Genomic DNA, 56014 nt, shown 5'->3' on the forward strand with positions numbered 1-56014 from the left:
CCCATGCCGAACTCAGAAGTGAAACGCCGTAGCGCCGATGGTAGTGTGGGGTCTCCCCATGCGAGAGTAGGACACTGCCAGGCATCAAATAAAGCCGAAAGCCCTGAACTGACGTTCAGGGCTTTTTGCTGTGCGTAAAACGTAAAAAAGCGCAGCTACGCTGCGCCTTTCAACCACTCGACAATAAAGTCGGCGATGCTTTCCGGTTGATTGAGATCCAACTGCTTAGCCGAAATGGATAGCGGTCGATCGCTGGCTACCGCGACGACAAACTGATCCAGCATGTCTTCCAACGGCCTGCCGATCTCGGCCCGATAAAGCAGGATCTTGCTGACCGGCTCATGTTTGAACCCTTCCACCAGAATCAAGTCGACCTTATCGGCGTCAAAGCGCCCAGCCAGATAGCGCAGATCCAAAGGTTGTTGCTCCGGCGTTTCGGTCATTAATGCCCAGCGACGATCGCTGGCGACCAGCGTTTGCTCGGCGCCTGCTTTACGCAGCTCATAGCTGTCTTTACCCGGCGTATCCACATCCATGTCGTGATGCGTATGTTTGATCAGTCCAATCCTTACCTGGCGTTGTTTCAGCAACGGGATCAGCTGTTTGAGCAGGGTCGTTTTCCCCGTTCCGCTGTAGGCGCCGATGGCCAGCAAGGGAGGCAATGAACGATTCATTTTTTGAGCTCTCGCGTTTGTTGCCAATTCAGGCTGTCAGCCGGCGTATTCAGGTTATGAAATGCCGCTTGCTGCCCGCTGAACACTACGCGTTGTGCGCCAATTTGATGCAAGAACAGCATCAGCTTGCGTTCACCGCGCGCCAGATAGTCGGCCAGCTGCGGCGCTATTTGGTTATGCAGTAACGCCAGCGTGGGGTGATCTCGTTCACCATCGCTGGCAAAGGCCGCCTGCGCCGCGCCTTTTTGCTGCCATAGCTGAGCGACTAAGTCGGCGGGAAAGTCGGGGACATCACAAGGGACGAAGACCACCCATTCGCTGGGAGCCTGTTTGAGCCCGGCCAGCATGCCTGCCAGCGGCCCGGCGAAATCGGGCGTCAGATCGCCAATCACCGGCAAACTGCTCGCCTGGTAACGTGCCTGATTGCGATTGGCGCTGATGGCGACGGAAGCCACCTGCGGGCGTAACCGAGCCAATACGTGTTGATAGAGTGCGATCCCGCCAATCGACACTAGGCCTTTGTCCTCACCGCCCATGCGCGTGGCCCGTCCGCCGGCCAAAATGACGCCGCTGATTTCTTTATGCATCTCGTTTATCCCGCCTTGTCGATGCGCTGATTGTAGCGCTAAAGCCGGCGCGACATCAGGATTTACCTTTATTGACAAGCCGGTTCTTTCACTGCGTGGGTAAGCCTGTTACTTTGTGAGTTTATTCATGCTATTGGACGATATTGAGATGAAAACGCATCGCGTAAACGAGTTGATCGAGCTGTTGCACCCGGCCTGGCAGGAAGATCCCGATCTCAATTTGATGCAGTTTTTGCAAAAGCTGGCGAAGGAAGCGGGCTTCCAGGGCGAGTTGTCCGAGTTGAGCGACGATATTCTTATTTACCATCTGAAAATGCGCGGCAGCGCCGGCACGGATCAGATCCCGGGCCTGAAGAAAGATTACGAAGAAGATTTTAAAACGGCGTTGCTGCGTGCTCGCGGCGTTATCAAGGATTGATCCTCGTGCGGTGCGAGAAAGCATAGCGCGTGAAATGCGCCATTAATGCTACTATTTCTCATTCCCGGCACCGTGCTGTCAGCGATCAAACGAACGTTATGAATAACTCAGCTTTTAATTTCGACACCCTGTCGCCCGATTTGATCATGGACGCGCTAGAAGGGATTGGCCTGCGCGTCGATTCCGGCCTGACGGCATTGAACAGCTATGAGAACCGCGTCTATCAGTTTATGGATGAGGATCGTCGACGCTACGTGGTGAAGTTTTACCGCCCGGAGCGCTGGAGCGCCGCACAAATCGGTGAGGAACATCAGTTCGCTCTGGATCTGGCCGGCGCGGAGATCCCGGCGGTGGCGCCGTTGGCGCTGCAAGGCGCTACGCTGCATACGCACGGCGGTTTTTTCTTTGCCCTGTTCCCCAGCGTGGGGGGCCGGCAATACGAGATAGACAATCTGGATCAGTTGGAATGGGTAGGCCGTTTTCTGGGGCGTATCCATCAGGTCGGCGGCGAGCGTTTGTTTGCCGAGCGTCCAACCATGGGGATTGAAGAGTATCTTGTTGCCCCGCGTCAGGCGCTGGCCGATTGCGAGCTGTTGCCGGCGGCTCAGCGTGATGCCTTCCTGCAGGCGACGGATAACCTGATTGCGGCGATCAAGCCACACTGGCATCTGAACTGGCAGCCGCGGCGTTTGCACGGCGATTGCCATCCGGGCAATATTCTGTGGCGCGATGGCCCGCTGTTCGTCGATCTTGATGACGCGCGCAACGGCCCTGCGGTACAGGATCTGTGGATGCTGTTGCACGGCGAACGTCGCGACCAACTGATGCAACTGGACGTTTTGCTGGAGGCGTACGGCGAATTTGCCGAGTTCGATCAGCGCGAGCTGGCGTTAATTGAGCCACTGCGGGCGATGCGTATGGTGTATTACCTGGCCTGGGTCGCTCGCCGTTGGCAGGATCCGGCCTTCCCTAAGAGTTTTCCGTGGATGGCGGAGTCTGATTTCTGGTTATCTCAGACTGCGGCGTTTAATGAACAGGTTAAGCTGTTGCAGGAGCCTCCTCTGCAGCTGACGCCAATGTATTGAAGCTTTAACACAATGGAGAGTTTAGTCTTATGAAAAAAATATGGTTGGCGCTCGTTGGCATGGTGATGGCATTCAGCGCCTCGGCGGCACAGTTTAGCGATGGCACTCAGTACGTGACCCTGGACAAGCCGGTGACCGGTGAGCCGCAGGTGCTGGAGTTCTTCTCCTTTTACTGCCCACACTGCTACCAGTTTGAGCAGGTCTATCACGTGTCCGAGAACGTGAAAAAAGCGTTGCCTGCCGGCACCAAAATGACCAAGTACCACGTGGAGTTCCTGGGGCCGTTGGGCAAACAGCTGACTCAGGCATGGGCGGTCGCGATGGCGCTGGGCGTGGAAGACAAAGTAAGCCCGCTGATGTTTGAAGCGGTGCAGAAAACCCAGACCGTGCAAACGCCGGACGATATCCGTAACGTCTTCGTGAAAGCGGGCGTAACCGCCGCAGATTATGACGCGGCCTGGAACAGCTTCGTGGTGAAATCTCTGGTGGTTCAACAGGAGAAAGCCGCAGAAGATCTGCAGCTGCGCGGCGTGCCGGCGGTATTCGTCAACGGCAAATACATGGTTAAAAACGATGGCCTGGACACCAGCTCGATGGACGCTTACGTGAAGCAGTTCGCCGATGTGGTTAAATTCCTCAGCCAGCAGAAATAAGCCTGATTCAACATGAAAAACGCCGGCATTGCCGGCGTTTTTTTATCCGTATTGCCGCTTCAATTTATCCAGCAACCGGTCTTTTTCCTGCCACAGCGTATTCAGCCACAGCTGGAAGCGCCGCTTGAACTGTTTATCGTTGAAATAATCACCGTGCAGGGTTTCATCGATCGGTAGCGTCTCTATTCTCACCACGATACGCGTCAGGCGGCCGCACAGCATATCCAGAAAGGGCCGCTGGTTATTTTCCGGATAAAGCAGGGTGACGTTCAACACTTTGTCGAACTGATTGCCCAGCGCGCTAAGGGTAAACGCGATGCCGGCAGCTTTGGGCGCCAGCAAATTGCGATAAGGTGAATTGCTTTTAATTTTCTTGGCTTCGGTGAAGCGTGAGCCTTCGACGAAATTGACGATGGTGGTTGGGCGCTGGCGGAATTTTTCGCAGGAACGGCGCGTCGTTTCGATATCCTTGCCGCGTTTTTCCGGGTGCTTGAGCAAATAGGCGCGGGAGTAACGCTTCATGAATGGCATGTCCAGCGCCCAGCAGGCCAGGCCGACAAACGGCACCCAGGCGAGCTGCTGTTTGAGGAAATACTTATTCATTGGAATATGATTTCTGAACAGCACGCATAACACGACAATGTCTGACCAACTTTCGTGGTTGCTGATCAGCAGATACCAGTTTTTGCGATCCAACCCTTCCAGCCCTTCAATATCCCAACGCAATTGCCCGTTAATGCGCAATAACAGCGCCAGCCCTTGGCACCAACACCACATCATGAAATCGGCGAAAGCCGAGATATATCGCCAAACGGCGGGAATGGGCACCACGAGTTTCACGATGCCGGCCAGCGTGATGGGGATGGAGCATAACACCGTCACCAGAATGGTAAGTATGACGGAAATGATAAAGATAACAGGCGTTAACAATCTTGGCATGATTATGGGCTGACGGTTGGTGGGAACATCGTTGCATGCCAAAGCGCATGAACAAAAACGCATTTTAACAGAAATCGCCGGGGTAAAGCGCCGCTTAAAATCACTGTTTTTCGTCTCATCGGATAACCATTTGCTGAGTTTTCGTGCAACTTGTCCAGCTTGTGCTATGGTAATTGAGGCGCCGAATTTGATTAATAGTGCGATTAAAATCCGGCGAAAGTTATATCCACAAATCCAATAAAAGCCAATAATTAAGCGTCGCCGGAATTCGTTCTTTTAACGCGGTGATTTAAATAGGAATTTTATTCGCCGTTATAACGATAATCGCAGCGTTATAATTCGGTCTCTTTTCTATGCACAAAGTTATCCACAGGTAAGATCTTGCGGATCCTCGCGCACAATCACATCATTTTCGTCCGCAATGCACGCTAAGGTTCGTCTCCGGCGGCCAGCTATGGCATGCTTACCCCTATGTCCGATCACGATAAAGAAACGCTATGGCCCAGATTGCAGAAAACCCACTAATCCTGGTTGACGGTTCCTCTTACCTCTACCGCGCTTATCACGCCTTCCCGCCGCTGACCAATTCGGCGGGCGAGCCGACCGGCGCGATGTACGGCGTGCTGAATATGCTGCGCAGTCTGCTGTTGCAGTATCAACCGAGCCACGTTGCCGTGGTGTTTGATGCCAAAGGGAAGACCTTCCGCGATGATCTGTTCGCTGAATACAAGTCGCACCGGCCGCCGATGCCGGACGATCTGCGCGCGCAGATCGAGCCGCTGCATAACATGGTCAAGGCGATGGGCCTGCCGCTGTTGGTGACGCCCGGCGTAGAGGCGGATGACGTCATCGGTACGCTGGCGCTGGAGGCTGAAAAGGCCGGCCACGCGGTGCTGATCAGCACCGGCGACAAAGACATGGCGCAACTGGTGACGCCGAACGTCACCCTGATCAACACCATGAACAACACGATCCTCGGCCCGCAGGAAGTGTGCGACAAGTACGGCATTCCGCCGGAGCTGATCATCGACTTCCTGGCGCTGATGGGCGATTCATCGGACAACATTCCCGGCGTGCCGGGCGTGGGCGAGAAAACCGCCCAGGCGTTGCTGCAGGGTATCGGCGGCCTGGATGCGCTGTACGGCAATCTGGAGAACATCGCCACGCTGAGCTTCCGCGGCGCCAAAACCATGGCGGCCAAGCTGGAACAGAATAAAGAGGTCGCGTACCTCTCCTATAAGCTGGCGACGATCAAAACCGACGTCGAGCTGGATCTGACCTGTGCGGACCTGACGGTCTCCGCGCCGGATGTCGACACGCTGCAACAGCTGTTCAAACAGTACGAGTTCAAACGCTGGCTGGCGGACGTAGAAGCCGGCGTCTGGTTGGAAAACAAGAAAGGCGCGGGCGCGAAAGCTGCCGGCGCCGCCAAACCAGCTGTAGCCGCGGAAGCGCCGAAAGCGCTGGCGGAGGCCAAGCTGTCTCAGGACGGTTATGTCACCATCCTGGACGAAGCGACCTTTACCGACTGGCTGGCGCGGTTGAAAAAAGCCGACGTGTTTGCCTTCGATACCGAAACCGATGGCCTGGATACCCTGACCGCCAATCTGATCGGCCTGTCCTTTGCGATCGCGCCGGGCGAAGCGGCTTATTTGCCGGTGGCGCACGATTATCTGGATGCGCCGGCGCAGCTGGATCGCGCTTACGTGCTGGAGGCGCTCAAGCCGCTGCTGGAAGACGAGAAAGCGCTCAAGGTCGGGCAAAATCTGAAGTTCGATATGAGCCTGCTGGCGCGTTATGGCATCGAGATGCGCGGCATCGCCTACGACACCATGCTGGAGTCCTATGTGCTGGACAGCGTCGGCGGCCGTCATGATATGGACAGCCTGGCCGATCGTTATCTTGGCCACAAAACCATCACCTTCGAAGAGATCGCCGGCAAGGGCAAGAACCAGCTGACGTTCAATCAGATCGCGCTTGAGCAGGCGGCGCCATACGCTGCCGAAGACGCCGATGTCACGCTGCAGCTGCATCTGGCGATGTGGCCGCAGTTGAAACAGAGCGCGGAACTGCTGACGGTGTTCAACGAGATTGAAATGCCGCTGCTGCCGGTGCTGTCGCATATCGAACGCACCGGGGTGCTGATCGATCCGGCCATTTTATCGGCCCACTCCCAGGAGCTGGCCAAGCGTCTGGCTGAGCTGGAGGCGCAGGCCCACGAGCTGGCGGAAGAGCCGTTCAACCTGGCGTCGACCAAGCAGCTGCAGGCTATCTTGTACGAAAAACAAAAGCTGCCGGTGCTGAAGAAAACCCCGGGCGGGGCGCCATCCACCAACGAAGAAGTGCTGGCCGAGCTGGCGCTCGACTACCCGCTGCCGAAGGTGATTCTGGAATACCGTGGTTTGGCGAAGCTGAAGACCACCTATACCGACAAGCTGCCGCTGATGATCAATCCGGTCAGCGGGCGGGTGCATACCTCGTACCATCAGGCGGTGACCGCCACCGGCCGCCTCTCCTCGAGCGATCCGAACCTGCAGAACATCCCGGTGCGCAACGAAGAAGGGCGGCGCATTCGCCAGGCCTTTATTGCGCCGGAAGGCTACCGCATTGTCGCGGCCGACTACTCGCAGATCGAGCTGCGCATCATGGCGCATCTGTCTCAGGATGAAGGGCTGCTGAAGGCCTTCGCCGAAGGGAAAGACATTCACCGCGCCACGGCGTCGGAAGTTTTCGGCGTGCCGTTGGATAAAGTGACCGGCGAGCAGCGCCGCAGCGCCAAGGCGATTAACTTTGGTTTGATTTACGGCATGAGCGCCTTCGGCCTGGCGCGTCAGCTGGGGATCCCGCGTGGGGAAGCCCAGCGCTATATGGATCTCTACTTCGAACGTTACCCGGGCGTGCTGGATTACATGGAGCGCACCCGTCAGCAGGCTTCCGAGCAGGGCTATGTCAGCACGCTGGACGGCCGCCGTCTGTATCTGCCGGACGTCCGCTCCAGCAACGCCATGCGCCGCAAGGCGGCCGAGCGCGCCGCCATCAACGCCCCGATGCAGGGCACGGCGGCCGATATCATCAAGCGTGCGATGATCGAGGTCGACGCCTGGCTGCAGGGGCAGGAGAAGCCGTTGGTGCGCGCGATCATGCAGGTGCACGATGAATTGGTGTTCGAGGTGCACGAGTCGGTGATCGACGAAGCCAGCCAACGTATCCGCCAACTGATGGAAGGCAGCATGACGCTGGCGGTGCCGCTGAAGGTCGATGTGGGCGTCGGCATGAACTGGGATGAGGCGCACTGATCGCCGGGTTATCGCCGTATGCGCTAACTGGCGAGAAGCTAAGCACTTTTCGTAATTAAGCTACAAGATGCGGCGATAGTTTCCCCAACTTCGCCGTTCTTGCGTCTCAAATTGTGTAAGTAAACTACAAAAAATTCTTTTTCCCTGCGAAAAAATGATGTAGAGTTACAGGCGTAGGGTACAGAGGTAAGATGTTCTATCTTTCAGACCTTTTACTTCACGTAATCGGATTTGGCTGAATATTTAGCCGCCCCAGTCAGTATTGACTGGGGCGTTTTTTATTGTAAAAACAGCAGCAAACCATACGTTTTTCCTATCGCTCGGCCCCGACTTTCATTTCAACTTCCGCTCCCTCAATCCGCGTAATTCGGCGAAACAAGCCCGTTTTGGCGATAAGTCTTTATGATGGCTTTATTTCAAAAATGTAATTAGATAACGAAAAATCCCGCCTGCGGTCGATCTGCGGGCATAAAAAAGCCGATGCGGCGAGGCATCGGCTCAAACGTGCGATCAGGGCTTATTCGCCGATGTCCTCTTCCGGCAGCACTTCCGGCGGGATCTCGTTAAACCAGGTGTCCAGCTTCTGGCGCAGCTTGTCGACGCCGATCTTCTTCAGCGACGAGAAGGCTTCAACCTGAATATCCCCCATAAACGGCAGCACCGCTTCACGTACCATATTGAGCTGCGCCTTGCGTGCGCCGGAGGCCAGCTTGTCGGCCTTGGTCAGCAACACCAGCACCGGCGTGCCGACGTCGACCGCCCACTGGATCATCTGTTGGTCGAGATCTTTCAGCGGATGGCGGATATCCATCAGCACCACCAGCCCTTTCAGGCTGTTGCGCATCTGCAGGTATTCGCCCAGCGCGCGTTGCCATTTGCGCTTCATTTCTTCCGGCACTTCGGCGTAGCCATAACCCGGCAGGTCAACCAGACGAATGCCGTCTTCCACTTCGAACAGGTTAATCAGCTGGGTGCGCCCCGGCGTCTTACTGGTGCGCGCCAGGCTTTTTTGGTTGGTCAGCGTATTCAGCGCGCTGGATTTACCGGCGTTGGAACGGCCGGCAAAGGCGACTTCAATTCCTGCATCCCCCGGAAGATGGCGAATATCGGGTGCGCTGGTGACGAAATGGGTCACATGATAGTTGTAGTTCTTGCTGGTCAAAATTTTTCGTCTCCGTGAGGATGGCTAACTGGTTGGCGATTATAACTGCATCAGCGGTAAAAATGGCGTGTTTCTCCGTTTTTAAGCGGCGGGGCGCGATAAAACGACGGTTAAGCTGCTCGTACGTTGTGAGACATTTGCCATTCGAATCGCGGGTAATGTCGCTTTATTCGAAAGCGATATTTCTGTTTCTTTTTTAAAAACAATGTGTTGTTTTTTCGTTGTGTGGAAATGTCAGTCAAATCGGCCTCCGGTGCCTTGAGCCTTCGCAACAATAACGTAAAGTACTCGTTAACGCAGGGTTGCGCAGGATTAGGGAACATCCGGGAAGGATGACAAATCTCAGGGAATGCACAGGGCGTGCAATGAGTGCCAGGATGAACGCAAAAGGAAGTGACCCTTTCGCACCGGAATAGGCGGCAGGCACATCGGATGGTGAAGTATCGGCAGTTTGGATGCCCGCAGGAAGCGCGCTCGGGAAGAGCGGATGCGAATGGATTGCGCCATGGACGATTTTCCTTTCAGGATGAAGGACGTAGTGGCAGGGAATGCGGTTATAGCAGAAGGAAAAACCGGGATGTTGCATGTACGCAAGGAGCGCGTAACAGGAATACCCTTCGCAAGAAGGTGCGAAATAGGCGGCAGGTTTAACCTGCCGCCTTTTTTCTTTGTCCGCTTTCTGCTAGATTCCGCCGCAATTCTATACTGAATCTACATACCTAAGAGCACACGCTATGAACCAGCCATCAAAAGCACCTCGCGGCAGCGCGGCGAAGTCAAAAACGAAAAAGAAAAGCCGTATGGAGCTCGATCAGGAAGCGCGTGAGCGCAAACGCCTGAAAAAACGCCGCGGCCACGCTTCCGGTTCGCGCACTCAGGTCGAGTCCGGCAGCCAGAAAAACAAATCGGCGGCGGAAGCCAAAGATCCGCGTATCGGCAGTAAAGTGCCGGTTGCGCTGGTGGTCGACGAAACCAAAGTGAAGGCCAAACCGCAGCCGAAGCCAAAGGCTGAAGCAAAACCGCGCCTGTCGCCGGAAGAAGAGCTGGCGAAGCTGGAAAATGACGAACGTCTGAACGCGCTGCTGGATCGCATCGACGATGGCGAAACGCTGAACGCGCAAGAGCAGGCGTATGTCGACAAGACGCTGGATCGCATCGATGTGCTGATGGACGTGCTGGGCATCGAGCTGGGCGATGAAGACGACGAGGAAGAAGAAGAGAAGCAGGAAGATATTCTGAAGCTGCTGAAAGGCGGCAACCCGAAGGACGCTTTTTAACGCGCCATGTGGCTGATCCCGACAATAGCCCTACTCTTGATGTGTTATCTGCTGTGGTTATTCGGTAAACTATGGCGGCTGTCTAAGCGCAAAGCGCGTTTTCGCAGCGCTTCCGTGGCCAGACAGCGCAGACAACCGCCTCTCTCCCGGCCCGGTAGAAAAAGATATCGGAAGGAGTGAGCATGTCAGAGCAGACGATTGTCTGGGATTTGGCCCTGATCCAAAAATATAACTACTCAGGGCCGCGTTATACCTCATACCCCACGGCGCTGGAGTTTAACCAGCGCTACGACGAAGCGGCGTTTCAACGCGCCGCGGCGCGCTACCCTGAGCGCCCGCTGTCGCTGTACGTGCATATCCCTTTCTGCCATAAGCTGTGCTACTTCTGCGGCTGCAACAAACTGGTGACGCGTCAGACGCACAAGGCCGATGAATACCTGAATGTCCTGGCGCAAGAGATCGCCAGCCGTGCGCCGCTGTTCGCCGGCCGCAAGGTTGGCCAGATGCACTGGGGCGGCGGTACGCCAACCTACCTGGACAAAGCGCAAATCAGCCGGCTGGTGGCGCTGCTGCGCGAACATTTTGATTTTCTGCCCGATGCGGAGATGTCGATCGAAGTCGATCCGCGCGAGATAGCGCTGGATGTGCTCGATCATTTACGCGCCGAAGGCTTTAACCGCCTGAGCATGGGGGTGCAGGATTTCAACAAGCAGGTGCAGGCGTTGGTCAACCGCGAGCAGGATGAAGCCTTTATCTTCGCCCTGATCGAGCGGGCCAAAGTGCTGGGCTTCCGCTCGACCAATATTGATCTGATCTACGGCCTGCCGAAACAGACGCCGGAAAGCTTCGCCTTCACGCTGCAGCGGGTGGCTGAACTGAATCCCGATCGCCTCAGCGTGTTCAACTACGCGCATATGCCGAATTTATTCGCAGCCCAGCGCAAAATCAAAGATGCCGATCTGCCCAGCGCGCAGCAGAAGCTGGATATCCTGCAGCAAAGCATCGCGTTCCTGACTGACGCCGGCTATCAGTTTATCGGCATGGATCACTTTGCACGCCCGGACGATGAGCTGGCGATTGCGCAACGCGAAGGCAAGCTGCACCGCAATTTCCAGGGCTACACCACCCAGGGCGACAGCGATCTGCTGGGGTTGGGCGTGTCGGCCATCAGCATGCTCGGCGACAGCTATGCGCAGAACCAGAAAGAGCTGAAGCGTTACTATGAGAGCGTACCGGCGCAGGGCAACGCCCTGTGGCGCGGGTTGGCGCTGACGGACGACGATTGCCTGCGGCGCGATCTGATCAAAACGTTGATCTGCAACTTCCGGTTGGCGTATCAGCCGCTTGAACGGCAATACGGCATCGATTTCACCGCTTACTTCGCCGAAGACCTGCAGCTGCTGGCGCCGTTTGAACGCGATGGGCTGGTGGAGCGCGACGAGCAAGGCATTCGCGTCACGCCGCGCGGGCGCTTGCTGATCCGCAATATCTGCATGTGCTTCGACCGCTATCTGCGGCAACAGGCGCGCAGCCAGCAGTTCTCTCGGGTGATCTGAGGATGAAAAAACAGCCGCTGATGCGGCTGTTTTTTTAACTGAAGAAGTTAATCAGCGCGGCGCACAACACCGCGGCGACCGCCGCCTGCGGGGTGTGGCTGGCGGCGGAGCCCAGCTCCGCGCCCTGAGAAATGAACACGATGAATGAGTCCAGCATCGTCAACCTCCAGAGTGTGCGACACGATCATACTGCGCCCGCACCGGCTGTAAAGTCTGCGGTTGGCGTTTTTTTGTGCGCTGGGCTGCGTTTTTTATCATCAACCTCAGCGCCTATTCCATGCCCAGTTCTTTGAGCTTGCGGGTCAGGGTATTGCGGCCCCAGCCCAGCAGGCGTGCGGCTTCCTGTTTGTGCCCCTGGGTGTGACGCAAGGCGGTGGTGAGCAGTGTACGCTCCATCTCCGGCTGCGCTTCCGACAGCAGATTTTGATGACCGGAACGCAGCGCGCGATCGGCCCACTGCGCCAGCAGCGTGGCCCAACTGTCCGGCAGGCTGTGGCTGGGGCTCTCCGGCGCGGCGGTTTCGAACAGTTCGCTCGGCAGATCCTGAATCAGCACCTCTTGCCCGGCGGCCATCACCGTCAGCCAGCGGCAGGTATTCTCCAGCTGGCGCACGTTCCCCGGCCAGGGCAGGCGGGTCAGCGCGGTTTCGGTTTCCGGATGCAGGTTCTTGGCCTCTACGCCCAGCTCCTTGGCGGCGATCTGCAGGAAGTGGCGCGCCAGCCGCGGGATGTCTTCCCGGCGCTCGCGCAGCGGCGGCAGGTGTACGCGGATCACGTTCAGGCGGTGGAACAGATCCTCGCGGAACTTGCCTTCCTGTACCCGTAATTCCAGGTTCTGGTGCGTGGCGGCGATGATGCGCACGTCGACCTTCACCGGCGCATAGCCGCCGACCCGGTAGAACTGGCCGTCCGCCAGCACCCGCAGCAGGCGCGTTTGCACGTCGAGCGGCATATCGCCGATCTCGTCGAGGAACAGCGTGCCGCCGTCGGCCTGTTCAAAGCGCCCCTGACGGATTTGGTTCGCGCCGGTGAAGGCGCCTTTCTCGTGGCCGAACAGCTCGGACTCGATCAGATCCTTGGGAATAGCGGCCATGTTCAGGGCGATGAACGGCGACTTGGCGCGCGGGCTGTGGCGGTGCAGCGCATGCGCCACCAGCTCTTTGCCGGTGCCGGATTCGCCGTTGATCAGCACGCTGATCGACGAACGCGACAGCCGGCCGATGATGCGAAACACGTCCTGCATCGCCGGCGCTTCGCCGATGATGTCCGCCGCCGGATCGCTGGCCGGCTGGCTGCGCACCGGCTGCTGCTGCTCTTGATAATGGCTGATGGCGCGCTCGACCAGCGCCACCGCTTCGTCGATGTCGAACGGTTTCGGCAGGTAGTCGAAGGCCCCTTGCTGATAGGCGCTGACGGCCGCGTCCAAATCCGAATGCGCGGTCATGATGATCACCGGCAGCATCGGGTGGCGCTGTTTGATCTGCTTGAGCAGCGCCAGACCATCGATGCCCGGCATACGGATATCGGACAGCAACACGTCGGGAGTTTGCGTGGCCAAGGCTTCCAGCACGTCATTGCCGCCTTCGAAGGTGGCGCAGCTCATGCCCGCGCCGGTGAGCGCGCGCTCAAGCACCCAGCGGATGGAGCTATCGTCATCGACGATCCAGACTATCCCTCGTTGCATTGCAAACCTCACTGACGAATGGGCAGGTAGACCGAGAATTCGGTATGACCTGGCCAACTGTTGAACTCAATTTTTCCGCAATGCTGATCGATCAGATTGCGGGCGATGGATAATCCCAGGCCGGTACCGCCCTCACGGCCGCTGACCATCGGGTAGAACAGCGTGTCCTGCAGCTGCGCCGGCACGCCGGGGCCGTCGTCTTCGACATCGATACGCGCCGCCAGGCGATAGCGGGTGCCGTGCAACGTTATCTGAAACGCGGTGCGGGTGCGCAGCGTAATGGTGCCGCCCGCCTCGCCCAAGGCCTGCAGCGCATTGCGGGTGATGTTCAGCAGCACCTGTTCTATCTGATCCGGGTCGTGGGCCATTTCCGGCAGGCTGGGATCGTAGTCGCGCACCAGCGTGACGTTATCCGGCATTTCCAGCGACACCAGCTGGCAGACGCGCTCCGCGACCTGATGGATGCTCTGGGTGATGTGCTGACCGGGGCGCTGCGGCCCGAGCAGACGATCCACCAGATTGCGCAGCCGATCGGCCTGCTCAATGATCACCTTGGTGTATTCGGTCAGCGCCGGATCGGGCAGCGCTTTGGCCAGCAGCTGTGCCGCGCCGCGCAGGCCGCCCAGCGGGTTTTTAATCTCGTGCGCCAAACCGCGTACCAGATCGCGGGCGGCCACCTGTTGGGCATGCTGCAGCTGTTCCTGGCTCAGGCGGCGCTGATTGTCCATCGGTGCCAGCTCGACCAGGATATAGCCTTCCGGCAGCGCCTGAGCGGTCAGGGAAAGAATATGCGCGCGGCCATCGACCACCAGGGTCACTTCGTTGTCGGTGAAGCCCTGACCAGCGCGCAGGCTTTCACGCATCAGAGAGACGTTCAGCGAAAAATAGCCGAGCAGGTCGGGCAGCGGCGTGCCGAACAGCTTGCGGGAGCTTTGCGCCAGCAGCTGCTGTGCCGCAGGGTTGGCGTAGTGAACCGCCAGTGAGTCATCCAACAGCAGGATGCTGTTGATGAGTGAATTGAGGATCTGCCCAGCATCGGGCAGCTTGCCAGTTGCCATACAGCAGACTCCTGCACCTTTTTAGTGCATCTATCCTACTCCATCCGGGATCGGCGCGGTATGGAATAGTTTTGCAGAAAATACGGTGGAGAAAAAAACCCATCCGAAGATGGGCTGAAAGTTTCCACGGCAACAAAAAAGCGATAACAAAAATTGTGGGCGCCGTCCGCCTTAGCAGACGGCGCGGGTAGGGCTTAGACGCTGTAGTACAGTTCGAACTCGACCGGGTGTGGCGTCATGCGAACGCGGTCCATCTCTTCTTTGCGCAGTTCGATGTAGGCATCGATCGCATCGTCGGTGAACACGCCGCCGCGGGTCAGGAACTCGCGGTCTTCGTTCAGCGCGGCCATCGCCTCGTCCAGCGAGCCGGCCACTTTTGGGATCTCGGCTTCTTCTTCCGGCGGCAGGTCGTACAGGTTTTTGTCCATGGCGTCGCCAGGGTGGATCTTGTTGATGATGCCGTCCAGGCCGGCCATCAGCAGTGCGGCGAAGCACAGGTATGGGTTAGCCGCCGGATCCGGGAAGCGGGCTTCGATGCGGCGCGCTTTCGGGCTGGCGACCACCGGGATGCGGATGGACGCGGAGCGGTTACGGGCGGAGTAGGCCAGCATCACCGGCGCTTCGTAGCCCGGCACCAGACGTTTGTACGAGTTGGTGGTCGGGTTTGCCAACGCGTTGATCGCCTTGGCGTGCTTGATGATGCCGCCGATGTAGAACAGCGCGGTTTCAGACAGGCCGCCGTATTTGTCGCCGGCGAACAGGTTGGTGCCGTTCTTGGACAGCGACATGTGGCAGTGCATGCCGGAACCGTTGTCGCCGAACATGGGTTTCGGCATGAAGGTCGCGGTTTTACCGAAGGCGTGCGCCACGTTGTGCACCACGTACTTGTAGATCTGAATTTCGTCGGCTTTCTTGGTCATGGTGTTGAAGCGGGTCGCCACTTCGTTCTGACCGGCGGTCGCCACTTCGTGGTGGTGCGCTTCAACCACCAGGCCCATCTCTTCCATGGTCAGACACATGGTGGAACGCAGATCCTGCGAAGAGTCGACCGGTGGAACCGGGAAATAACCGCCTTTCACCGCCGGACGGTGGCCTTTGTTGCCGCCGTCGTATTGAGTGCCGGAGTTCCAGGCGCCTTCGATGTCGTCGATGGCCACGTGGGAACCGCGGATGCTGCTGCCGAAGCGGATGTCGTCGAACAGGAAGAACTCAGGCTCTGGCCCGAACAGCACGGTGTCCGCGATGCCGGAGGAGCGCAGGAAGTCTTCGGCGCGTTTGGAGATGGAGCGCGGGTCGCGATCGTAGCCTTGCATGGTGCCCGGCTCGAGAATGTCGCAGCGAATGATCAGCGTAGGTTCTTCGAAGAACGGATCCAGAACCGCCGTGCTGGCATCCGGCATCAGTACCATGTCAGATTCGTTGATGCCCTTCCAACCACCGATAGAGGAGCCGTCAAACATTTTGCCTTCTTCGAAGAAGTCGGCGTTTACCTGATGAGCCGGGATAGTCACGTGCTGTTCCTTACCCTTGGTGTCAGTGAAACGCAGGTCTACGAATTTCACTTCATGCTCATTCAGCATCGTCAAAACGTGTTCAGCGGACATACTTAACTCTCCCGGTTTATCATTGTCGTCGTCGTGGAACGAATCTGTGGAACTGGCTTTTTTTCGCCTTGAAAAGACTAAAGCGAAAAGCGTGCCAACTTTTTAAAAAGGCTTTCATCGCCTTTCTGCGCGGGTTTTACCCAGACACAGTATGCACCATCAGCGATAATTTGCACCGCTATGGTGCAATAAGGGTGGGGGTGGGCACTGAAATGGTGCAAAAGTGCAACGATTGCGGCTTTTTGCACCGTGAAAGGGATCACAAACTGACCGGTACGCGGTTGTTTATAAGAGATGGTTGTGATCTTGTTTAGTCCCTCGCTTAATACGTGTACAATAGCGCGCTATTTCTAATGCCCGAGGCAAAGCTGTGATCGAAAATTTGCGTAACATCGCCATTATTGCCCACGTTGACCATGGTAAAACCACCCTGGTTGACAAGCTGCTGCAACAATCCGGTACTTTCGGAGAGCGTGCGGAAGCCACCGAACGCGTAATGGACTCCAACGATTTGGAGAAAGAGCGTGGGATTACCATCCTCGCAAAAAACACCGCCATTAATTGGAATGGTTACCGCATCAACATCGTGGATACCCCAGGACACGCCGACTTCGGCGGTGAGGTAGAGCGCGTGATGTCGATGGTTGACTCGGTGCTGCTGGTTGTGGATGCAATGGATGGCCCTATGCCGCAAACCCGCTTCGTGACCAAAAAGGCGTTCGCCAACGGTCTGAAGCCGATCGTGGTAATCAACAAGGTTGACCGCCCTGGCGCACGCCCTGACTGGGTTGTGGATCAGGTGTTCGATCTGTTCGTAAATCTCGACGCGACCGACGAGCAGCTCGACTTCCCGATCATCTACGCTTCTGCGCTGAACGGCATCGCCGGCGTCGACCACACCGACATGGCGGAAGACATGACCCCGCTGTATCAGGCGATCGTCGACCACGTGTCTGCGCCGCAGGTTGAGCTGGAAGCGCCATTCCAGATGCAGATCTCCCAGTTGGACTACAACAACTACCTGGGCGTTATCGGCATCGGCCGCATCAAGCGCGGTAAAGTGAAGCCGAACCAGCAGGTCACCATCATCGACAGCGAAGGTAAAACTCGCAACGGTAAAGTGGGTAAAGTGCTGGGTCACCTGGGGCTGGAGCGTATCGACAGCACCCTGGCGGAAGCGGGCGACATCATCGCCATCACCGGCCTGGGCGAGCTGAACATCTCCGACACCATCTGCGACACCAACGCCGTAGAAGCGCTGCCGGCGCTGTCCGTCGACGAACCGACCGTAACCATGTTCTTCAACGTCAACACCTCGCCGTTCTGCGGTAAAGAAGGTAAGTACGTGACGTCGCGTCAGATCCTTGACCGTCTGAACAAAGAGCTGGTGCACAACGTGGCGCTGCGCGTTGAAGAAACCGACGATGCTGACGCCTTCCGCGTATCCGGTCGTGGCGAGCTGCACCTGTCGGTGCTGATCGAAAACATGCGCCGTGAAGGTTTCGAGCTGGCGGTTTCCCGTCCGAAAGTTATCTTCCGCGAAATCGATGGCCGTAAGCAGGAGCCATTCGAGAACGTGACGCTGGATATCGAAGAGCAGCATCAGGGTTCCGTGATGCAGGCGATGGGTGAGCGTAAAGCCGACCTGAAAAACATGGATCCGGACGGTAAGGGCCGCGTGCGTCTCGACTACGTGATCCCAAGCCGCGGTCTGATCGGCTTCCGTAACGAATTCATGACAATGACTTCGGGTACCGGTCTGCTGTACTCCACCTTCAGCCACTACGACGACGTGCGTCCGGGCGAAGTGGGCCAGCGTCAGAACGGAGTGCTGATCTCCAACGGCCAGGGCAAAGCGGTCGCGTTCGCGCTGTTCGGCCTGCAGGATCGCGGCAAGCTGTTCCTGGGCCACGGTGCGGAAGTGTATGAAGGCCAGATCATCGGTATTCACTCACGTTCCAACGACCTGACCGTAAACTGCCTGACCGGTAAGAAGCTGACCAACATGCGTGCTTCCGGTACCGACGAAGCGACTACGCTGGTTCCGGCGATCAAAATGACCCTGGAGCAAGCTCTGGAGTTCATCGATGACGACGAACTGGTAGAAGTGACGCCAACCTCGATCCGTATCCGTAAGCGTCACCTGACGGAAAACGATCGTAAGCGTGCCAGCCGCGGTCCAAAAGACGCTTAATCGCTGATTGAGTGTCTCATGCTTAGGGCGCGGCTCTCGCGCCCTGAGTTTTTTCCTCTGTTGTTCCCCGTTTGTGCGGCGCGCTATGCGCTTTTCCTTTCGCTCCCTGTTCAGCTGTTCCTTTTCCCGCTACAGTGAAATCTCACCGGCCCATCAGGAGAGGACTATGCTGTATATCTTTGATTTAGGTAATGTGATCGTCGATATCGATTTCAAGCGTGTGCTGGGCGTGTGGAGCAATTTGAGCGGCACGCCGTTGGCGGTGTTGTCCGATCGTTTCACCATGGGTGAGGTGTTCCAGCAGCATGAGCGCGGTGAAATCAGCGATGAAGACTTCGCCGGCAAACTGTGCGATGAAATGGGCATCGCGCTCAGCTTTGAGCAGTTCGCCACCGGTTGGCAGGCGGTATTCGTCGCGCTGCGCCCGGAGGTGATCGACATCATGCAGCGCCTGCGCAACGAAGGTCACCGGGTGGTGGTGCTGTCGAACACCAACCGTCTGCACTGCAACTACTGGCCGCAGCACTATCCTGAAGTGGCCGCCGCCGCCGATCATCTCTATTTGTCGCAAGATCTCGGCATGCGCAAACCGGAAGCCAACATCTACCGGCATGTGCTGGCTGCGGAAAACACCGCCGCCGCCGACGTGGTGTTCTTTGACGATCACCCGGCGAACGTCCTCGCCGCGCAGGCGCTGGGGATCAAGACGGTGCACGTCACCGATCGCGACGTGGTGCCGGCCTATTTTGCTCAATGAGCGCAGGGCGCGTTAAGCTTAAGGCGTATCAACGGACATCAAGGAGTGACCATGTCGTTTTTCCGCCGCAAGAAGCTGCCTTCTGCGATTAAGCCAAGCGTCACCTTCGGACGGCTGCTGTACCAACGCATCGACCACGATGGCCTGACGATGTTGGCGGGCCATCTCGCCTACGTTTCCCTGCTGTCGCTGGTGCCGCTGGTCACCGTGGTGTTCGCGCTGTTCGCCGCTTTCCCGATGTTTTCCGACATCAGCGAACAGCTGAAGAGCTTTATCTTTTCCAATTTCGTGCCGGCCGCCGGCAACGTGATCCAGAACTACCTGGAACAGTTCGTCGCCAATTCCAACAAGATGACCGCCGTCGGCACCTGCGGGCTGATCGTTACCGCGTTGCTGTTGATCTCCTCGGTGGACAGCGTGCTGAACACCATCTGGCGCAGCAAGAACAAACGGCCGATCGTCTTCTCCTTCGCCGTGTACTGGATGGTGCTGACGCTGGGGCCGCTGCTGGTGGGCGCCAGCATGGCCATCAGTTCCTACCTGCTGTCGCTCAACTGGCTGGCGCAGACCGGCGTCAACGGCCTGGTGGATCAGGTGCTGCGCATCTTTCCGCTGATTTTGTCGTGCACCTCCTTCTGGCTGCTGTATTGCATCGTGCCGACGGTGCGCGTGCCGCCCAAAGACGCGCTGATTGGCGCGGTGGTGGCCGGATTGCTGTTCGAACTGGGCAAGAAGGGATTCGCGCTGTACGTCACCATGTTCCCCTCCTATCAGCTGATTTACGGCGTGCTGGCGGTGATCCCGATTTTATTCCTGTGGGTCTACTGGAGCTGGTGTATCGTGTTACTCGGCGCGGAAATCACCGTGACCATCGGCGAATACCGCGACTACCGTCGGCAGAAGGCGGAGCAACAGGAACAAAAACCAGAAGGGCAGCAGGAATGATTGCGTTGATTCAACGGGTGTTAAACGCCAGCGTCACGGTAGGTGGCGAGACGGTAGGCAAGATTGGCCCCGGTTTGTTAGTGTTATTGGGCGTGGAGCAGGGCGATAACGAGCAAAAAGCGCAGCGCCTGTGCGAACGCGTATTGGGATACCGCATTTTCGGCGACGAGAACGACAAGATGAATCTCAACGTCCAGCAGGCCGGGGGCAGCGTGCTGGTCGTTTCGCAGTTTACCCTGGCGGCGGACACCCAGAAGGGCATGCGGCCCAGCTTCTCGCGCGGCGCCGCGCCTTTGGTCGCCGATCGGTTGTATCAATATTTTGTTGGCCAGTGCCGCGAACGCGGCGTAGAGACCCAGACCGGCGAGTTCGCCGCCGACATGCAGGTGGCGCTGGTCAACGATGGTCCGGTGACATTCTGGCTACAGGTCTAAGCATTCGGAGAACAGGCGTCTATGTATCACCTACGAGTACCCGTAACAGAGCAAGAACTGAAGGAGTATTACCAGTTTCGCTGGGAAATGCTGCGCAAGCCGCTGCACCAGCCGGTGGGTTCGGAAAAGGATGCCTATGACGCCATGGCCCATCACCAAATGGTGGTGGACGAGGCCGGTAAAATCGTCGCCATCGGGCGGCTGTACATCAATGCCGACAACGAGGCGGCGATCCGTTTTCTGGCGGTAGATCCGACGCTGCAGGATAAAGGGCTGGGGACGCTGGTGGCGATGACGCTGGAGTCGGTCGCGCGGCAGGAAGGCGTGAAGCGGGTGGTGTGCAGCGCCCGTGAAGACGCGGTGGATTTCTTCGCCAAGCTGGGCTTCGTCAATCAGGGCGAGATCACCGCGCCGCAGACCACCCCGATCCGTCATTTTTTGATGATCAAACCGGTGGCGACGCTGGACGATATCCTGCATCGCCCCGACTGGTGCGGCCAATTGCAGCAGGCCTGGTATGAACACATCCCGCTGAGCGAAAAGATGGGCGTGCGCATCAGCCAATACACCGGCCAGCGCTTCGTCACCACCATGCCGGAGATCGGCAACCAGAATCCGCACCATACGCTGTTTGCCGGCAGCCTGTTCTCACTGGCGACGCTGACCGCCTGGGGGCTGATTTGGCTGCTGCTGCGCGAGCGCCATCTGGGCGGCACCATCATTCTGGCGGACGCGCACATTCGCTACAGCAAACCGATTACCGGCAGGCCGCGGGCGGTGGCGGATCTCGGCTCGCTGAGCGGCGATTTGGCGCGTCTGGCGCGCGGCCGCCGCGCGCGCGTACACGCCGAAGTGCATCTGTTCGGTGACGAGGACAAGGGCGCAGTGTTCGAAGGCACCTATATGGTGTTGCCAGCCGAGCCGGATGTGCCGTTGGATCAGGGCGGCTCTGAAGCGCTGGAGGAGTAAGGCGGCGGCCTGCCCTGAGGGCGGGCCGCGCAGTGCACTACGGCAGTTTTTGGTTCACCGCTTGGCCGTCGCCGGCGGTGGCCTGCAGATTGCCTTTCAATGAGGCCTTGAACGGCCCATCGCTGTTCAGCAGCCCTTTCAACTGCAGCTCGAGGTTGCCGTCTCCCGTCAGCGGCACCGGCTGCCATCCCCATTGCTGCAAGGTGTTGATCGGTACCGAACGGCCGTGCAGCGTCAACTGGAACGGCTTGCCCGGCAGCTGATCGACGGTCGCTTTGGCCTCAAGCAACCCATTGGGCATAAAGGCGCTGAGCTCGGTGACGGCGATCTGGTTGGCGTCGGCGTTCAGCGCCAGCGAAGGGCGTCGCACGTCGATTTTGTTGAAGGTGGCCTCGCTGCCGTTCAGGTTCAGCGAACCGGACCAAATGCCCCACTGGTGGTCGCGCGCCAGCAGCAGGTTGCTGCCGTAACCGTCCAGCGCGGTGATCTGGAACGGGAATGCCGGGTTGATATCGATAATCAGATTGCGGTTGGTGGTCAGCTTGGTGACGTACACCTCCGCCAGCCAGTCCGGCAGCGGTTTCAGCCACATCTCGCGCCAGTCGATCGGCAGGGTGTACTCCAGCGCCGCCATGGCCACTTCATCCAGTTGCAGGCGTTTGCCGGCGCGCAGCCAGTTGCCGGAGGTGCGTAGCAGCCCGCCTTCCCAGCGGGTGGTGAACTGCTGAATGGCGATGCCGGCGGAAGAGAGCCGCAGGGTGGCGATCGGATCGATCAGGTGGAAACCGCCGTTGACCACGTCGCTGGCGTTGAAGTTGAGCGAGCCGTCTTCACTGCGCCAGTCGCCTTTTTCGACGCTGACGTTTTGCAGCGACAGGTCGAGATCGTTAACCGCCCACGCCTTGCCTTCCAGGCGCGCATCGATCAGATCGAAACGCTTGAGGGTGACCGGCGGCAGAGTGGTGAAGCGCCGCATGAATTCCGCCAACGTCATCGGGGTCTGCATGCGCACGCCGCTCAGCCGCAGGCGATCCACCTGCCAGCTGCCGTCGGTGGCGCGGCTGGCCACGCCGGTCAGGTCGCCCTGCGCCAGATCGGCGCCGAAGTTGTTCAACAGCAACTGGCCCTGTTTTTGCTCCCCCTGCACCAACACCTTCGAGGCGGGGATGCCGTTCAGCGTCATCGAACCGGCGCTGAACTGGAACTGGTTGTTGTCCCCCAGCAGATGGCCGGCCAGCGGGCGCCACGGCGTGATGCCGGCATTGACCTGCTGCGCGTTGAGCTGCCACTCGCTATCGTTGGACTGCAGCGCCATGTTGCTCAGTTGCAGCACGTCGGCCTGTACGGGCAGCGCAGCAGCCTGTGGCTGCACGTTCAGCGTGCCGTCGCGCAGCGTGACGCTGTAAAAATAGCGCGGTTCGGTGATTTGGCGCAGGCTGAGGCCGAGATCGACGCGTTTGGCGACCAGCGCCTGAGGTTGGCCGCTGCGCGCCAGCTGCACGTCTTCCAGACCGATCTGGCCCGGCTGATTCCACGAGTGGGTGATTTTTCCTATCGACAGGCGGTATTCGCTGTTGTCGCTGATCCAGGCGCTCAGACGGCCTGCCGCCCAGCGGGTTTGCCCCACCAGATACAGCACCACCACCGCCAGCACGATCAGCAGCAGCAACGTCAGCAACAGCTTTCCGATAAATTTCATCGTCTACATCCGCATCGGTCAAAAAAGATACCCTGTTTATGCCGCAATTGGCCGGGCATCTCAAGGGCAATGGTCTGATAGACAATAAAAAACGGCCGCAAGCGGCCGTTTGAACGCCAATGGGCGGGTTACTTTTTCTCGTGTTCCTGCGGGAACACCAGGTTCAGCACGATGGCGGTAATGCCGCCGGCGGCGATACCGGAAGAGAGCAGGGTTTTCAGCCAGTCCGGCGCGAACTGCAGGATCAGCGGCTGCTGGGAGACGCCCATGCCGACGGCCAGCGACAGCGCCATGATCATGATAGCGCGCCGGTTCAGGCGTTCGCGCGACACGATGCGCACGCCGGAGGCGGCGATGGTGCCGAACATCACGATGGTCGCGCCGCCCAGTACCGGCTCGGGGATGTGCTGCACGAAGCCGGCCACCGCCGGGAACAGCCCCAGCGCGATCAGCATCAGCGCCACCACGAAGCCGACGTAGCGGCTGGCGACGCCGGTCAGCTGGATCACGCCGTTGTTCTGGCCGAAGCAGGAGTTGGGGAAGGTGTTGAACACCGCCGACAGCATCGAGTTCAGGCCGTTGGCCAGTACGCCCCCTTTCAGACGCTTCATGTACAGCGGCCCGCTGACCGGTTGTTCGGAGACGTCAGAGGTGGCGGTGATGTCGCCGATGGTTTCCAGCGAGGTGACCATAAAGATCAGCATCAGCGGCAGCAACAGATTCCAGTCGAAGCCCAGGCCGTAATAGAGCGGCGTTGGAATGGTAATCGCCACCGTCGGCGCCGCCGGAGCGTCGGCGGGCAACATGTCCATCGCCCAGGCCAGCAGGTAGCCGACCGCCATGGCGATCACCAGCGAAGCGACGCGCAGGTAAGGGTTGCGCTGGCGGTTCAGCAGGATGATGACCACCAGCACCGCGCCGGCCAGCAGCAGGTTTTTCGGCGAGCCGAAGCTGTGGTCGTTCATCGCGGCATAGCCGCCGCCGATCGAGGTCAGGCCGACCTGAATCAGCGACAGGCCGATGATCATCACCACGATGCCGGAAACCAGCGGGGTGATGATGCGGCGCGCCAGATGCAGCACGCGCGACAGCAAAATTTCGGTGCAGGAGGCGACCATCAGGGTGCCGAACAGCGCGGCCATCATGGTCGGCACGTCGGCGCCGCCGTTTTTCAGCGCCAGGCCGCCCATGATCAATGGCGAAACGAAGTTGAAGCTGGTGCCCTGAATCGACAGCAGCCCGGAGCCCACCGGCCCCCAGGTTTTGATTTGCAGAATGGAAGCCAGACCGGAAGCGAACAGCGACATGCTGATGATGTGTTGGGTATCCTGCGCCGGCAGACCCAGCGCCTGGCAGATCAACAGCGCCGGAGTGATCACCGCAACGAACATCGCCAACAGGTGCTGGCCGGCGGCAAACAGCGTTTGTGGCAGCGGCGGGCGGTCTTCGAGGCGATAAATCAGTTCGCTGGCGCGGGGTTCAGAGGCGGTTTGGCGTGCGGCATCAAGCTCGGAGGATGACATGCTCATGGTGTGGCGTTTCCAGATACGGCAAAGCAGGCATTTTAATGCGCCGCCCCGCAAAAGCAAACGGTTGCGCCTAAATATTATGTTGCCGACTTTCCCGTTTATGTCGCATTTTCATTCATTTTTTCTTGTCATCTCAGCGTTTTTTACTTCTAATCCTGCACTCATCAAGTTTAAAAACTACGTGGTTTTCTATAACTTATTATTTTTATTTGGATCTTTTCCCTTACATGGAGTACCTGGATGTTTCATCTTGATACTTATGGCACGTTAGTCGCGGCGACGCTGGTTTTGCTCCTTGGGGGCAAGTGCGTCAGAAGCATTCCTCTGCTGCGAAAATATACCATTCCCGCTCCCGTCGCCGGCGGTTTGCTGGTGGCCCTCCTGCTGTTAGTCCTGAAAAAATTCGCCAACTGGGAAATCAGCTTTGACATGTCGTTGAAGGATCCGCTGATGCTGGCCTTCTTCGCCACTATCGGCCTGAACGCCAACCTGGCGCGGTTGCGCGCCGGCGGCAAAGCGCTGATGGTATTCCTGTTCGTGGTGTTGGGGCTGCTGCTGGTGCAGAACGCCATCGGCATCGGCATGGCGAAAATGCTGGGGCTGGATCCGTTGATGGGCCTGATCGCCGGTTCGATCACCCTGTCGGGCGGCCACGGCACCGGGGCGGCCTGGAGCAAGCTGTTCATCGAGCGCTACGGCTTTGAAAACGCGACGGAAGTCGCCATGGCCTGCGCCACCTTCGGCCTGGTGCTGGGCGGCCTGATCGGCGGCCCGGTGGCGCGCTATCTGGTTAAACACTCCTCTACGCCGGAAGGCACGCCGGAAGACAGCGTGCAGCCGAGCGGCTTCGAGAAGCCGGAAAGTGGCCGCCTGATCACCTCGCTGGTGATGATTGAAACCATCGCTATGATCGCCATTTGTTTGAGCCTGGGGCAACTGATTGCCGGTCTGCTGAGCGGTACGGTGTTTGAACTGCCTAACTTCGTTTGCGTGCTGTTCGTCGGGGTGATCCTCAGCAACACGCTGGCCTTCACCGGTTTCTATACCGTGTTCGAGCGGGCGGTATCGGTGCTGGGCAACGTCAGCCTGTCGCTGTTCCTGGCGATGGCGTTGATGAGCCTGCGCCTGTGGGAGCTGGCTTCGCTGGCGCTGCCGATGCTGGCGATCCTGGCCGTACAGACGCTGGTGATGGCGCTGTACGCGATCTTCGTCACCTACCGGGTGATGGGCAAGAACTACGATGCGGCGGTGCTGGCCGCCGGCCACTGCGGCTTCGGCATGGGCGCCACGCCGACGGCGATCGCCAACATGCAAGCGATCACCGATCGCTTCGGCCCGTCGCATCTGGCGTTTCTGGTGGTGCCGATGGTGGGAGCGTTCTTTATCGATATCGCCAACGCCATCGTTATCAAGCTGTATCTGCTGCTGCCGGTGTTCCCGGCGGTGGGGTGATATCGCGAGTCATCATGAGAAGGGCGCCTGCGGCGCCCTTTTTTATGCGTTGGAGTAGCGCGCCTTCTCCGGCAGCCAGCGTTCGATCAGCGCCTGGGCGTGTTCCGGGTAGTGCTGATGGAGATGGCGAGCGACGCGTTGCACTTCGGGGATCATCGCCTGGTCGCGCAACAGATCCGCCACCTTGAATTCGGCGCTGCCGGTCTGGCGGGTGCCCAGCAGCTCGCCCGGGCCGCGGATCTCCAGATCGCGCTGGGCGATGACGAAGCCGTCGTTGCTGTCGCGCAGCACCTGCAGGCGCGTTTGCGCGGTTTTGCTCAGCGGCGTTTTGTACAGCAGCACGCAGTGTGAAGCCACGGCGCCGCGTCCTACGCGGCCGCGCAGCTGGTGTAGCTGCGCCAGGCCCAGCCGCTCCGGGTTTTCGATGATCATCAGGCTGGCGTTCGGCACGTCGACACCGACTTCGATCACCGTGGTGGCGACCAACAGCTGCAGCTCGCCCTGTTTAAACGCCTGCATCACCGCCTGCTTTTCCTGCGCTTTCATGCGACCGTGCACCAGCGCCACCTTCAGCTCCGGCAGCGCGGTTTTCAATTCTTCCCAGGTGGCTTCCGCCGCCTGCGCTTCCAGCAGTTCGGACTCTTCGATCAGCGTGCACACCCAGTAAGCCTGTCGCCCCTCTTCCAGACAGGCGCTTTTCACCCGTTGAATGATGTCGGCGCGGCGGGTATCGGGAATGGCCACGGTGGTCACCGGCGTACGGCCCGGCGGCAGCTCGTCGATAACCGAGGTATCGAGATCGGCGTAGGCGGTCATTGCCAGCGTGCGCGGGATCGGCGTGGCGGTCATGATCAGCTGATGGGCGTGGAAGCCTTGCTCTTCGCCTTTCTCCCACAGCGCCAGCCGCTGATGCACCCCGAAGCGGTGCTGCTCATCGATAATCACCAATGCCAGGCCGTTGAACTGCACCTGCTCCTGGAAGATGGCGTGGGTGCCGACCACCATCGATACCTGGCCGCTGGCGATGGCTTCCTGCTGCGCGATGCGCGCCTTGCCTTTTTGTTTGCCCGCCAGCCAGCCGACTTCCAGCCCCAGCGGCTCGAACCACTGGCGGAAATTGTTGGCGTGCTGCTCGGCCAGCAGCTCGGTCGGCGCCATCAGCGCCACCTGCTTGCCGTGCGCGATGGCGCGCAGCGCCGCCAGCGCCGCCACCAGCGTTTTGCCGGAGCCGACGTCGCCCTGCACCAGCCGCATCATCGGGAAGTCTTTTTGCATGTCGGCTTCGATGTCGGCCACCACGCGCGTTTGCGCGCCGGTCGGCGAGAACGGCAGCTGGGCGAGAAAACGGTTTTTCAGCCGATCGTCCGGCAGCAGCGGCTGCGCCTGATAACTCTGGGCGCCGGCGCGCACCGCCAGCATGCTGAGGTTATGCGCCAGCAGCTCTTCGAGGATCAGGCGTTTTTGCGCCGGGTGTTTGCCCAGCTCCAGATCCGCCAGCTGAATGTCCGGCGGCGGGCGGTGCAGGGTGTGCAGCGCCTGCGGCAGGCTCATCAGGCCGCCGCTCAACTCCGGCGGCAGCAGTTCGGCGATGGCGCAGGTATCCAGCAGCGCCAGCGCCTGATCGGTCAGCTTGCGCAGCGTGGCTTGCCGCACCCCTTCGGTGGTGGGGTAGACCGGCGTCAGCGACTCCTGCAGCTCGACCTCGCTGGCTTCGCCCTGAATACGGTATTCCGGATGAATGATCTCCGCGCCGTGGTTGCCGCGTTTGATCTCGCCGTAGGCGGTCACGCGGCGGCCGGTGGCCAGGCTGTTCTTCATTGCGGCGTTGAAATTGAAGAACCGCATGGTGAGGATGCCGGTACCGTCGCTGATCTGGCAGGTCAGCATGCGACGGCGGCCGAAGCTGATGTCGCTGCGCAGCACTTCCCCTTCTACCGTGGCGTAGATGCCCGGCAGCAGATCGTTGATCGGGTAGAGGCGGGTGCGGTCTTCGTAGCGCAGCGGCAGGTGCAGCAGCAGATCCTGAATGGTGTCGAGGCCAAGCTTGGCCAGTTTGCCCGCCTGGCTGGCGCCAACCCCGGAAAGCGTGGTGAGTGGGACAGCATCCAGCAGGCGGCCTTTCATTTGCGCACCGTCGCCTGCATGGCCGCCCACCATTCGGCGCTGGCGACCACCTGGCCCTGTTCGTCGATCTGCGGACGCGGCAGCCCCTTGCGCTTGGCCACGTTGGCCAGCACCGGATAGCCGCCTTCGAACAGCAGACGCTGCTGCTCTTCTTCGTCCAGCATGCTGTTGTCGCGGCGATACAGGCCGGCGTTTTGCCGCTGGCGCTGCGCCTCATACAGGATCAGCGCCGAAGCCACGGAGACGTTGAGCGATTGCACCATGCCGATCATCGGAATGACGATGTCTTGATCGGCGAGCGCCAGCGCTTCTTCGGTGATGCCGGTTTTTTCCTGGCCGAGCAGCACGCAGGTTGGCCGGGTGTAGTCCACCTCGCGGAAATCGACCGCGCGCGCAGACAGGTTGGTGGCCAGAATTTGCATGCCCTGCGCTTTCAGGTGGCCGACCGCGTCGCCGATGGTGCGATGGGTCTTGACGCTGACCCAGCTGTTGCTGCCGGCGGCGGAGGAAACCAGGGTGCGCATGCGGGTGGTGGGCCACACGGCGTGGACCTGATGCACGCCGACGGCGTCGGCGGTGCGGATAATGGCGGAGACGTTATGCGGTTTGTGCACTTGCTCCAGGCAGACCGTCAAATCCGGCTGCCGGGTCGCGAGCATTTCACAAATCCGCGCATAGCGTTCAGGACTCATAAGCGCTAGTTTCGGTTACGGTTAACTTTGATCACATCCGGCATGATACGGATTTTACGCATAATGTTTGCCAAATGGATGCGATCGCGGGTGGTCAAGCGGATAAAGGCGCTATAAACCCGACCGTCTTTCTCTTCGGTGTTCAGGCTCTGAATATTGGATTCGGCCGCGTTGATTGCCGCCGTCAGGTTGGCCAACGCGCCCTGGTGGTTAAACATATCCACCTTGATCTCGGCGATGAACTCCTGCTCGGTCTCTTTATCCCACTCGACCGCCATGAACTTCTCAGGCTCTTTCTGATAGCCGCGAATATTGCGGCAGGATTCATGGTGGATCACCAGCCCTTTGCCCGGGCTGACGTGAGCGATAATCGGGTCGCCCGGAATCGGACGGCAGCACTTGGCGAAGGTGATCAACACGCCGTCGGCGCCCTTGATGGCCAGGTTGCGCACGCCGGAGGTGGTGCCCAGGCTGGACTGATCGCCCTGCAGGTTCTTCGCCACCACTACGCTCATGGCGTTGCCGAGGCCGATTTCCGCCAGCAGATCGTCCAGCGTCGCCAGCTTCATGCGGTCCAGCTCGTGCTGAATGTTTTCCTGCGGGATTTCGGCCAGCTTGCGGCTGCCGCCCAACGCATGGTTGAGCAGACGGCGGCCGAGGCCGACGGAGTCGTCGCGCTTGAGGTTCTTCAACATCTGGCGAATCTTGGCGCGCGCTTTCGAGCTGACCACGAAGTTCAGCCAGGCGGCGTTGGGCCGTGCGCCCGGCGCGGTGATGATCTCGACGGTCTGGCCGCTGGTCAGCGACTGCGACAGCGGGTATGGCTGACGATCGACGCGTGCGCCGACGCAGGCATGGCCGATATCGGTATGCACCGCATAGGCAAAGTCGACCGGCGTGGCGCCGGCGGGCAGCTCGACAATGCGGCCTTCCGGGGTGAAAACGTAAATCTCATCCGGGAACAGATCGGATTTAACGCTCTCGATAAATTCAAACGAACTGCCGGCGCTTTGCTGCAGCTCCAGCAGGCTTTGCATCCAGCGTTGGGCGCGGATCTGCGCCGTGGTGCCGGTTTCGCCCTGTTCTCTTTCTTTGTAAGCCCAGTGCGCGGCCACCCCCATCTCAGCCATCTGGTCCATGTCTTCGGTGCGGATCTGCACTTCGACCGGCACGCCGTGCGGGCCGATCAGCGAGGTATGGAGCGATTGATAGCCGTTGGCCTTGGGAATGGCGATGTAATCTTTCACCCGCCCCGGGCGCGGTTTATACAGGCTGTGCACCTGGCCGAGTACGCGGTAGCAGGTATCGACCTCTTTCACGATCACCCGGAACGCGTAGATATCCATGATGGAATGGAAACGCTGTTCTTTCAGGTGCATCTTGAGGTAGATGGAGTAGAGGTGTTTTTCCCTTCCGCTGACGCGGCAGGCGATGCCGGCCTCGGTCAGCCGCCCTTCGATCTCGGAGAGGATTTTTTGAATCATCTCTTTGCGGTTGCCGCGCGCGGCTTTCACCACTTCCTTGATCACGCGATAACGGTTTGGGTACAGCGCCTCGAAGCCCAGCTCTTCCAGCTCGGTTTTCAGGTGATGAATACCCAGACGGTGGGCGAGGGGGCTGTAGATTTCCAGGGTTTCACGCGCGATGCGCCGGCGTTTGTCGGGGCGCAGCGAACCGAGGGTGCGCATGTTGTGCGTACGGTCGGCCAGCTTGATCAGCACGACGCGGATATCCTGCACCATCGCCATGATCATCTTGCGGAAGTTTTCCGCCTGCGCTTCTTTCTTGTCCTGGAACTTCAGCTTGTCGAGCTTGGAGACGCCCTCAACCAGTTCGGCGACGCTCTTGCCGAACAGCTGTTCCATATCTTGATAGGTGGCTGGGGTGTCTTCGATGACGTCGTGCAGCAACGCCGCCATCAGCGTCTCGTGATCGAGACGCATTTCCGCCAGGATGCAGGCCACGGCGACCGGGTGAGTAATGTAGGGCTCACCGCTGGAGCGTGTCTGGCCCTCGTGCGCGTCGCGCGCGACGAGGTATGCCTGTTTGAGGCGCTTAATCTGCTCCTCGGGCAGGTAACGTTGAATCAGCAGATTCAGGCTTTCAAACAGGTACAAGGCGGACTCGCAGTCTAATTAACGACGACCTTCAGCAATCGCGGTAACCGCTTGAATCTCTGCGGCTTCCTGCTCTTGCTGTTCCTGGCGCTCACGCACGTCGAGGATCTGGCTGGTGATCAGGCCTTCTTCGATTTCGCGCAGGGCGATAACGGTGTACTTGTCGTTCTCTTCCGGAACCAGTGCATCTTTGCCGCCGGTCTGGATCTGACGCGCCCGACGAGCAGCGACCAACACCAGGTCAAAACGGTTACCAATTTTCTCTACAGCGTCTTGAACAGTTACGCGTGCCATATTTGTGCTACTCCACAGGTGACGAAAAGACTGGGCATGATACTGAAACTGCCTTCAGTCTGCCAATAGTTTGCTGATTAAAGCGTCATGCCGCAGCAACTGGCGGCCCAAACGCAGGCGTTCGGCGCGAATGATGGTCTTCAGATCGGACAGCGCCAGATCGAAATCATCGTTCACGATCAGGTAATCGTACTCCGCGTAATGCGTCATTTCCGCCACGGCCTGAGCCATGCGTTTGGCGATCACCTCTTCGGAATCCTGCCCGCGCCCACGCAGGCGGCGGCCCAGTTCTTCCTTCGACGGCGGCAGAATGAAGATGCTGCGCGCCTGCGGCATTTTGGCGCGGATTTGCTGCGCGCCCTGCCAGTCGATATCCAGAAACACATCCACGCCGGTCGACAAGACTTGTTCGATGGCGGCGCGCGAGGTGCCGTAATAGTTGCCGAACACTTCGGCGTGCTCAAGAAACGCGTCCTGCTCGATCATCCGGCGGAATTCGTCTTTCGAGACGAAGAAATAGTGCTCGCCGTGATTTTCACCCGGGCGACTGTCGCGCGTGGTGTGCGAAACCGAAACCTGCGTGTCGTACAGCGGTTGCGTCTTTAACAAAGCCTGAATCAGACTTGATTTACCTGCGCCACTGGGAGCAGAGACAATATAAAGCGTGCCTTGAGCCATGATGATGTTCGTTGATAACGGTTGATATGCCAAAAACAGCGGATGTGTATTTTCTCCGCACAGTATACACGGCTAACGCGCCGGGTGCAGCGTTAGCTCGCATTTTGCCCGCGGCTTTGCGTGGAAAAAGCGCCGAAAGGGCGAATATGCGCGCTGAAGGGCGACATTTTTGCAGTTTTGGCCTCGGCGGCGGCGCGTTGCCGCCCCGAGATCAGTGATCCGGATGCTGGTAGTTGAACACCGGCAGGCCGAGGCGGAAGCGCAGGGCGATAAGACGCGCGCTCAGGCCGGCGACCAAGGTGAGGATCACCACCAGATTGTGCGGCAGGCTGAGGTGCTGCAGGCCGATATACAGCCAGGCGGCGCTGAAGGAGATGCCGGCGTAGATCTCCTTCTGGAAAACCAGCGGGATGCGGTTGCAGAACATATCGCGCAGCACCCCGCCAAAGACGCCGGTGATCACCGCGGCGATGGCGGCGATAATGGCGCTGTGCCCCATATCCAGGGCCACCTGCGCGCCGATGATGGAGAAGACGATCAGGCCGACGGCGTCGAGCACCAGGAACAGGCGGCGCAGATGGCGCATCAGAGGAGCCACCCAGGTGGTGACGATCGCCGCTATCGCGACGATGACGATGTATTCCGGGTGTTTGACCCAGCCCAACGGAAAATGCCCGAGCAACATATCGCGCACCGACCCGCCGCCGATTGCGGTGACAGAGGCGATGATGATCACGCCGAACATGTCCATTTGGCGGCGGCCGGCCGCCAGCGCGCCGGTCATGGCTTCGGCGGTAATGCCGATGATATAAAGGATGCTCAGTAACATAAGGGGTTCACAGCGTAATTGCGTCAGAATGATGGCCGGCAGGGTAATCGCCGCCGAGGACGCGCGCCACTGAGTTTTTTTCACCGATGGCGTTTCGGATTAATATAGCTAATCCAAACTCCATTTTTATTGCCGATAACCAGCCTTTTTTAACATCTGGCTGTTAATAAAAGCATTAGAAATTTCGCGCTAATTTCCATCGCTGACTATGATTTTTGCAGCGAATCCTTCAACCGAAAAATCGAGATTGCAGATGAAAAACTCCCCGAGACTGGCCGCCGGCGCCATGGTGGCTGCCCTGCTGCTGAGCGGCTGCGTGGCGCCAGGCCACCAGGCTGTTTCCCCCACCCCGGCTTGTCGCACCGGCGATCCGCTGGTGCAGACAACGCTCTACTTCGGCCTGAACCGGCCGGCGGGGCCGGCGATCACCGCCGCCGAGTGGCAAACCTTCGTCGATAGCCAGGTGACGCCGCGTTTTAAAGACGGGCTGACGGTGTTTGATGCCAAAGGGCAGTGGCTGGGTCACGACGGCAAGCTGGCGCGCGAGAACAGCAAGGCGCTGCTGTTGATCCATGCGCCGGGCAAAGAGAGCGAGGCGAATATCGAGGCGCTGCGCAGCGGCTATAAGCAGCAGTTTGCGCAGGATTCGGTAATGCGGGTGGATGCGCCGGTGTGCGTGGCGTTTTAAAGCGAACTCCCGGCCCTGCGGCCGGGAGTGGGGATTACAGCACCAGGCCGGCGATGGCCGCCGACAACAGGCTCACCAGCGTCGAGCCGTAAACCAGCTTCAGGCCAAAACGGGAAACCACGTTGCCTTGCTGCTCGTTCAGTCCTTTGATGGCGCCGGCGACGATGCCGATGGAGGCGAAGTTGGCGAACGACACCAGGAACACCGACAAAATGCCCAGCCCGCGCGGCGACAGCTCCGCCGCGATCTTCTTCAGTTCAATCATCGCCACGAATTCGTTGGCCACCAGTTTGGTCGCCATGATGCTGCCCGCCTTCAGGGCCTCCTCCGCAGGGATGCCGATCAGCCAGGCCAGCGGATAGAACACGTAGCCGAGGATTTGCTGGAAGCTGATGCCGAGCACCGCCGAGAACAGCGCATTGATGGCGGAGATCAGCGCGATAAAGCCGATCAGCATCGCCGCGATGATCATCGCAATTTTGAAGCCGGCCAGAATGTACTCGCCCAACATTTCGAAGAAGCTCTGATCTTCGTGCAGCTTGTTCAGCTTCAGCTCCGGCTCGTCTTCGACCTGATACGGGTTGATGATCGACAGGATGATGAAGGTGCTGAACATATTAAGGATCAACGCCGCCACCACGTACTGCGCGTCGATCATCGACATGTAGGCGCCGACGATGGAGAGCGATACCGTCGACATGGCGGTCGCGGCCATGGTGTACATGCGGCGTGGCGAGATGTCGCCGATGATGCCCTTGTAGGCGATGAAGTTCTCCGACTGCCCCAGCACCAGCGTGCTGACGGCGTTGAACGATTCCAGCTTGCCCATGCCGTTGACCTTGGACAGCAGGGTGCCCACCAGACGGATGATCAGCGGCAGGATGCGGAAATGCTGCAAAATGCCGATCAGGGCGGAAATAAAGATGATAGGGCACAAAACGCCGAGGAAGATAAACGCCAGGCCATCTTTGCTCATGCCGCCGAACACGAACTCCGACCCTTGTGCGGCGTAGGCGAGCAGGGTGTCGAAGAAGCCGGCGACGTGTTTGATCACGCTGAGCCCGCTGGCGGAGTGCAGGAAGAAATAGGCCAGCGCGCCTTCGATCACCAACAGCTGGATGATATAGCGCAGGCGGATTTTCTTGCGATTATTGCTGACCAGCAGCGCCAGGGCGATGATCACCACCAGGGCCATAATAAATTGCAGAATTTGTGGCATAAACGGTCCGTACGGTTCACGGGCAGGAAAAAAACACATTTAGCCACAGCATCGCCGTCCTTTCATTACCTTGCGTGATAATTAGAACAAAATACTTATGGCGTGCGGGATATCTTGCCGATTGTCATCCGCACGCGCTGCTCGGCAGTTTTTCATAAGCCCCCGAAGTGCCTTAGTGAGCCGTCTTCCATGATGCCTGCCGGCTCGCAGCCTGATGCAACCACCGTCCCGCACGTTCAGGCACCTGGAATCTGGCTCGCAATGGGCGATTTTTCATGGCGCAAAGCGTGGCTTTCTTGGCTGAGGAAGAGAAACATGTTTGGACAAGGCGCCGGTCGCGATCGGCGCGCATTTTATCGAACAAGGAGACGAATGATGAATATCGGCACGTTGCTCAGGGCGCTGGCCAACGGCGTTAATCCCGACACCGGCGAGCTATTGAGACCGGCTTCAGCGGCCTGCGCGCCGGAGGCTATCCGCCTGCTGTTCGCGTTGGCCGACGAGTTTGACGGTGAATCTGAACTGCAGAAAAAAGCCAGGCTGACGCCGGAAGAAAAGCGGCAGAAGAATCTGGCCGAGGGCCGGCCGGCCAATGCCTACTTCCCCTGGCCGGAAGAAGAAAAACTGCGGCTGCGCGAGAGCCATGCGGCCGGGGCGACGCTGGAGGCGCTGAGCGATGAGTTCGAGCGTTCAACCTGGAGCATTGCGGTGCAACTGCAGAAAATGGGGTTGATCGGTGAGGAACAGGCGGCCGCCTATCGCTGATCTATAGCCATAAAAAAGCCCGCGTGGCGCGGGCTTGATGGCGTGCGGAGCGGATCACTCGATGTTCTGGATCTGCTCGCGCATTTGCTCGATCAACACCTTCAGCTCGATGGCGGAGGCGGTGACGTCGGCATTGATTGACTTGGAGGCCAGGGTGTTCGATTCGCGGTTGAATTCCTGCATCATAAAGTCGAGGCGGCGGCCGACGGCTTCTTTCTTCTTCAGGATGTTGTGCGTCTCTTTCACGTGCGCTTCCAGGCGGTCCAGTTCTTCGGCGACGTCGATGCGCTGCGCCATCAGCACCAGCTCTTGCTCCAGGCGAGTGTTTTCCAGCTGCACCTGCGCCTCTTCCAGCTTGCTGACCAGGCGCTCGCGCTGCCATTGCAGGATGTTCGGCATCTGGGCGCGCACTTTGACCACTTCGGCGCTGACGCCGTCGAGGCGCTGTTCGATCAGCGTTTTCAGCGCGGCGCCTTCGCTTTCGCGTGCGACGATAAAGTCATCCAGCGCGCCGTCCAGCGCTTGCATCAGCTCGGCGCTGATGGCGTCCAGATCCTGCTCCTGCGCGGACATCACGCCCGGCCAGCGCAGCACGTCGATCGGGTTGATTTCCCCTTCGTCGCTCTGCATTTTCACCCAGTTGGCGGCTTCGACCAGCTGTTTGGCCAGTTTTTCGTTCAGGATCAGCGAGCTTTGCGCGCTTGGATCCAGTTCAAAACGCAGGTTGCATTCGACTTTGCCGCGGGTCAGGCGGCCACGGATACGTTCACGGATCACCGGCTCCAGGCTGCGGAATTGTTCCGGCAGGCGGATGTAGGTTTCTAAGTAGCGCTGGTTAACGGAACGCAGCTCCCAGGCTGCGCTGCCCCATTCACCCTTGATTTCACGCCGGGCGTAGGCGGTCATGCTGCGGATCATTGATGCGTACCCGTAATAGGAAAAGATGGGGCGATTATAGCGTCGCGGCTGCGGGCAGGATAGGCATTACGTCACGAAGCCCGTATAATGCGCAGCCAATAGTTGATTTGAAGCCGGAGAGAGCCCATGCGTCCTGCAGGCAGAGCACCACAGCAAGTTCGCCCCCTGACACTGACCCGTCACTATACCAAACACGCTGAAGGTTCAGTGCTGGTTGAGTTTGGCGATACCAAAGTCTTGTGCACCGCCACGGTAGAAGAGGGCGTTCCGCGCTTCCTGAAAGGCCAGGGGCAAGGTTGGATCACCGCCGAGTACGGCATGCTGCCGCGCTCCACCCACAGCCGCAACGCCCGTGAAGCCGCCAAAGGCAAACAGGGTGGCCGCACGCTGGAGATCCAGCGCCTGATCGCCCGTTCGCTGCGCGCCGCGGTGGATCTGAAAAAGCTCGGTGAATTCACCATCACTCTCGACTGCGACGTACTGCAGGCCGACGGCGGTACCCGCACCGCTTCCATCTCCGGCGCCTGCGTGGCGCTGGCCGATGCGCTGAACACCCTGGTGGCCAACGGTAAGCTGAAAGCCAATCCGATGAAGGGCATGGTGGCGGCGGTTTCCGTCGGCATCGTCAACGGCGAAGCGCTGTGCGATCTGGAGTATGTGGAAGATTCCGCGGCGGAAACCGACATGAACGTGGTGATGATGGAAGACGGCCGCATGATTGAAGTGCAGGGCACCGCCGAAGGCGAGCCGTTCAGCCACGATGAGCTGTTGGCGCTATTGGCGCTGGCCCGAGGAGGCATCGAAACCATCTTCCAGGCGCAGAAAGCGGCGCTGGCGGACTAATTTTTCAAGGCGACTGAGAAGTCGCCTTTTTTATGCCCGCCGATCGGGCGGCAGTAATGACAAGACCCAAGCAGATTCAGACGAGGAGAAGCAGTAATGAAAGCCTATCAGCGCCAGTTTATCGAGTTCGCGCTTAACAAGCAGGTATTGAAATTCGGCGAGTTCACCCTGAAATCCGGCCGCACCAGCCCGTATTTCTTCAACGCCGGCCTGTTTAATACCGGGCGCGATCTTGCGCTGTTGGGGCGCTTCTATGCCGAAGCCCTGATGGATTCCGGCATCGATTTCGATCTGCTGTTTGGCCCGGCCTATAAAGGCATTCCTATCGCCACTACCACGGCGGTTGCGCTGGCGGAACACCATGAGCGCGACGTGCCTTACTGCTTTAACCGCAAGGAAGCCAAGACCCACGGCGAGGGCGGTTCGCTGGTGGGCAGCCCGCTGCAGGGCCGCGTGATGCTGGTGGACGATGTGATCACCGCCGGTACCGCAATCCGTGAGTCGATGGAAATCATCGGCGCCAGCGGCGCTTCGTTGGCGGGCGTGCTGATCTCCCTCGACCGTCAGGAACGCGGCCGCGCGGATATCTCAGCCATTCAGGAAGTGGAACGCGACTATCACTGCAAGGTGATTTCGATCGTGACGCTGAAGGACCTGATCGCTTATCTGGAAGAGAAACCGGAAATGGCGGACCACCTGGCGGCGGTGCGCGCTTACCGCGAGCAGTACGGGGTATAAATAAAAACGCCGGGCATGCCCGGCGTTTTCGTTATTGCAGCTGTGCCGCCAATAGCGGCCAGCGGGCGTCGAATTCCTGCGTTGGACGATAGCGGAATTCCGAACGCACATAGCGCGACAACATGCCTTCGCAGAAGGCCAGCAGTTGGCTGGCCAACAGCGTTTCATCGACGATGAAGCCTTTGCCTTCGCGCAATTTGCGCTCTTTCAGCACCTGACGCAGCTGCGCCTCGATACGTTCGAACAGCTGGTTGATGCGGCCCTGCAGGCGATCCTGTTCAAACATCAGCGCGTGGCCGGTCATGATGCGCGTCAGCCCCGGGTTACGTTCCGCAAAGCCCAGAATCAGCAGTAAAATCAGGCGCAGACGATTAAACGTCTCTTTCTCGTCCTGCAAGATCAGGTTGATGCGGGTGATCAGGCTGTCTTCGATAAACTCGATCAGACTGTCGAACATCCGTGTCTTGCTGGGGAAATGCCGGTACAGCGCAGCTTCAGAAACACCCACGTTCGCGGCGAGCTTGGCGGTGGTAATGCGCTGGCTGCCGTCGCTGGATTCCAGCATCTGGGCTAACGCCTGCAATATTTCCTCGCGCCGATTCCTTTTCGTATTTTCTTTTTCTGCCATGTCTGATTAGACCCTTGCTAAAACTTAACTGACGGAAACCCGGGCACCGGCCGCTGCAGAGCAGGCTCTGTGCGGCTTATGTGATAGCTTTTTTACGATGCTGGGGTCAGCGGCCTTAACGGCCTTTTTCCGCGCTGCCTGGTGTGCGCTGCAATTGTCGCGGTAAAACCTTGCCGCAGAGACATCCTTCTCCCCGGAAAGGCAAGGTTCAGGCGACGTTTCCCTGCCGGCCATCGTGCATTGAGTGGCGCTTAGTGGCGCCCCGAGTGGCCGAAGCCGCCTTCGCCGCGCTCGCTGCTGTCGAACTCTTCCACCAGGTTGAACTCGGCCTGCACCACCGGCACGAAGACCATCTGCGCGATGCGTTCGCCCGGTTCGATAGTGAATGACTTCTGGCCGCGGTTCCAGACCGACACCATCAGCTGGCCCTGATAATCGGAGTCGATCAGGCCGACCAGATTGCCCAGCACGACGCCGTGCTTGTGGCCCAGGCCTGAGCGCGGCAGGATCACCGCCGCCAGGCCGGCGTCGGCGATATGGATCGCGAGACCGGTAGGCAGCAGCGTGGTTTCACCCGGCGCCAGCTCCACCGCGCTGTCCAGGCAGGCGCGCAGGTCGAGACCGGCTGAGCCCGGAGTGGCGTAGGTCGGTAGCGGGAAATCCTGACCGATGCGCGGGTCGAGGATCTTAACGTCGATTTTTTTCATCATAACGGCTGACTATCTCGTCTATTAAACGTTGGCCAAGGAGTGCCTTGTCGCTCAGCGCCAGGCGTTTCTCTCCATCCTGCCAAAAAAGGTGCAGGGCATTGGTGTCGCTGTTGAACCCGTGCTCTGCGAGCGATACATCGTTAGCGCAAATCAAATCCAGCTTCTTACGCGCCAGTTTTTGCCGCGCGTATTCTTCCACATTCTGGGTTTCGGCGGCAAACCCCACGACAAACGGTCGATTTTTGGTCATCGCCGCCACGCCGGCGACGATATCGGGGTTTTTTACCATCTTGAGGACGATTTCATCACCCTGTTTTTTTATTTTTTCATCGGCGATCCGCTCGGGACGGTAGTCGGCTACGGCGGCGCAGGAGATGAAAATCTGCTGCTGAGCGGCGCGCTGTTGCACCGCCTGCTCCATCTCGAGCGCGCTGGTGACGTCCACGCGTGTGACCTTCGGCGGCGTCGGCAGGCTCACCGGCCCGGCGATCAGCGTCACCTGCGCGCCGCGGGCGGCGGCGGCGCGGGCGATGGCGAAGCCCATTTTGCCGGAGCTGTGATTGCTGATGAAGCGTACCGGATCCAGCGCTTCGCGCGTCGGGCCGGCGGTGATCATAACCTGCAAATGTTGCAGATCCTGCGGGGCGGAGAAATGACCGTTCGCCAGCTCGACGATGTCCAGCGGATCCAGCATGCGGCCCGGGCCAACGTCGCCGCAGGCCTGGCTGCCGCTGTCCGGCCCCCAGAGCAGCATGCCGCGCGCCTGCAGCGTTTGCAGGTTGGCCTGCGTGGCGGCGGCGCGATACATCTGCTGGTTCATGGCGGGGGCGGCGGCGATAGGGGCGTCGGTCGCCAGGCAGACGGTAGTCAGCAGATCGTTGGCCATGCCGGCGGCGACGCGCGCCAGCAGATCGGCGGTCGCCGGCGCCAGAATCACCAGATCCGCCCATTTGCCGAGTTCGATGTGGCCCATGGCGGCTTCGGCGGCGGGATCCAACAGATCGTCGGACACCGGGTGGCCGGAAACGGCCTGTAGCGTCAGCGGCGTAATGAACGCCTTGGCGGCGTGGGTCATCACCACGCGCACTTCCGCGCCCCTGTCGCGCAGGCGGCGCACCAGCTCTGGGCATTTGTAGGCGGCGATGCCGCCGCTGATGCCAAGCACAATATGTTTGCCGGAAAGTCCCGTCATCATCATTGTCCGATTGAAAGCCGAAAGATGCGCCATTTTAGCATATCCGCCGTTCAGGTGAGCGATTCCGCAATGGCTGCAGGGCGTTACATTGTGCTTTGCGAAACACTTCGCAATGTTATCAAACACCTGTCGAACGCGCCGGGGGGCGCATGGCATGCTGTAGCCCTTTCAGGGAGGAACACGATGAGCAACCCGACTGTGGCGTGCTGGCCGGGCGCGCTGGCGCCGCGTGAAAAGCTGTTGATGCAGGGGGCCGCGGCGCTGTCCGACGCAGAGCTGTTGGCCATTTTCTTGCGCACCGGGTTGCCCGGCGTGCACGTAATGCAGCTGGCGGAGCAGCTGCTGCGCCGATTCGGCTCGCTTTACCATCTGATGTCGGCCGATCATCAGGCGTTTTGCAGTCAAAAAGGCCTGGGCGACGCCAGCTATACGCAGCTGCAGGCGATTGCCGAGCTGGCGCTTCGCTTCTTTTCCAGCCATCTCTCGCAGGAAAACGCCATGCTTAACCCGCGCGTCACCCAGCATTATCTGCAAAGCCTGCTGGCGCATCGTGAGCGAGAGGTCTTTTTGGTATTGTTTTTAGACAATCAGCATCGGGTTATTCGCCATCAGGAGATGTTTGCTGGTACCATCAGCAGCGTCGTCGTCTACCCGAGAGAAATTGTGCGTGAAGCGTTGAAGGCTAATGCCGCCGCGCTGATTCTCGCGCATAATCACCCCTCGGGTAAGGCTGAACCCAGTCATGCCGACCGTTTGATAACTGAACAGGTGGTGAAAGCCTGCCAGTTATTGGAGATCCGAGTGCTCGATCATTTGGTGATCGGTCGGGGTGAATGCGTCTCTTTTGCCGAGCGCGGATGGCTTTAAGCGATTTTTTCGCGATCCTTGTGGGATCTTTAGCTGTTCGGGACTTGAGCACTTACGCTTCAGAGCGTATACTACGCCACCTTTGAGAATCTTGGGTTTGGCGCAAGAGCCTATCTCAGCAGGTTTCTGACCTGATGTGTGGTTTCTACCTGATGACGAGAGTCTCCTCAGTATGAAGTTTGCTGAGATGGGCTCTAAAAGCCTGACGAGGCGGCCATACCCTATACGAAGCTCGAGCTGATTTGATTTTTGGAGAATAGACATGTCCCGAGTCTGCCAAGTTACTGGCAAGCGCCCGGTGAGCGGTAACAACCGTTCCCACGCAATGAACGCGACCAAACGCCGTTTTCTGCCTAACCTGCACTCACACCGTTTTTGGGTTGAGGCTGAGAAGCGCTTTGTAACTCTGCGTGTATCTGCTAAAGGTATGCGTGTTATCGATAAGAAGGGTATTGAGACGGTTCTGGCCGATCTGCGTGCCCGTGGTGAGAAGTATTAAGGAACTGAATCATGGCTAAAGGTGTTCGCGAGAAGATCAAGCTGGTTTCTTCTGCTGGTACTGGTCACTTCTATACCACCACGAAGAACAAGCGTACTAAGCCGGAAAAATTGGAACTGAAGAAATTCGATCCAGTTGTCCGTCAGCACGTAGTATACAAAGAAGCTAAAATTAAATAATTTTAGTGGATTAATGAAAAACCCGGCCTTGGCCGGGTTTTTTGTTTTATAAAGGGTAGAAAACATCGGAGGGGAAGCCAGATGCCTGAATTACCGGAAGTTGAGACGAGCAGACGCGGTATAGAGCCTTATCTTGTCGGCCACAGCATTCAGTATGCGGTGGTGCGCAACGCGCGCCTGCGCTGGCCGGTTTCCGAGCAGATCCTGACGCTGAGCGATCAGCCGGTGCTCAGCGTGCAGCGTCGGGCCAAATACCTGCTGATTGAGCTGGAGCGCGGTTGGATTATCGTGCATCTGGGCATGTCGGGCAGCCTGCGCATGCTGCGTGAGGAAAACGAAGACGAAGCCGGCAAACACGACCACGTCGATCTGGTGATCAACAACGGTATGATCCTGCGCTATACCGATCCGCGCCGCTTCGGCGCCTGGCTGTGGTGCGAAGACCTGGCGACCAGCAGCGTGTTGGCGCATCTGGGGCCGGAACCGCTGAGTGAGGCGTTCAACGGTGACTACCTGTATGAAAAATCACGTAATAAGCGCACGCTGATCAAACCGTGGCTGATGGATAATAAGCTGGTGGTCGGGGTCGGTAACATTTACGCCAGTGAATCGCTGTTCAGCGCCGGGATCCTGCCCGATCGTCCGGCGGGATCCTTGACCAAAGCCGAAGCGGCGCTGTTGGCGAAGACCATCAAGGCGGTGTTGCAACGCTCCATCGAGCAGGGCGGCACCACATTGCGCGACTTTTTGCAGTCGGACGGCAAACCGGGGTACTTCGCGCAGGAGCTGCAGGTTTATGGACGGGCGGGAGAACCCTGCCGCGCATGCGGCACGCCGATTGAATCCGCCAAGCACGGGCAACGCAGCACCTTCTTTTGCCGACGCTGCCAGCGCTGAGTATCACGCGGCGGCGAGCTTCGCCATCAGCGCCTGAGTGACCACATCGGGCAGGAAAGGCGCGATATCGCCGCCGTGGCGGGCGACCTCCTTCACCAGTGAGGAGGAGATGAACGACCACTCTTCGGAAGGCATCAGGAACACGCTTTCCAGCGTCGGCATCAAATGGCGGTTCATGTTCGCCAGCTGCAGTTCATACTCAAAGTCAGACACCGCCCGCAGGCCGCGCACCAGGATATTGGCATTCTGGTGAGCGGCGAAATGCGCCATCAGCTCGCTGAAGCCCAGTACCTCCACATTGTCCAGATGCGAGGTGACCTGCGTCGCCAGCGCCACGCGCTCATCCAGGCTGAATAGCGGCTTTTTGCTCGGGCTGGCGGCGATGGCCAGAATCACGTGATCGAACATCAGCGACGCGCGCGTCACTAAATCCAGGTGGCCGTTGGTCATGGGATCGAAGGTCCCGGGATAGATGGCTTTGCTGGTCATGATTCACTTCTCTGAGTAGTTGCGGCCCAATGCCCATAATGCGGCATATTTATTGAAGGTATATTGCGCGTTGACCACCGCTAACAGCAACCCCTGTTTACCGTCGAGGAAGCCGGCCCGCAGCAGCCAGGTTTTGACGAAGGCGCCGAGCGTGTGGGTCAGGATGGACAGATAGCCGCAACGCTTGCCGGCCCGGTGGCGCTGTGTGGCCCATTCTTCGGCATAGCGCAGCTGTTTGCGCTGAAAGGCGAAGAAGTCGCGGCAGGTCAGGTGCAGCATATCGCCGCTGAGGGGGATCACTTTGGCGTCGCCGATGTTCAGCGACTCGTGCACCAGATCGTCGTTATAGCGATAGCGTGAATTGGCGTACAGGCGGTTGACGCGGTCGGGATACCAGCCGCTGTGGCGCATGAAGCGGCCAAGGAACAGGTTGCGCCGCGCGCAGCTGTAAACGGCGCCGTCGTCCGGCGCGTTCAACACCCGCTCGATGGATTGCCGCAGTTCGGGGGTGACGCGTTCGTCGGCGTCGATCATCAATACGTAGTCATGGCTGGCGTAGCTTTGCGCCAGCTGGCGCTGCTTGCCGAATCCTTGCCAGTCGGTGTGCGTGAAGACTTTGGCGCCCAGACTTTCGGCGACGGCGACGCTGTCGTCCTCGCTGCCGGAGTCCAGCACGATGATTTCATCGGCCCAGGCGACAGAGCGCAGGCAGTCCGGCAACAGCCCGGCTTCGTTTTTGGCGATCATCACCACCGACAGGCTTTTGCGGCTGCTCATTCAGTGACTCCGGGGCGGCAGGTGCGGTTCCAGCAGCTGCAGCAGGCGCTGCAACGCTCCCTGATTCTGATACAACACTTCCACCGCATGGCGGCCGTAGTAACGGCGGTAGTCTTCGTCGGTCAACAGGGTTTCCACTTCCTTTACCAGCGAATCCACGTCGGTCACGGTGATCAGGCCTTCGGCCTGCGAAAGCTTGGCGCAGATGTCTTTAAAGTTGAAGGTGTGCGGGCCCATCAGCACCGGGATGGCGTGGGCGGCGGCTTCCAGCGGGTTATGCCCGCCACGTTCCACCAGGCTGCCGCCGACAAAGGCCAGATCGGCGATGCCGTACAACAGCATGAGTTCGCCCATGGTATCGCCGATCACCACCTGGGTGCTGCCGGACGGGATTTCGCCGCTGCTGCGCAGGGTGTAGCTGAAGCCGGCCTTCTGTACCAGTTCCTTGGCGGTCGGGAAGCGTTCCGGGTGGCGCGGCACCAGGATCAGCAGCAGGTCGGGGTGTTTTTCCAGCAGCTTGCGGTGCGCTTCGAGCAAGATGGTTTCTTCGCCTTCATGGGTGCTGGTGGCGATCCACACCGGGCGGCGCGGCGCCCATTGGCGGCGCAGCGTAACGGCGCGGGCGGCCAGTTCCGGGGTGACGGAGATATCGAATTTCAGGCTGCCGGTAACGGCCAGCTGCGAGCGTTTCAGGCCCAGTTCGATAAAACGATCGCCGTCTTCCTGGTTCTGTGCGGCGATCAGCGTAATGCGGCGCAGCATATCGCGCATGAATCCGCCAATTTTCTTATAGCCGGCGGCGGATCGCGCCGACAGGCGCGCATTGGCGATCACCAGGGGGATTTGCCGCTGATGCAGTGCGTTGATCAGGTTAGGCCATAGCTCGGTTTCCATGATGATCACCAGCTTGGGATTCACCTGGTCGAGGAAGCGGTTCATGGAACCGGGCAGATCGTAGGGCAGATAGACATGATGCACGTCTTTGCCGAAAGCGGACTGGACGCGTTCTGAACCTGTCGGGGTCATTGTGGTCACAGTTATCGGCAAAGCGGGGTAACGATGGCGCAGCGCCCGCACCAGCGGGATGGCCGCCAGCGTTTCGCCGACGGAGACGGAATGCAGCATAATGCCGCCCGGCACGACTTTCCCGGCGCAGAAGCCATAGCGTTCCGCCCAGCGTTTACGGTAGGCTGGAGCTTTGCGGCTGCGCAGCAGTAAGCGGAGCCAGATCAGGGGTTGGATGAGGTAGAGTAGTACCTGATATAAACGCAGCAACATTCTATCAATTTCATTTATATGGGTTATTCGGAATAGTACCATAACTGGAAGGGAAAGGCGCTAATTTGGTAACCTTGGGTGTCAGTTTCAGACAACCGGCGAGCGATTTCGCCGATAGGCTCGGAATGAAGAATATTTTAATTATTCGCCGCGACAACATCGGCGATCTTGTTTGCACCACGCCTCTGATTGAAGGGGTGAAAATTGCCTATCCAGACGCAAAAGTTTATCTGCTGATCAATAAAGTCAGCCAGGACGTTGTTAAAAACAACCCTCATCTCGAGAAAGTCTTTGTCTATAAAAAGGCCAAGCACAAGGCGAAAAATGAAACGACGTTGGGCGTTTATTTCGAACGTCTGATGATCTTCCTGAAGCTGCGCAAAATAAAGTTCGATGCGGTCATTCTGGCCAACCCGGTGCCTTGCAAATACAGCCTGCGTTTAGCGAAAATGGCCGGCGCCACCCATATCATCGGCGCCGATTTGGGCACGAAAGATATTCAGCGCCCGTTCCGCAAGGACGATTTCCGCGGTCTACATCAGGTCGAACACACCTACAGCTATTTATCGGCGATAACCGATCAAACCATTCCGATCCCGCCGGTGCGGGTATTCCTGACGCCGGAAGAGCGGCAGCTGGCGGCGCAGCGGCTGCAGGAACGCCTGCCATCGGTCGAACGGGTTTGCGCCGTGCATATCAGCAGCCGCAGCCCGAAAAGGCGCTGGCCGGTTGAACGCTATGCCGAAATCATCAACCGCCTGACCGCCGATCCCCGCACCGGCGTGCTGATCTTCTGGTCGCCGCAGGGCACGCTGGCGCCGGACGACATCGGCGATCAGCAGCGCGCAGAACAGCTGTTGGCGTTGTGCCAAAACGAACGCGTCGCGCTTTATCCGACGGCCTCGGTGCGCGAGCTGTTGGGCGGGTTCGATTTATGCGACCGGGTGCTGTGCAGCGACGGCGGGCAGATGCATCTTGCCGCCGCGCTGAATAAGGATATGGTGGTGTTCTTTGGCGATACCGATAAAACGTCCTGGCATCCATGGACCGGCCGTCATCATATTTTGCAGAGTGAGTCGGGGCACTGTGAAGATGTTTCTGTCGATGAGGTTTGGCAGAAAATGCAGGCGCTAAGCTAGCGAAGAAAATAAGGCAGGTATCACCTGCCTTATTTATTACTTTATTATTTTTCTTTCAGCTCAATATATTGACGGCAAATAGGCTCCAGCCCATAGCTCAGCAATTGCTGTTGATTTATCTGCGGCGGATTGGCGTAAATTTCCGCCATTTTTTCTGCCAGCGACGCTTCGTTTAATTCCGCCAACGCGTTAGCCATGCCGGCTTTTTCCAGAATTTCCGCAGGGCCGCCCGGACAGCGGGTGCTGACCACTGGCGTGCCGCACAACAGCGATTCTACCAGCACATTGCCAAACCCTTCGCTATCGGAGCTGAGCACCAACAGCGAGGCATGGCGGATAAACGGATAGGGATTGGCCTGGAAGCCGAGGAACAGCACGCGCTCTGCGATACCCAAGTCTGCCGCCAGACGCTTGACCTCGGCGACGCGGGCGTCATCCCCGGTGCCGATCAAAGCCAGCGGCGCCTGAATACCGGATTGCGCATAGGCTTTCAGCAGGCGGTCATGCCGCTTGGTGGCGTGAAAGCGGCCGACGTGCACCAGATAGTCCTGACCGGCCAGTTCGCAAGGTGCCGCCGCCTGTTGCCGGATGGCGTCGATGTCGAACGGGTTATTGATGACCGCCAGCCGACGCGGGCGGATCGGCAAATTCTGCTGCAGATCGCCGCCGACCGCCTGTGAAACGGCGACGATATTTCTCCCCTGGTAAACGTTGGCGATTTTACGTTGCTTGAGCCAGCGATCCAGGCCTTTGCGGTGGCCGAGGTAGGAGGTGGAGAGAATGCCGTGAATGCAGAACCACAGGCGATCCGAAGCCAGCCGCTTGCTGCGGCTGACGATGCGATCGGTTTTGTGCAGGTTGGAGAACACCAGATCGAACGCGCCGTTTTGGCGCTCGTGTTCGGCTACCGCCCGATCCAGCGCGGCGGCGCGGCGCGACAGCTCGGTCAGCTTGCGCCAGGGGGCACGGCTGCGATCGGCCACCACCTGATAATCAATGCCTGACGGGATAGGGTAATTGCAGACGTCACGCAGCGAGATCAGACTGACGTCATGCCCCTGTTGCTGCATGCCTTGGCACAGGGTCAGCACCACTTTTTCCGCGCCGCCTCCCGGCAGGCCATCGATGATCATCAGAATACGCATAGCTAATCCAGTAACCGGTTATAGAGGGAAATGAGCTGTTCGGAGAGATGCGCCGGCGTAGCCGTCATAATGCGCAATCTTGCCGCTTCGCCCATGGAGGATCCCAGCGCCTGGCGCGGCAGCGCCCGAATGGCTTCCGTGATGGCCGGCACGTCGAGCGCGTCGGTCACGAAGCCGTTCTGGCCCGGGGTGATAAACTCGGCGCCGCCGCAGGTGGTGCTGGTGATAACCGGCAGGCCGCAGGACATCGCTTCCAGAATCACATTCGGGAACGGATCGTAAAGCGTCGGCAGCAGCAGCGCATCCGCGGCCTGATAGAACGGCAGAGTCTGCTTCTGCACGCCCATAAAGTGAATGCGATCGCCGCAGCCCAGCGACTGCGCCAGCGCCCGGTAACGCTTTTCGGCTTTATCTTTACCGACCACCAAGAGGTGGCTGTCGGTCGCCGCCACGGCGCGGATGGCGGCGGCCAGCCCTTTGCGCTCGAAACCGGAGCCGACGAAGGTCAGGCAGTGCGCCTGTTGCGGGATCTGATATTGCTCACGCAGGCGTCGGCGCTGGGCCTCGTCGGCGGGCAGGAACTTTTGATTGTCGATGGCGTTATAGATCACCGTGATTTTGTCGGCGGGCACGCCAAAGTCGGCGATGATTTCCCGTTTGATCATTTCGGCGTTGCAGATGACGGCTTTCAGCTCCGGTGCGGCGTACATGGCGCGCTCGGCGCACATCACATAGCGGTGATAACGGTTGGAAAACAGCCACTTGCGGCGCCACTCGGGCAGCAGCCGCGCGCGTTGCAGCAGCCAGCGGCGGTGTACGCCGTCGCCGGCGCGGTAGATATCGCAGCCGGGAATGCGCTCATGGCTTTGCACCAGATCGAAGCGCTCTTTCTGCCACAGCGCCCTGGCCGCCACGGCGAAGCCCCGTTCGCGACTGATGCGGCCTAGTTTCAACGGGTTACACAGGTGAATATGCCAGTTTGGATTGGCGTCACCCTGCCATTCGCGAGTGATGACGTTCAGATCGAGATCCTGTTGCTCCAGCGCCTCCAGGGCGCGGGAAACGAAACGTTCGGCTCCGCCGTCCGGGCGGTATTTTTGGCGAACGATCGCCAAACGAAATGCTTTCATGCCAGCGTGCTCCGCGCGGCTGCAATCACCGCGTCTGTAGGAATGAGGTCGAGATACCGTTCATCGGTGCCGGTATCGATGGCGTCCGGGTCGGGCAGTTCGCCAAAGTCGCCGGCCCAGATCACGGCGCCGGTAGCCTGCCATGGCCGCCAGAAAGTCAGCTTGGAAGGGCCGAATAACGCCACGCACGGCGTTTGCAGCGCGGCGGCCATATGCATCGGCACCGAATCCACGCCGATAAACAGCTTGGCGTGGTCAATCAGGGCGGCCAGTTGGCGCAGCGTCAGCTGGCCGGCCAGCGAGATTACGCCCTGCGGCGGGCAGAGCGCCAAAATGCGCTCGACCATGGCTTTTTCTCTGGCGTCGGGGCCGGAGGTGATCACCAACTGGTGGCCGTCGGCCTGCAAGGCGGTGAGGGTGGCGGCCATTTTCTCTTCGCTCCAGCATTTGAAGAACCAGCGCGAGGTGGGCTGCACCACAATATAACTGCCGGCGACGCCCTGTTTCTGCAACAGTTGCTCACAGGTCTGCCAATCCTGCGGATCATAACTCATGGTGACATGCTCATTGAGCGCGGGCAGGTTCAGCGGCGCCAGCAACGAGAGATTTTGTTCGACGGTATGCAAGTGGGCGTGATTGTCTACCGGCACCAGCTGCGTGTGGCAGTGGCGCCACAGGAAGCCGCGGCGTTTGGGGAAATCGAAGCCCAAACGGATGCGCGCGCCGGTCAGGCGCGTGATGATGGCGCTGCGCCACTGATCGGCCAGATTGACCACCAGATCGTAGCGCTGCGCCTTCAGGCGGCGCAGCAGCGCCAGCTCATGTCCGAGGTGAGCGCGGGCGCCCTGTTTTTTCCATTGGCGATCGATGGCGAACAGGGTCGACAGTTCCGGATTACTGGCCAGCATCTCCTGCGTTTCCTGATACAGCAGCACATCGATCCGGGCCTGCGGGTAGTTTTGCCGCAGGCTGCTGATGACCGGCGTGACCAGCAGCATATCGCCGTGGTGGCGCAATTTTATGATCAGAATACGCTGTACGGATGGGGCGGAAGTTAGGGCTGGCGCGTCGTTCATCATGAGTCGCTTTCTGGGAAACCAATCTTTGATTCTAAATGACCCGATCGCATGTGGCTACTGTTGCTCGGTTTTCTTGCCGAGCCGCAAAAAAATCGCCGGAGCAGGGACGAATGCGCTTCAACGTTGTCCAAACCAGGCAGCAAAGTCGTTTGCCCTGGCGAAACGGGCTGCGTAACATAGCGTATTCTGTTGATATCAGGTTCGATATTCATGACTAAACCGGCGTTTCTCATCACCATTGATACCGAAGGCGATAATCTGTGGCAAAACCACGATCGCATCGCGACCGAAAACACGCGTTTCTTGCCGCGCTTTCAGGCGCTGTGCGAGAAATATGCCTTCAAGCCGGTTTATCTCACCAACTATGAAATGGCGATGGATCCGGCTTACGTCGAGTTCGCGCGTGACGTGATCGCCCGCGGTGCCGGTGAAGTCGGCATGCATCTGCACGCCTGGAACAGCCCGCCGCTGACGCCGCTCACCGATGACGACTGGCGCCACAAGCCTTATTTGATCGAGTATCCCGCCGATCAGATACGCGCCAAAGTCGACCACATGACCAAACTGCTGGAGGACGCCTTCCAGACCAAAATGCTCAGCCATCGCGCCGGCCGTTGGGCGTTCAACGAATACTATGCCTCACTGCTGCTGGAATACGGCTATCAGGTGGATTGTTCGGTCACGCCGCGGGTCAACTGGCAGTTTTCGCCGGGCAACCCGCAGGGCAACGGCGGTACCGATTACAGCCGGTTCCCGTCGCAGGCCTATTTCATCGATCCGCAGAACATCGCCAAGCCGGGCGCTTCGTCGCTGCTGGAAGTGCCGATGAGCATCCAGTACAAGCATTCGGCGCTGATGAATGCGTTCAAGCAGGGCTATGATCGGCTGCGCGGCAAGCGGCGTTCGCCGTCCGTCAACTGGCTGCGGCCGAGTGGCGGCAACGTGGCCAAGATGATAAGCGTGGCCGAGACGTCGTTGGCGCAGGGGCATGACTACGTCGAGTTTATGCTGCACTCCTCCGAGTTTATGCCGGGCGGCAGCCCGACGTTCAAAACCGAGCAGGATATCGAAGTGCTGTACCGCGATCTGGAGCAGCTGTTTGACTGGCTGCAGCAGCGCACGGTGGGCATGACGCTGGCCGAGTATTATCAACTTAAAGCGAACTAAGCACGCACATGTCGAAGAAATGGAAAATCAAGGTTGCCGACTGGTTTTTGCGGCGCTATACGGCGAAGTACGGCCGTTTTCAGGACAAGGCGACGTTCGACGGCGCCCAGCAGTTTGACAATATCGTCATCTATTCCACCACGGCGTTGGGCGACTTCATGTTCAACACGCCGGCATTGAGGGCGATGAGGGAACGCTATCCCAACGCGCACATCACGCTGGTGGTGCATAAGAAAAACCGCGAACTGGTGGAAAACGGCCGCTATTACGATCGCGTGGTGTATTGGGACAGCAAGATCAAGACGATACGCCCATTGCTGAAATCGCTGCGCGAACATCAGCCGGATTTGGCGCTGATCCTGCACTCTCACCTGCCTTATGACATCATCAGCGCCGTCATGGCGGGGGCAAAGTACATCATCAGGGATAACTACAGCTCGGGCATTTGCGGGCTGGAACCTTGGTTAACCAACTATATCTTCCATTATTACGGCCATTTCGTGCGCCGCAAACTGGAGCTGATTTCCATTTTGGGCTGCCGCAGCGACGATCCGACGATGGAAATTCCCGTGGACTATCAGCGCGGCGTCAAAAGCAGCGACCATCCCACCATCGGTTTTCAACTGGGGGCATCGACGGAGTCGCGTTGCTGGCCGGTGTCGCACTATGCGCGCCTGGCCGATGAGCTGGTGGCGAAGCACCCCAATGTGCGCATCGTGCTGATTGGCGCACCGCTTGACGACGGCAAGGCCCAGCAGTTTATGAGCCTGATCGGCCCGCAAACGCAGGCCTGCGTGGATAATCAGATCGGTAAAACGGGGCTGCAAGGCTTGCTGACGTTGCTCGACAGTTTCCATGTTCTGGTCACCGGCGACACCGGGCCGCTGCATCTGGCGGTGGCGTTGAAGGTGAAAACCATCAGCCTGTTCGTGACCGCCGATTCACGTTCCACCGGGCCGATTCAGGATCCTGAACTGCACCGCATCATTCAGGTGTCGCGCACCGGCTATACGATGCCGCTGGAGGCAGAAAGCCCGATGGGGGTCATTCAGCCGCAGCGGATTTATGATGAACTGGTCGCGCACGTGCCTTTAGCGCGCTAGGGGTGCGGCGACGCATCGGCCGCCAGGCCGATGCGGTTAGCGTGGGTTGCGCCCGCGCAGCTTCGAAAGAAAGGTATCCACTCGCGCATAGCGCATCTGGCGGACTTTTTTGCCCGGCACGTCGCTGTTGCGGCAGACAGCGGCGGCGCGGCGCAGAATTTGCAGCGTTGCCGGCGCGTAATGATAATAACCGTACACCGCCTTGGACATGCTTTTCACCTCGGAAAAGCAGTTGGCCAGCATCAGGGCGGCCAACCGGCGCAGCGGCTCATCCCCAGGATGCTGCGCCACAAAGCGCAGCATCTTCTCCATGGCGAACAGCAAATCTTCAATATCTTTGGGTTTGATATTGCGGGTGATGCCCTGGCTGTTATCCCGGTAGAAATAGAGTTCGCAGTCAAGATGGGCGATGCGGCGAGTTTTGAAATACTGAAAAGGCGTGAAAATCACGTCTTCATAACGCCTGCCGTCTTCGAACGTTTCCCCTGCCAGCAGCGTGCGCTTATATACCCGGCTCCAGAGGTGCCACATCGAGCGTGCGAACAGCGGTTGCAGGCTGCCCAGCCCCAACGAGGAAAAGTCGTAGGCTGCGGGCTGCGTCGCGCGGTTCTCGGGTTTCGGCGGTTGTTCGGTGAACTTCTGATAATTAAAATCGATCAGGTCATATTCATCGGCGATCAGCAGGGGCCGCAGGATCGCCAGATAGTCGTCGCTCAGCAGATCGTCGCCGTCGAGAAAGGTGACGTAGCGGCCGGCGGCATGCTGCAGGCCGACATTGCGGGCGTGCGCAATGCCGCCGTTGGCCTGTGAAATAAAAGCCACGTGCGGATGCTGCCGCTGCGCCAGATACCGGCTGACCAGCGCCCCTGACGCATCGGTAGAGCCATCGTCGATGATGACCACCTCAATCTCATCAGAAATCTGCGTAAATAACGAATCCAGCGCAGCGATGACGAACGCTTCGTTATTGTAAAACGGCACGATAACGCTGAGCAGCGGTGGCTGATGAGTTTTCACGCGGTCTGCTCCTGGGCGAAAGGCGGTTTCGCCACGGAGAGCACCCCAGCGATCAGCGCCAGACAGAACATGACGGTGCCTTCCGTGCTGAAGAAGATGACGTCGCTAAGACCGTAAACGAACAGGCTGGCGCTCACGCTCAGCAGCAGCGCGTTGCGCTGCGGCCGGAATGAAGAGAAGAACAGGCCGATATACAGCGCCAGCAACAGCAACGCCCCCCAGACCCCCTTGAGCGAATAGGTTTCCAGCAGCTCGTTATGCAGATGCACGTTGATGTAAGGCATGACGCCAGACAGGCGAGGTTGCTGCGCGACGATGGCGCGGATCTCTTCACCGCGCTGCTCGGCGGATTGACCCCAAGGAGCTTGTGAGCCGGTGCGCCATGCCAGCGTTTGCATCGACAGTCGGGAAATGATCGAGTTTTCAGTCTGTGGCTGATCCATCAGACGCATGTCGGTCTCAAAGGCCTGAATGCGTTCTTCTATCTGCGGTTTGAACACCAGGCCGCAGGCTACGAGCAGCAGCGGTACCGAGGCCATCAACGCGAGCTTGTGTTTCCTGGAAACCAGATGCTTGGTCGCCAGCAGCGACAGACAAATCGCCACCGGGTAAACCAGCATCGCCGCGCGGGTGCCGGTCAGCACCAGCGCAGAGAAGGAAAGCAGGAACGCCGCAATGTACAGCACCAGGCGGTAGCGGGTGCGCAGCATCAGGATGGCTTGCATCATCACCAGATCGATGGCGGTCATCAGATAGGCAGCGACCGTGGCGCGATCGAAGTTAAGCTCCACGCGAGGAATATCCAGCCGCAATCCCTGATAGAGAGAATAGCCGTTGATCGCCAGGCCGGTAACGAGGGCCACGACGATCAGCAGGCGCTGCACGCACAGCCGCTCATTGAGCGCAATCAGCAAGATGAAAGCGGTTGCGAGCTGCAGTTTGCCGGTCGACATATAAGAGCGATAAATGTTGATGTACTCACCCGGCTGTTTGAAGTGATGCATCCACAGGATGGTGCCCATGCCGACGCAGAACATCAGCGCGGGCAACAGCAGATTTTTAACGTTGCTGAAGTAGTAGCGCGGGTACAGGCAAACGGCGATAAAGGCGATGTAGCTGGAAACGTAAAACAGATTGCGTCCGGTCGCGGAACCGAAAGGAATGGTGCAAAAAGCGATGGCGCATCCCAGATAAATCAGATAACTGAAGGCAGGGTGCGGCGTTTTTTGTTTTAGCATCGGGCGTGTTTTCCGGCTCACGTGTTGATTAAACGATGAAGGATCGCAGCGTGTCGTCAAACTCAGCTTTGAACTGAGCATAGTTGAAATGTTCAGCAGGATAGCGCTGCGCGTTTCGGCTCAACGTCTGGTAGGTTTCGCCCGCCAGCAATGTCTCAACGGCATCCGCGCAGTCGATATGCGACAACAGCTTGGGCGACACCAGGCTGTCGGTTAACGGATCGTAGACTTTATGCGGGAAGTCGACCTCGATATCGGTGAGCTGCCGGTGTTGTTCGATGGTGACCGACGGAACCAGGCCAATGCCGCAGACGCCGTCTTTCACCGCTTCCGGCTGGCCGTCAACCTGCGGGAAGATGACCGGCACGCCGAAATAGAGCGATTCCATGCAGGACAAGCCGAACGGCTCGGTGATCGGCGTGCTCATGTAAATGTGCGTGCGATTGAAGAAGCCGGCGACGTCATCCTGGTAACCGCTGAAGGTGACGCGATCGCCGAGCTGGAGCCGGGCCGCCAGCGCCTCGAACGCCGCGCGATCCGGCCCTTTGCCGGCCACTTCCAGCGTGACGTCATGCCCGCGTCGCAGCAGTTCCTGCATCATCAATAATGAAACGCTGATGCCTTTCAGGCTGACCAGACGCGAGGCGGTGCCGATTCTGATCGGCTGTGACAGCGTTTTCGGCGTGTTGTCGATCCCCGCCGGCGTCTTGATGCGGTTGATCACCACGTGGTTTGGGCAAGGCAGATTAAAGCGCAGCTCCATCACCCGCTTCGAGGCGTGTGAGGCGGAAATCACGCCGTCCAGCATGGCGAAGAAACGCAGCGTCTTTTGATTTTTCGGGTAGCGCCAGGAGCAGCCGTGATCGTAGTAAACCAGCTTGCCGCGCTTGGGTTTGGCCGCCAGCCCCGGCACCAGGTCCCAGACGATCACCACGTCGGCGTTGGCCCGCTCGATTTTCCACTTCAACAGAAATTTTCGCAGGAACTGCGGGCAGCGCAGCGGCAGCGCATTGATCAGGCGGTTGGCGAAGGTGACGGGTTGGTGCGCCGGCAACTGGCGGCGGATCTCCTCGCCGATGTCGCCGCTGATGCACAGGACCTGGTTGCTGCCGTCGGTGGTATCGTTGATGTACTGCAGGAACAGGCGCTCGACGCCGCCCATTTTACCCAGGTTGATAATGTGCAGTTTTTTCATGCTATAACCTTTTGCAACGCCTGCCATGCCGTATCGGCGTCGATTGTCGCCATGCTTTTTTCCGGCGAAATCAGCGAGTGCTGATTTTGCCCGTAGCCGCCGATCAGGCCGGGATCGGTCGGCCCAAACAGCGTGATGTTCGGTTTGTCGAGCGCGGCGGTCAAATGGCTGAGCCCGGTGTCGACCGAGACCACGCCCCTGGCGCCCGCCAGCACGTCAGCCACCTGCTGCAGGCTGAGCTTCGGCAGCACCTCGACATGTGGGAAACCTTCCGCCAACCGCAGCGCGCGCTGATGTTCATGTTCCGCCCCCCAGGGCAGTTTGATCTTCAGCCCGCTGTCGGCCGTCAGCGCGATCAGCTCGCGCCAGTTCTGCTCCGGCCAATGCTTGTCGTCGCGGGTCGTAG

Annotated in this window: 55 protein-coding genes and 1 rRNA gene (1 of these 56 cut by a window edge); 25 read left to right on the forward strand and 31 right to left on the reverse strand. The window is 59.0% G+C overall.

The window, feature by feature from the left end; translation table 11 throughout:
- Window positions 1-83: ribosomal RNA gene (gene rrf / locus HWW83_RS25870) — 5S ribosomal RNA — on the forward strand; the annotation flags it as partial.
- Window positions 84-155: 72 nt separating this feature from the next.
- Here rrf and mobB read toward each other — a convergent pair.
- Together mobB and mobA are read right to left on the reverse strand one after the other, a co-directional pair.
- Entirely contained in the window at window positions 156-674 is a 519-nt protein-coding gene (mobB, locus tag HWW83_RS22535; RefSeq protein WP_033652270.1) for a molybdopterin-guanine dinucleotide biosynthesis protein MobB, read from the reverse strand.
- Window positions 671-1261 (reverse strand): molybdenum cofactor guanylyltransferase MobA, encoded by a 591-nt coding sequence (gene mobA / locus HWW83_RS22540; RefSeq protein ID WP_176589563.1) that lies wholly within the window; start codon window positions 1259-1261, stop codon window positions 671-673. The genes mobB and mobA overlap by 4 nt, the downstream gene beginning before the upstream one ends.
- A gap of 148 nt (window positions 1262-1409) precedes the next feature.
- Here mobA and HWW83_RS22545 point away from each other — a divergent pair, with 148 nt between their 5' ends.
- The 3 genes from HWW83_RS22545 to dsbA all read left to right on the forward strand — a co-directional run bounded on the left by HWW83_RS22545 (window position 1410) and on the right by dsbA (window position 3417).
- Entirely contained in the window at window positions 1410-1679 is a 270-nt protein-coding gene (locus tag HWW83_RS22545; protein ID WP_004931268.1) for a YihD family protein, read from the forward strand.
- 98 nt (window positions 1680-1777) lie between these two features.
- On the forward strand, window positions 1778-2764 hold the full coding sequence (locus HWW83_RS22550; protein WP_042785605.1) for a serine/threonine protein kinase: 987 nt from the start codon (window positions 1778-1780) through the stop codon (window positions 2762-2764).
- Window positions 2765-2793: 29 nt separating this feature from the next.
- A complete protein-coding gene (gene dsbA, locus HWW83_RS22555; RefSeq protein WP_025304721.1) occupies window positions 2794-3417 on the forward strand; it encodes a thiol:disulfide interchange protein DsbA in 624 nt (207 codons plus the stop codon).
- A 42-nt stretch (window positions 3418-3459) separates the two neighbouring features.
- Here dsbA and yihG read toward each other — a convergent pair whose 3' ends face one another.
- Window positions 3460-4356, reverse strand: coding sequence for a 1-acylglycerol-3-phosphate O-acyltransferase, YihG family (yihG, locus tag HWW83_RS22560; protein ID WP_033645170.1), 897 nt, complete (start codon window positions 4354-4356; stop codon window positions 3460-3462).
- Window positions 4357-4853: 497 nt separating this feature from the next.
- Between yihG and polA the strand changes: the two genes are divergently transcribed.
- Window positions 4854-7652 carry a DNA polymerase I gene (gene polA, locus HWW83_RS22565; RefSeq protein WP_033652267.1) on the forward strand — a complete coding sequence of 933 codons (2799 nt, stop codon included), beginning with the start codon at window positions 4854-4856 and terminating at the stop codon, window positions 7650-7652.
- A 191-nt stretch (window positions 7653-7843) separates the two neighbouring features.
- The gene (gene spfP, locus HWW83_RS25875; protein WP_071892919.1) at window positions 7844-7891 is read left to right on the forward strand and encodes a small protein SpfP; all 48 of its coding nucleotides are present in this window, start codon (window positions 7844-7846) and stop codon (window positions 7889-7891) included.
- 278 nt (window positions 7892-8169) lie between these two features.
- On the opposite strand, the gene yihA is transcribed toward spfP, so the two are convergent.
- Window positions 8170-8814, reverse strand: coding sequence for a ribosome biogenesis GTP-binding protein YihA/YsxC (gene yihA / locus HWW83_RS22570; protein ID WP_004931258.1), 645 nt, complete (start codon window positions 8812-8814; stop codon window positions 8170-8172).
- Window positions 8815-9548: 734 nt separating this feature from the next.
- Between yihA and yihI the strand changes: the two genes are divergently transcribed.
- Both yihI and hemN read left to right on the forward strand, forming a co-directional pair.
- Window positions 9549-10091 carry a Der GTPase-activating protein YihI gene (gene yihI / locus HWW83_RS22575; protein WP_015379455.1) on the forward strand — a complete coding sequence of 181 codons (543 nt, stop codon included), beginning with the start codon at window positions 9549-9551 and terminating at the stop codon, window positions 10089-10091.
- Window positions 10092-10273: 182 nt separating this feature from the next.
- Window positions 10274-11647, forward strand: coding sequence for an oxygen-independent coproporphyrinogen III oxidase (gene hemN, locus HWW83_RS22580; RefSeq protein WP_033645172.1), 1374 nt, complete (start codon window positions 10274-10276; stop codon window positions 11645-11647).
- 34 nt (window positions 11648-11681) lie between these two features.
- On the opposite strand, the gene HWW83_RS22585 is transcribed toward hemN, so the two are convergent.
- The 4 genes from HWW83_RS22585 to glnA all read right to left on the reverse strand — a co-directional run bounded on the left by HWW83_RS22585 (window position 11682) and on the right by glnA (window position 15992).
- Window positions 11682-11804 carry a YshB family small membrane protein gene (locus HWW83_RS22585; RefSeq protein WP_015379453.1) on the reverse strand — a complete coding sequence of 41 codons (123 nt, stop codon included), beginning with the start codon at window positions 11802-11804 and terminating at the stop codon, window positions 11682-11684.
- 113 nt (window positions 11805-11917) lie between these two features.
- Complete coding sequence (gene glnG / locus HWW83_RS22590; protein WP_033652266.1) at window positions 11918-13330, reverse strand: nitrogen regulation protein NR(I); 1413 nt, start codon at window positions 13328-13330, stop codon at window positions 11918-11920.
- An 8-nt stretch (window positions 13331-13338) separates the two neighbouring features.
- The gene (gene glnL, locus HWW83_RS22595; RefSeq protein WP_004931246.1) at window positions 13339-14388 is read right to left on the reverse strand and encodes a nitrogen regulation protein NR(II); all 1050 of its coding nucleotides are present in this window, start codon (window positions 14386-14388) and stop codon (window positions 13339-13341) included.
- A gap of 194 nt (window positions 14389-14582) precedes the next feature.
- A complete protein-coding gene (glnA, locus tag HWW83_RS22600; protein WP_033645173.1) occupies window positions 14583-15992 on the reverse strand; it encodes a glutamate--ammonia ligase in 1410 nt (469 codons plus the stop codon).
- Between the two features lie 370 nt (window positions 15993-16362).
- On the opposite strand from glnA, the gene typA reads away from it, so the two are divergent.
- The 5 genes from typA (at window position 16363) to fabY (ending at window position 21291) form a co-directional block, all read left to right on the forward strand.
- On the forward strand, window positions 16363-18186 hold the full coding sequence (gene typA / locus HWW83_RS22605) for a ribosome-dependent GTPase TypA (RefSeq protein ID WP_004931243.1): 1824 nt from the start codon (window positions 16363-16365) through the stop codon (window positions 18184-18186).
- A 166-nt stretch (window positions 18187-18352) separates the two neighbouring features.
- Window positions 18353-18943: a glucose-1-phosphatase gene (gene yihX, locus HWW83_RS22610; RefSeq protein ID WP_160204693.1), complete on the forward strand. Its 591-nt coding sequence runs from the start codon at window positions 18353-18355 to the stop codon at window positions 18941-18943.
- 51 nt (window positions 18944-18994) lie between these two features.
- Window positions 18995-19888, forward strand: coding sequence for a virulence factor BrkB family protein (locus HWW83_RS22615; RefSeq protein WP_033652264.1), 894 nt, complete (start codon window positions 18995-18997; stop codon window positions 19886-19888).
- Entirely contained in the window at window positions 19885-20322 is a 438-nt protein-coding gene (gene dtd, locus HWW83_RS22620) for a D-aminoacyl-tRNA deacylase (protein ID WP_016929644.1), read from the forward strand. Before HWW83_RS22615 ends, dtd begins: the two co-directional genes overlap by 4 nt.
- Before the next feature lie 21 nt (window positions 20323-20343).
- A complete protein-coding gene (gene fabY, locus HWW83_RS22625) occupies window positions 20344-21291 on the forward strand; it encodes a fatty acid biosynthesis protein FabY (protein WP_004931235.1) in 948 nt (315 codons plus the stop codon).
- 37 nt (window positions 21292-21328) lie between these two features.
- Here fabY and HWW83_RS22630 read toward each other — a convergent pair whose 3' ends face one another.
- Window positions 21329-22990, reverse strand: coding sequence for an AsmA family protein (locus tag HWW83_RS22630; RefSeq protein WP_176589564.1), 1662 nt, complete (start codon window positions 22988-22990; stop codon window positions 21329-21331).
- 128 nt (window positions 22991-23118) lie between these two features.
- Entirely contained in the window at window positions 23119-24519 is a 1401-nt protein-coding gene (locus HWW83_RS22635) for a nucleobase:cation symporter-2 family protein (protein ID WP_176589565.1), read from the reverse strand.
- A 240-nt stretch (window positions 24520-24759) separates the two neighbouring features.
- Between HWW83_RS22635 and gltS the strand changes: the two genes are divergently transcribed.
- Complete coding sequence (gltS, locus tag HWW83_RS22640) at window positions 24760-25971, forward strand: sodium/glutamate symporter (protein WP_033645177.1); 1212 nt, start codon at window positions 24760-24762, stop codon at window positions 25969-25971.
- A gap of 42 nt (window positions 25972-26013) precedes the next feature.
- Here the strand turns inward: gltS and recG are convergent, their stop codons facing one another.
- From recG to HWW83_RS22670, 6 genes are all read right to left on the reverse strand, one after another.
- The gene (gene recG / locus HWW83_RS22645; protein WP_176589566.1) at window positions 26014-28095 is read right to left on the reverse strand and encodes an ATP-dependent DNA helicase RecG; all 2082 of its coding nucleotides are present in this window, start codon (window positions 28093-28095) and stop codon (window positions 26014-26016) included.
- Window positions 28092-28787, reverse strand: coding sequence for a tRNA (guanosine(18)-2'-O)-methyltransferase TrmH (trmH, locus tag HWW83_RS22650; RefSeq protein WP_004931227.1), 696 nt, complete (start codon window positions 28785-28787; stop codon window positions 28092-28094). Before trmH ends, recG begins: the two co-directional genes overlap by 4 nt.
- Window positions 28788-28792: 5 nt before the next feature.
- Window positions 28793-30904 (reverse strand): bifunctional GTP diphosphokinase/guanosine-3',5'-bis pyrophosphate 3'-pyrophosphohydrolase, encoded by a 2112-nt coding sequence (gene spoT, locus HWW83_RS22655; protein ID WP_015379445.1) that lies wholly within the window; start codon window positions 30902-30904, stop codon window positions 28793-28795.
- An 18-nt stretch (window positions 30905-30922) separates the two neighbouring features.
- Window positions 30923-31198, reverse strand: coding sequence for a DNA-directed RNA polymerase subunit omega (gene rpoZ, locus HWW83_RS22660; protein ID WP_004931221.1), 276 nt, complete (start codon window positions 31196-31198; stop codon window positions 30923-30925).
- A gap of 54 nt (window positions 31199-31252) precedes the next feature.
- A complete protein-coding gene (gmk, locus tag HWW83_RS22665) occupies window positions 31253-31876 on the reverse strand; it encodes a guanylate kinase (protein ID WP_033636481.1) in 624 nt (207 codons plus the stop codon).
- A 211-nt stretch (window positions 31877-32087) separates the two neighbouring features.
- The gene (locus HWW83_RS22670; protein ID WP_025304704.1) at window positions 32088-32705 is read right to left on the reverse strand and encodes a trimeric intracellular cation channel family protein; all 618 of its coding nucleotides are present in this window, start codon (window positions 32703-32705) and stop codon (window positions 32088-32090) included.
- Between the two features lie 253 nt (window positions 32706-32958).
- On the opposite strand from HWW83_RS22670, the gene HWW83_RS22675 reads away from it, so the two are divergent.
- The gene (locus HWW83_RS22675) at window positions 32959-33393 is read left to right on the forward strand and encodes a DUF3574 domain-containing protein (protein WP_047573283.1); all 435 of its coding nucleotides are present in this window, start codon (window positions 32959-32961) and stop codon (window positions 33391-33393) included.
- A gap of 34 nt (window positions 33394-33427) precedes the next feature.
- On the opposite strand, the gene HWW83_RS22680 is transcribed toward HWW83_RS22675, so the two are convergent.
- On the reverse strand, window positions 33428-34612 hold the full coding sequence (locus tag HWW83_RS22680) for a NupC/NupG family nucleoside CNT transporter (protein WP_089195310.1): 1185 nt from the start codon (window positions 34610-34612) through the stop codon (window positions 33428-33430).
- A 375-nt stretch (window positions 34613-34987) separates the two neighbouring features.
- Here HWW83_RS22680 and HWW83_RS22685 point away from each other — a divergent pair, with 375 nt between their 5' ends.
- On the forward strand, window positions 34988-35377 hold the full coding sequence (locus HWW83_RS22685) for a hypothetical protein (protein WP_042785594.1): 390 nt from the start codon (window positions 34988-34990) through the stop codon (window positions 35375-35377).
- A 54-nt stretch (window positions 35378-35431) separates the two neighbouring features.
- Here HWW83_RS22685 and HWW83_RS22690 read toward each other — a convergent pair whose 3' ends face one another.
- The gene (locus HWW83_RS22690) at window positions 35432-36295 is read right to left on the reverse strand and encodes a YicC/YloC family endoribonuclease (RefSeq protein ID WP_015379441.1); all 864 of its coding nucleotides are present in this window, start codon (window positions 36293-36295) and stop codon (window positions 35432-35434) included.
- Window positions 36296-36421: 126 nt separating this feature from the next.
- On the opposite strand from HWW83_RS22690, the gene rph reads away from it, so the two are divergent.
- Window positions 36422-37138: a ribonuclease PH gene (gene rph / locus HWW83_RS22695; protein ID WP_025160305.1), complete on the forward strand. Its 717-nt coding sequence runs from the start codon at window positions 36422-36424 to the stop codon at window positions 37136-37138.
- A 96-nt stretch (window positions 37139-37234) separates the two neighbouring features.
- A complete protein-coding gene (pyrE, locus tag HWW83_RS22700; RefSeq protein ID WP_004931204.1) occupies window positions 37235-37876 on the forward strand; it encodes an orotate phosphoribosyltransferase in 642 nt (213 codons plus the stop codon).
- Between the two features lie 31 nt (window positions 37877-37907).
- Here the strand turns inward: pyrE and slmA are convergent, their stop codons facing one another.
- The 3 genes from slmA to coaBC all read right to left on the reverse strand — a co-directional run bounded on the left by slmA (window position 37908) and on the right by coaBC (window position 40409).
- On the reverse strand, window positions 37908-38504 hold the full coding sequence (slmA, locus tag HWW83_RS22705; protein WP_025304700.1) for a nucleoid occlusion factor SlmA: 597 nt from the start codon (window positions 38502-38504) through the stop codon (window positions 37908-37910).
- Window positions 38505-38755: 251 nt separating this feature from the next.
- A complete protein-coding gene (dut, locus tag HWW83_RS22710; RefSeq protein ID WP_033652257.1) occupies window positions 38756-39214 on the reverse strand; it encodes a dUTP diphosphatase in 459 nt (152 codons plus the stop codon).
- On the reverse strand, window positions 39192-40409 hold the full coding sequence (gene coaBC / locus HWW83_RS22715; protein ID WP_033634306.1) for a bifunctional phosphopantothenoylcysteine decarboxylase/phosphopantothenate--cysteine ligase CoaBC: 1218 nt from the start codon (window positions 40407-40409) through the stop codon (window positions 39192-39194). Before coaBC ends, dut begins: the two co-directional genes overlap by 23 nt.
- A 183-nt stretch (window positions 40410-40592) precedes the next feature.
- Between coaBC and radC the strand changes: the two genes are divergently transcribed.
- The 4 genes from radC (at window position 40593) to mutM (ending at window position 42851) form a co-directional block, all read left to right on the forward strand.
- Window positions 40593-41276 (forward strand): RadC family protein, encoded by a 684-nt coding sequence (radC, locus tag HWW83_RS22720; RefSeq protein ID WP_016929682.1) that lies wholly within the window; start codon window positions 40593-40595, stop codon window positions 41274-41276.
- Window positions 41277-41538: 262 nt separating this feature from the next.
- The gene (rpmB, locus tag HWW83_RS22725; RefSeq protein ID WP_004931195.1) at window positions 41539-41775 is read left to right on the forward strand and encodes a 50S ribosomal protein L28; all 237 of its coding nucleotides are present in this window, start codon (window positions 41539-41541) and stop codon (window positions 41773-41775) included.
- A gap of 11 nt (window positions 41776-41786) precedes the next feature.
- Complete coding sequence (gene rpmG, locus HWW83_RS22730) at window positions 41787-41954, forward strand: 50S ribosomal protein L33 (protein WP_002442576.1); 168 nt, start codon at window positions 41787-41789, stop codon at window positions 41952-41954.
- 81 nt (window positions 41955-42035) lie between these two features.
- On the forward strand, window positions 42036-42851 hold the full coding sequence (mutM, locus tag HWW83_RS22735) for a bifunctional DNA-formamidopyrimidine glycosylase/DNA-(apurinic or apyrimidinic site) lyase (RefSeq protein WP_046687975.1): 816 nt from the start codon (window positions 42036-42038) through the stop codon (window positions 42849-42851).
- Window positions 42852-42854: 3 nt separating this feature from the next.
- On the opposite strand, the gene coaD is transcribed toward mutM, so the two are convergent.
- From coaD to waaA, 3 genes are read right to left on the reverse strand one after another with little or no spacing between them, the layout of a single operon-like run.
- A complete protein-coding gene (gene coaD / locus HWW83_RS22740; protein ID WP_033645183.1) occupies window positions 42855-43340 on the reverse strand; it encodes a pantetheine-phosphate adenylyltransferase in 486 nt (161 codons plus the stop codon).
- Between the two features lie 3 nt (window positions 43341-43343).
- The gene (locus HWW83_RS22745; RefSeq protein ID WP_033645184.1) at window positions 43344-44117 is read right to left on the reverse strand and encodes a glycosyltransferase family 2 protein; all 774 of its coding nucleotides are present in this window, start codon (window positions 44115-44117) and stop codon (window positions 43344-43346) included.
- Window positions 44118-45395: a lipid IV(A) 3-deoxy-D-manno-octulosonic acid transferase gene (waaA, locus tag HWW83_RS22750; RefSeq protein WP_019452200.1), complete on the reverse strand. Its 1278-nt coding sequence runs from the start codon at window positions 45393-45395 to the stop codon at window positions 44118-44120. It lies immediately after the preceding gene.
- 125 nt (window positions 45396-45520) lie between these two features.
- On the opposite strand from waaA, the gene HWW83_RS22755 reads away from it, so the two are divergent.
- On the forward strand, window positions 45521-46534 hold the full coding sequence (locus tag HWW83_RS22755; protein ID WP_042785588.1) for a glycosyltransferase family 9 protein: 1014 nt from the start codon (window positions 45521-45523) through the stop codon (window positions 46532-46534).
- Window positions 46535-46578: 44 nt separating this feature from the next.
- Here the strand turns inward: HWW83_RS22755 and HWW83_RS22760 are convergent, their stop codons facing one another.
- From HWW83_RS22760 to rfaQ, 3 genes are read right to left on the reverse strand one after another with little or no spacing between them, the layout of a single operon-like run.
- Complete coding sequence (locus HWW83_RS22760; RefSeq protein WP_069099996.1) at window positions 46579-47679, reverse strand: glycosyltransferase; 1101 nt, start codon at window positions 47677-47679, stop codon at window positions 46579-46581.
- Window positions 47680-47681: 2 nt separating this feature from the next.
- The gene (locus HWW83_RS22765; RefSeq protein WP_096242686.1) at window positions 47682-48809 is read right to left on the reverse strand and encodes a glycosyltransferase family 4 protein; all 1128 of its coding nucleotides are present in this window, start codon (window positions 48807-48809) and stop codon (window positions 47682-47684) included.
- Complete coding sequence (gene rfaQ / locus HWW83_RS22770) at window positions 48806-49888, reverse strand: putative lipopolysaccharide heptosyltransferase III (protein WP_033652252.1); 1083 nt, start codon at window positions 49886-49888, stop codon at window positions 48806-48808. The genes HWW83_RS22765 and rfaQ overlap by 4 nt, the downstream gene beginning before the upstream one ends.
- Window positions 49889-50098: 210 nt before the next feature.
- On the opposite strand from rfaQ, the gene HWW83_RS22775 reads away from it, so the two are divergent.
- Both HWW83_RS22775 and HWW83_RS22780 read left to right on the forward strand, forming a co-directional pair.
- Complete coding sequence (locus HWW83_RS22775; protein ID WP_033645189.1) at window positions 50099-51055, forward strand: polysaccharide deacetylase family protein; 957 nt, start codon at window positions 50099-50101, stop codon at window positions 51053-51055.
- Between the two features lie 8 nt (window positions 51056-51063).
- Window positions 51064-52158, forward strand: coding sequence for a glycosyltransferase family 9 protein (locus HWW83_RS22780; RefSeq protein WP_033652251.1), 1095 nt, complete (start codon window positions 51064-51066; stop codon window positions 52156-52158).
- Window positions 52159-52194: 36 nt separating this feature from the next.
- Here the strand turns inward: HWW83_RS22780 and HWW83_RS22785 are convergent, their stop codons facing one another.
- The 4 genes in view from HWW83_RS22785 to rfaC are tightly spaced (at most 28 nt apart) and all read right to left on the reverse strand, a layout consistent with a single transcriptional unit that may run on beyond the window.
- Window positions 52195-53175, reverse strand: a complete 981-nt coding sequence (locus HWW83_RS22785) for a glycosyltransferase (protein ID WP_089192405.1) — start codon at window positions 53173-53175, stop codon at window positions 52195-52197.
- The gene (locus HWW83_RS22790) at window positions 53172-54413 is read right to left on the reverse strand and encodes an O-antigen ligase family protein (RefSeq protein ID WP_122016976.1); all 1242 of its coding nucleotides are present in this window, start codon (window positions 54411-54413) and stop codon (window positions 53172-53174) included. The genes HWW83_RS22785 and HWW83_RS22790 overlap by 4 nt, the downstream gene beginning before the upstream one ends.
- Before the next feature lie 28 nt (window positions 54414-54441).
- Window positions 54442-55608: a glycosyltransferase gene (locus tag HWW83_RS22795; RefSeq protein ID WP_122016977.1), complete on the reverse strand. Its 1167-nt coding sequence runs from the start codon at window positions 55606-55608 to the stop codon at window positions 54442-54444.
- Window positions 55605-56014, reverse strand: the 3' end of a protein-coding gene (rfaC, locus tag HWW83_RS22800) for a lipopolysaccharide heptosyltransferase RfaC (protein WP_047025855.1). 556 nt of this gene lie beyond the right edge of the window; only the last 410 of its 966 coding nucleotides appear in the window; its start codon lies off the right edge, out of view — the gene reads right to left on this strand; its stop codon occupies window positions 55605-55607. The genes HWW83_RS22795 and rfaC overlap by 4 nt, the downstream gene beginning before the upstream one ends.

The sequence above is a fragment of the Serratia ureilytica genome, from assembly GCF_013375155.1.
GTDB classification, from domain to species: Bacteria; Pseudomonadota; Gammaproteobacteria; order Enterobacterales; family Enterobacteriaceae; genus Serratia; species Serratia ureilytica.

Coding starts and splice junctions, on each gene's coding strand:
- mobB (WP_033652270.1), bottom strand. CDS start 674: ATGAATCGTTCATTGCCTCCCTTGCTGGCCATCGGCGCCTACAGCGGA.
- mobA (WP_176589563.1), bottom strand. CDS start 1,261: ATGCATAAAGAAATCAGCGGCGTCATTTTGGCCGGCGGACGGGCCACG.
- HWW83_RS22545 (WP_004931268.1), top strand. CDS start 1,410: ATGAAAACGCATCGCGTAAACGAGTTGATCGAGCTGTTGCACCCGGCC.
- HWW83_RS22550 (WP_042785605.1), top strand. CDS start 1,778: ATGAATAACTCAGCTTTTAATTTCGACACCCTGTCGCCCGATTTGATC.
- dsbA (WP_025304721.1), top strand. CDS start 2,794: ATGAAAAAAATATGGTTGGCGCTCGTTGGCATGGTGATGGCATTCAGC.
- yihG (WP_033645170.1), bottom strand. CDS start 4,356: ATGCCAAGATTGTTAACGCCTGTTATCTTTATCATTTCCGTCATACTT.
- polA (WP_033652267.1), top strand. CDS start 4,854: ATGGCCCAGATTGCAGAAAACCCACTAATCCTGGTTGACGGTTCCTCT.
- yihI (WP_015379455.1), top strand. CDS start 9,549: ATGAACCAGCCATCAAAAGCACCTCGCGGCAGCGCGGCGAAGTCAAAA.
- hemN (WP_033645172.1), top strand. CDS start 10,274: ATGTCAGAGCAGACGATTGTCTGGGATTTGGCCCTGATCCAAAAATAT.
- HWW83_RS22585 (WP_015379453.1), bottom strand. CDS start 11,804: ATGCTGGACTCATTCATCGTGTTCATTTCTCAGGGCGCGGAGCTGGGC.
- glnG (WP_033652266.1), bottom strand. CDS start 13,330: ATGCAACGAGGGATAGTCTGGATCGTCGATGACGATAGCTCCATCCGC.
- glnL (WP_004931246.1), bottom strand. CDS start 14,388: ATGGCAACTGGCAAGCTGCCCGATGCTGGGCAGATCCTCAATTCACTC.
- glnA (WP_033645173.1), bottom strand. CDS start 15,992: ATGTCCGCTGAACACGTTTTGACGATGCTGAATGAGCATGAAGTGAAA.
- yihX (WP_160204693.1), top strand. CDS start 18,353: ATGCTGTATATCTTTGATTTAGGTAATGTGATCGTCGATATCGATTTC.
- HWW83_RS22615 (WP_033652264.1), top strand. CDS start 18,995: ATGTCGTTTTTCCGCCGCAAGAAGCTGCCTTCTGCGATTAAGCCAAGC.
- dtd (WP_016929644.1), top strand. CDS start 19,885: ATGATTGCGTTGATTCAACGGGTGTTAAACGCCAGCGTCACGGTAGGT.
- fabY (WP_004931235.1), top strand. CDS start 20,344: ATGTATCACCTACGAGTACCCGTAACAGAGCAAGAACTGAAGGAGTAT.
- HWW83_RS22630 (WP_176589564.1), bottom strand. CDS start 22,990: ATGAAATTTATCGGAAAGCTGTTGCTGACGTTGCTGCTGCTGATCGTG.
- HWW83_RS22635 (WP_176589565.1), bottom strand. CDS start 24,519: ATGAGCATGTCATCCTCCGAGCTTGATGCCGCACGCCAAACCGCCTCT.
- gltS (WP_033645177.1), top strand. CDS start 24,760: ATGTTTCATCTTGATACTTATGGCACGTTAGTCGCGGCGACGCTGGTT.
- recG (WP_176589566.1), bottom strand. CDS start 28,095: ATGAAAGGCCGCCTGCTGGATGCTGTCCCACTCACCACGCTTTCCGGG.
- trmH (WP_004931227.1), bottom strand. CDS start 28,787: ATGAGTCCTGAACGCTATGCGCGGATTTGTGAAATGCTCGCGACCCGG.
- rpoZ (WP_004931221.1), bottom strand. CDS start 31,198: ATGGCACGCGTAACTGTTCAAGACGCTGTAGAGAAAATTGGTAACCGT.
- gmk (WP_033636481.1), bottom strand. CDS start 31,876: ATGGCTCAAGGCACGCTTTATATTGTCTCTGCTCCCAGTGGCGCAGGT.
- HWW83_RS22670 (WP_025304704.1), bottom strand. CDS start 32,705: ATGTTACTGAGCATCCTTTATATCATCGGCATTACCGCCGAAGCCATG.
- HWW83_RS22675 (WP_047573283.1), top strand. CDS start 32,959: ATGAAAAACTCCCCGAGACTGGCCGCCGGCGCCATGGTGGCTGCCCTG.
- HWW83_RS22680 (WP_089195310.1), bottom strand. CDS start 34,612: ATGCCACAAATTCTGCAATTTATTATGGCCCTGGTGGTGATCATCGCC.
- HWW83_RS22685 (WP_042785594.1), top strand. CDS start 34,988: ATGAATATCGGCACGTTGCTCAGGGCGCTGGCCAACGGCGTTAATCCC.
- HWW83_RS22690 (WP_015379441.1), bottom strand. CDS start 36,295: ATGATCCGCAGCATGACCGCCTACGCCCGGCGTGAAATCAAGGGTGAA.
- rph (WP_025160305.1), top strand. CDS start 36,422: ATGCGTCCTGCAGGCAGAGCACCACAGCAAGTTCGCCCCCTGACACTG.
- pyrE (WP_004931204.1), top strand. CDS start 37,235: ATGAAAGCCTATCAGCGCCAGTTTATCGAGTTCGCGCTTAACAAGCAG.
- slmA (WP_025304700.1), bottom strand. CDS start 38,504: ATGGCAGAAAAAGAAAATACGAAAAGGAATCGGCGCGAGGAAATATTG.
- dut (WP_033652257.1), bottom strand. CDS start 39,214: ATGATGAAAAAAATCGACGTTAAGATCCTCGACCCGCGCATCGGTCAG.
- coaBC (WP_033634306.1), bottom strand. CDS start 40,409: ATGATGACGGGACTTTCCGGCAAACATATTGTGCTTGGCATCAGCGGC.
- radC (WP_016929682.1), top strand. CDS start 40,593: ATGAGCAACCCGACTGTGGCGTGCTGGCCGGGCGCGCTGGCGCCGCGT.
- rpmB (WP_004931195.1), top strand. CDS start 41,539: ATGTCCCGAGTCTGCCAAGTTACTGGCAAGCGCCCGGTGAGCGGTAAC.
- rpmG (WP_002442576.1), top strand. CDS start 41,787: ATGGCTAAAGGTGTTCGCGAGAAGATCAAGCTGGTTTCTTCTGCTGGT.
- mutM (WP_046687975.1), top strand. CDS start 42,036: ATGCCTGAATTACCGGAAGTTGAGACGAGCAGACGCGGTATAGAGCCT.
- coaD (WP_033645183.1), bottom strand. CDS start 43,340: ATGACCAGCAAAGCCATCTATCCCGGGACCTTCGATCCCATGACCAAC.
- HWW83_RS22745 (WP_033645184.1), bottom strand. CDS start 44,117: ATGAGCAGCCGCAAAAGCCTGTCGGTGGTGATGATCGCCAAAAACGAA.
- waaA (WP_019452200.1), bottom strand. CDS start 45,395: ATGTTGCTGCGTTTATATCAGGTACTACTCTACCTCATCCAACCCCTG.
- HWW83_RS22755 (WP_042785588.1), top strand. CDS start 45,521: ATGAAGAATATTTTAATTATTCGCCGCGACAACATCGGCGATCTTGTT.
- HWW83_RS22760 (WP_069099996.1), bottom strand. CDS start 47,679: ATGCGTATTCTGATGATCATCGATGGCCTGCCGGGAGGCGGCGCGGAA.
- HWW83_RS22765 (WP_096242686.1), bottom strand. CDS start 48,809: ATGAAAGCATTTCGTTTGGCGATCGTTCGCCAAAAATACCGCCCGGAC.
- rfaQ (WP_033652252.1), bottom strand. CDS start 49,888: ATGATGAACGACGCGCCAGCCCTAACTTCCGCCCCATCCGTACAGCGT.
- HWW83_RS22775 (WP_033645189.1), top strand. CDS start 50,099: ATGACTAAACCGGCGTTTCTCATCACCATTGATACCGAAGGCGATAAT.
- HWW83_RS22780 (WP_033652251.1), top strand. CDS start 51,064: ATGTCGAAGAAATGGAAAATCAAGGTTGCCGACTGGTTTTTGCGGCGC.
- HWW83_RS22790 (WP_122016976.1), bottom strand. CDS start 54,413: ATGCTAAAACAAAAAACGCCGCACCCTGCCTTCAGTTATCTGATTTAT.
- HWW83_RS22795 (WP_122016977.1), bottom strand. CDS start 55,608: ATGAAAAAACTGCACATTATCAACCTGGGTAAAATGGGCGGCGTCGAG.